The following is a 56,284-nucleotide window of genomic DNA, read 5'->3' as shown; positions in this document are numbered from 1 at the left end:
TGCGGCCGGCTTCGCGGCGGCCGGCGCGGGCCTCGACTGCGGCTGGTCGACGGCGGGCGTGGGCGCCGCCTCGGGCGTCGCTTCCGGTGCAGGCTCGACGGCCTGCCCGGGCGCGGGGGCCTCCGGCTCCGGCGCGGGCGGCGTCGTTGCCGCCTGTCCGCCGTCGGCCACGGCCTGGTCGTTGGCGGCGGTGATGGTCAGCCCGAGCAGGTCTGTGGTCGTGGTGACCGTCTGCGCGGTCGCCTCCAGCGTGTCGCCGACGACAGAGCCGAGCGGGCCGCGCTCCGCGGCGGCCGAGGGGGCCGCGAGGGTGACACCGAACGCGAGGCCCGCGGCGCCGAGCGCGATGGTTCCGACGGCGCGCACGACGACGCGACGGAGGGTGTCCCCCGTGCCCGTCAGCGCGTCCTTCGACATCGGTCTCCCGCTCTCCGGCCCGGCGTGGGCCGCTACCAGCCATGCATACACATTTAATCTGCGGGCGGACCCGGATATCGGCAACTGCATACCTGCGGTTTGCGGATCAGGAATTTTGTGCTTAGGAACTGCGACATGTCCGGAGAGGCCCGTCATCTCGGGCATTTTCGAGCATTCTAGGGCTATCGGACGCGTCGAGCAGGGCCTGCGAGTGAACCCGCAGATCACCCGACCGTGGCCCCGAACACCAGGCCGAGCACATAGGTGACACCCGCGGCGCCCAGGCCGATGGCGATCTGGCGCAGCGCCCTGGTGAGCGGAGAGGTGCCCGACAGCAGGCCGACGACGGCACCCGTCGCGAGCAGCGCGAGCCCGACGAGCGCCGTGGCGACCAGCACCGCGGCGAGGCCGTCGAGACCCAGCAGGTAGGGCAGCACCGGGACCACGGCGCCCGACGCGAAGAAGCAGAACGAGGAGAGCGCAGCACCCCACGCCGTCCCGTGCGTCTCGAGGTCGGCCGCGGCCGGGTCGCCCTCCGGATCGGCGTCGGCGGGCCGCGTCTCCCCGGACGACTCGTTCGGCTGCAGGAGCGGGCTCCCGTGCTCGACGGGGGTGACCGCGAGCCGGGCGAGGACGGCGTCGGCGTGCGCCGTCGCGTCCTCGATACCCATGCCCCGGGCCCGGTACACGAGCGCGAGCTCGTTCGCGTCCACGTCGAGGTGCGGCAGGGCGGCATCGGCGTCGGGCGACGGCGAGGACGCCTCCAGCAGCTCCCGCTGCGACCGCACCGACACGAACTCGCCGGCGGCCATGGAGAGCGCGCCCGCGAGGAGCCCGGCCAGGCCGGACAGCAGGACGGTGCTCGTCGCCACGCCGGAGGCGCCGATGCCGAGCACGAGCGCGAGGTTCGACACGAGGCCGTCGTTCGCGCCGAACACCGCGGCGCGGAACGTGCCCGACAGCCGGTTCCGGCCCCGGGTGGCCAGCGCGCGCACCACCTCTTCATGGATCTGCTCGTCGGCCGCCATGGTGACCGTGGCGTCGGCGTCGTGCGCGTACGACGAGCGGGCCTCGGCGCGCTGTGCCAGCGCCAGCACGAAGACGCCGCCGAAGCGGCGCGCGAGGAACCCGAGCGCCCGCGTCCGGAGGTCGCCGCGCACGGGTTCGCCGACGTCGGGCCCCAGGAGATCGAGCCAGTGCGACTCGTGCCTCTTCTCCGCCCGCGCGAGCGCGAGCAGGATCTCGCGCTCCTCGCCCGTACGCCGCCCGGCCAGGTCGCGGTAGACGGCGGCCTCGGCCCGCTCGTCGGCGAGCAGCCGGCGCCACCGCCGGATGTCGGAGCGGGTCCGGCGACGCGACGGGTGCAGCTCGTGAGCGCGCTCGGCGGGCGTGGGCTCGTCGTCGGACGGGCGACGGGCCGGGTCGGAGGGGTGATGAGGCACGACGTCATCATGCCCACGGATCGCCCGGCATGGGTTTCGTGGCGCCAGGGCTCAGAATTCGCCACACCGAACTCTCGATCGGCTGGGCTCCAAACGCGCGGCTCCCCGGCCTGCCGTACGGATTCTCGGGCAGAAGGATGCACAATGGACGCCGTGATCATCGTCAGCACGCACGGGTCGGCCGCACCCGGCGGCGCGATCGGATGGGCGTGGATCAACCACGCGGGCGGTCAGTTCGACTCGGGCGGCGCTGCCCGGGGCAATGACCAGGTCGCCGCGCTCTCGGCCTTGCTGCGCGCGATCGAGGCACATCCCGGCGACGAGCCGCTGCTCGTCGAGTCGAGCTCGCAGTACGCCATCCGGTCCGTGTCGGAATGGTCCGAAGGATGGAAGCGCAACGGCTGGCGCTCACCGTCCGGGGACCCCGTACCGAACCTCGACCTCGTACAGGGTATCGACCGCGCCGTCGCGGAACGCACCGGGCCGGTCCGGTTCCACTGGGTACGGGGGCACGTGGGCAACCCGTACAACGAGCGGGTCGACCAGCTCGCCGGGTTCGCCGCCGAGGAGTGGGCGGCCGGACGCGGCGGCGTCGGCGAGATGCTCGTCCCGGACGCCGGGATGATTCCCGACGCCGAGCTCCGGCGGGTCGGCTACGCCGCGGAGCCGTCAGAGGTTCCCGCCCCCGTCACGCCGCCTGCCCCGGTCGGGACCGGGGCAGGGCGGACGTGGGAGTCGGGCACGCTCTTCTGACCGAGTCGGTTCACGGACCAGCGCAAAGGCCTGCGGCCCTGACTCGGCGTACCTGGTACGCCGGGTCAGGGCCGCAGGCCTCGTTCTGAAGCGCTGGAGCGCCTACATATCAGAGGCCGACTATCAGAGCCCGACGAGGAGCAGCTCGTCCGCGGCCCGCGCGTCGTGCTCGACCCGGTCCGCGGCGTCGCGACCGGTGGTGACCGGGTCGGCGCCGTCGGCGTCGTCGTCCCGCTTTGCCGCCTCACGCACGAAGAGCGGCACGGGCTTGGCCGTGCGGGCGCTGAACTCGAGCCGGTCGGCGACGGCGCGGGCGTGCTGCGCCATCTCGTGCGCGATCGTGATGCTCTCGCCCAGGTACGCGCGCGGGTCGATCAGACGCCGGATCTCGTCGCGGTCGAAGTACGCGCTCACAGTCGCGTTCCGCACCAGGAGGTCGAGGAACTGCGCGTCGCCGACTGCCGACTCCTGCGCCACCTCGTACACGACCTCGTGCGCCTTCTGCCGGCCGATGCGCTCGCCCAGCTCCATCATGAGCGACTCCGAGCCGATGAGGCCCTCGCTCAGCGCCAGGTTGGCGCGCATGCGCTGCTCGTCGAGCTCGAGGCCGTCGAGGATCACGTCGAGACGGGTCAGGATGTCGCCGCCGAGCACCGTGGCGCGCTTGACGGTCTCCTCCAGGAGGTCGGTCATACCGCCGTTGGCCTCGTGGTCGTGCTGCATCGACTCCAGTGCGGGCGCGGCGAGCGCGCGCAGCTGGGCGCTCATCGACAGGAGGTCGAGGGCGAGCTGCGGGTTGCGCTTGTGCGGCATGGTCGAGCTGCCGACGGTCCCGTCCGGGATGGGCTCGAACGCCTCGCCGAACTCCGGCTGCATCATCGAGTAGATGTCCTTGCCGATCTTGCCGGCGGTCCCGGCCACCTGGCCGAGGACGAGCACGAGCTCGACGATGCCGTCGTTGATGGCGCGCGACGGAACCGGCATGGTGCCGAGCCCGAGGTGGTTGGCGACCCGGCGCTCGACCTCGCGCCCGGCGGGCCCGAACGACGCGAACGTACCGACGGCGCCGCCCATGAGGACCCGGAACAGCCGGTCCTCGAGGCGCTCGAGCCGGTCGGTGTGGGCGGTCAGCTCGTCGATCCAGACCGCGACCTTGAAGCCGAACGTCACCGGCACCGCGTGCTGGCTGTGCGTGCGGCCCGCCATCGGCACCGCGGCGGACGCCTCCGCCTGCTTCGACATACCCCGCAGGACCTTGGCGAGCAGGTCCTTGAGGGCGCGGTGCGCATCACGCAGCACCAGGACGTCGGCGGTCTGCGTGATGTTCTGCGTGGTGGCACCCCAGTGCACCCAGCCGCCGTGCTCCCGGCCGACCACCCGGGCGAACTCCTCGATGAGCGGCATCAGAGGGTGGCTCGCCGACACCGTCTCGGCGGCGACACGGGCGAGGTCCAGCTTCTCGATCTGCGCGGCCTGTGCGATCGCCTCGCCGGCCGGCTCCGGGATCAGGCCTACCTCGGCCTCGGCCAGTGCGAGCGCGGCCTCGACGTCGAGGCGTGCCTGGAATCGGTTCTCGACGCTGAAGAGGTGCGCGATCCCGGCGTCGGGCACGCGTCCGTCAGTAAAGTGTCGAATCGATTCGCCATTCATCCCTGGGTTCCCCACTCAGTTTTTGTCGCCGTACGTGACTGGACGTTCACTGGCCGACCTGCCCCATGGTGGGGGCCTGGTCGCCGGCGAGTCCCTTCTCCACGTGATATCGGCCGCCGCGAGACCTTGCCCGCCTGGCTGACCGTGCCGAACTCGCTGCGCCTTGTAGCTGTATGCATCGACCTGCAGTACCGAATTGTGGAAGAAGGTGCGTCATCAAGCCTAGCGGAAATGTTTCCGGAATGTAACGGGAGTGAGGTCCATCACAGAAGCCGCTCCCTTGGCACCGCCCGGACCTGGTGTTTTGGGCACGCTCGAGGGCCACCGGGTGAACTTTCGGAAGCTGTAGGACCCGTCTCGCATTGCGGACGGGAGTACACCGGCCCGACGCAGAGAGCCCGGCCGCACGTGCCACGGAGGGGCGTGCGGCCGGGCTTCTCTGTCGAGATACCAGCTGTGTCGATGCACCAGCTGTGTCGAGGTACCAGCTGTTCGGCGCGAGCGCGGTGCGGGTCAGCCCGCGGACGCTTCGTCGGGAGCGTCGCGTTCCTCGCGTTGCGGCACATAGGCCTCGGTGACGCTCCGATGCAGGAGCGTGGTCCGGCGAGGGTTGGCGATGGAGTGGTACTGGGCGTCGTCGGCGTCCGTCATGGTCCTCCTCCGGTGCAGGCGTACGGTTACGGTGCACGTGGTTCACCGCTGATGTGCGGATTAACCATTTTGGTTGATACCGAGTCGCGGCGTCGACTGAAGTGGCTGTGACATCAGCCTCACCGCACCGTCGCAACTTTGTTGTGGGCGCGATCGTTGCGGCTACCTGCCCGGTTGGGGCGCAACGGTGCCGCTCACAACCACTGGGTGGGCTCGGTAGGTTGTCGGGAACAGCTGGAAGCGACCCGCCAGCAGGCCCCAGAGGCCGCGCGGCGCGAGGAGCACGACGGCGACCGCCACCGCCCCGAGCACCACCAGGTACCAGGTGCCGAGCGGCGCGAGCGTCTGCTGCAGCACCCAGTAGAGGATGGCGCCGACGAGCGGCCCTTCGATGGTCCCGAGGCCGCCCACCACGGCTATGAAGATCATCGCCGCGGTCCAGTTCACGGAGTAGATCGACCCCGGCGTCACGCCCAGGGTGTTCAGGGCGATCAGGGCCCCCGCGAGCGCGGCCCCGGCCGATCCGGCGACGTACACGAGCCGGCGTCCGCGGTCCACGGCGACACCGAGGCTGCTCGCCGCGACGCGGTCGTCGCGGATCGCAGTGAGCCCGAGTCCCACACGGGAGCGCATCAGCAGGTACGTCCCGAGCACGACGGCGACCATGAGGGCCAGTGCGAACCAGTACACGAAGGCGACGCGCTCGACCCGGTCGGTGCCGCGGAACGCGGTCAGCGACAGCCCGGAACCGCCGCCCAGTCCGTCGGCCTGCATAGTGACCAGGCGGAACACCTCGGCGACCACCCAGGTCCCGATCGCGAAGTAGCCGCCGGCCAGGCGGAACACGAGGTAGCTCGTCGGCACGGCGATCAAGCCGCCGATGAGCCCGGCCGCGAGGACGGCGGCCCACGGCGGGGCGCCGACGGCGTCGGCGAGCTGGATCAGGGCGTACCCGCCCACACCGACGTAGGCCTGCTGCCCGACGCTGACCATGCCCCCGTAGCCCGCGAGCAGATTCCAGGTGGTACCGAGTATCACGAGGGCGAAGAGCATCACGAGGCTCGGCAGTGCCCCGAGGGTGACCACGTAGGGGACGACGGCGGCGAGCAGCGCCACGACGAGCAGCAGGGCGCCGCCGCCGATCAGGGATCCGCGGCTGCCGCGCGTGACGTCGGGCCCGCTCATGCCTGCACGCTCCTCGGCAGCAGGCCGCCCGGCCGGACGACCAGCACGGCGAGGAAGACGAGGTGCCCGGCGAGAACCCCCGACTGCGGGTCGATCTGAGCGCCGATCGTCTGGGCCAGGCCCAGCACGACGCCGCCCGCGAGCGTGCCCCACAGCGAGCCGAGCCCGCCGATGATCACGGCCTCGAACGCGAACAGCAGCACCAGGTCGCCGTAGCCCGGCGAGAACTGGGTGCTCATACCGACGAACACGCCCGCGAGCGCCAGCGTGGCGAACGCGAGGGCGGTCGCCACGGCGTACATGTGCTTCGGGTCGACGCCGGTCATCGCGGCGGCCCCGGCGTCGTCGGCGACGGCGCGCATGGCGCGGCCGGTGGCCGTGCGGGCGAGGAAGAGCTGGACCCCCGCGATGACCGCCGTCGCGACGACCAGGGTGATCAGCGGCAGGACGCCGATGGAGAGCTCGCCGAGCGGCAGGCCCGCCGAGGCGAGGCCGCCCGTCGGGATCCTGCGGGTGTCCGCGCTGAAGACCTCCTGGAGGAGGTTCGTGAGTGCGACGGCCACGCCGAACGACACCAGGAGTGGCGCGAGCTCGCCGGAGGTCCGGCCGCGTACCTGCGCGAGGGCCGGGTTGAACAGGCCGCGCTGCACCGCATAGCCGAGCGCCGCGAACACCGGGACCACCACGACCATCGCGAGCGACAGCGGCAGGCCCTGCTGCACGAGGACCAGCGAGAGGTACGCGGCGAGCACCGCGAGCACGCCGTGCGCCAGGTTGACGATTCGCATCACGCCGAAGATCAGCGACAGGCCGCAGGCCAGGAGGGCGTACTGCCCACCGAGCAGCACGCCCTGCACACCGGCGTTGAGCCAGTCCATCGGTCCTCCGGTTTCGCTGGGGTTCTACCTCGCTGGGGTTCTACCTCGGCGGGGGTGGGTGCCGAAGTAGGCGTCCGCTACAGCGGCGCGGTCCAGGCCGGCGGCCGGCGCCTCCAGCACGGTCCGGCCGCCGAGGAGGCACTGGACGCGGTCGGCCACCCGCAGCGCCTGGTCCAGGTCCTGCTCGACGACGAGCGCCGTCGTGCCGGCCTCCGTGATGCGCCGGACGGCGTCGTAGATCTGCGTCACCACGGTCGGCGCGAGCCCGAGCGACACCTCGTCGAGCAGCAGCACCCGCGGGTTGGCCAGGAGCGCCCGGCCGATCGCCACGGCCTGCTGCTGGCCGCCGGACAGGACGCTGCCCCGCCGGTCCTTCATCTCCGCCACCAGGGGGAACATGTCGTAGACGGCGCGCAGGTCCCACGGTCCGGGTCGTTTCGGGTACCGGCCCATGAGCAGGTTCTCCTCGACGGTGAGCGAGCCGAAGATGCGCCGGCCCTCCGGCACGAGCGCGATCCCGCGCCGCACCCGCCGGTGCGCGGGCACGCGGGTGACGGGCTCGCCGTCGAGCAGCACGCGGCCCGACGTCGGCAGGTGGGTACCCGCGAGCGCCGCGAGCAGGGTGGATTTGCCCGCACCGTTGGCGCCGAGCACCGCGACGGTCTCCCCCTCGGTGAGGGCCAGGGTGACGCCGTCGACCGCCGTCAGGTCGCCGTACCGGACCTCCAGGCCCGTGGCCTCCAGCACGTTCATGCCCGCTCCCCCTCGGACGTCGGGCCAGGGCTCGGGTCCCGGGTCGACTCGACGGTGGAGCCCAGGTACACCTCGGCCACCTCGGGGCTGCGGATCACCTCGTGCGGGTCGCCCTGGGCGATCACCTCGCCGGCGGCGAGGCACAGCAGCCGGTCGACGACGTCGAGCAGCGCGTGCAGCACGTGCTCGATCCAGACGACTGCCACGCCGTCGTCCCGGAGGTGGCGCACGAGGCTCACGATCTGCGGCAGCTCGCTCTCGGAGAGGCCGCCCGCAATCTCGTCCAGCAGGAGGAGGCGCGGCCCGGTCGCCAGGGCGCGCGCCACCTCGAGCCGCTTGCGGTCCAGCAGGCGCAGGCTGCCCGACGGCGTGTTCGCCGCCTCGGTCATGCCCGCCACCTCGAGCGCGTGCCAGGCCTGGGCCCTGCTGTGCCGGGACGCGGTGCGCCCGGTGTGCTTCCGACCCGCGAACGACGCGCCGACCAGCACGTTCTCGTACACGGTGAGCTCCGCGAAAGGGCGCGGCACCTGGTACGACCGGGCGACCCCGCGACCGGCGCGGGCGGCGGCGCCGAGCCGGGTGACGTCGTGCCCGTCGAGCACCACCCGTCCCGCGTCGGCCCGCTGGGTGCCCGCGACGATGTCCAGCAGCGTGGTCTTGCCCGCCCCGTTCGGGCCGACGAGGCCCAGCGCCTCTCCGGCGGCCACGTCGAACGAGACGTCGCGGGCCGTGACCACGCGGCCGAAACGTTTGGCGACGCCGGCGACCTGGAGCAGGGGCACGTGTAGTCCTTTCGGGTCTCGACAGCTCGACCAACGGGTTGGCTCGACCAACGGCTACCGGAGCGGCTCGACCTCGCCGCCCGTGGGGATCTGGGGCGCGAGCTCGTTGGAGACCACCACGAGCTCGTAGGGGTTCCTGCCCTCGTCCTCACCCTCGTCGAGGCGCCACTGCCCGCCGACCAGCGGCGTCTTCGCGACGTACGGCGGGACGGTGTCATCGACGCCCCAGGCGACGTCGCCGACCACCGTGGAGACCTCCAGCGTGGACAGGGCCTCGATGATCGCGTCCGGCTCGGTGGAGCCGGCCTGCTCGACGGCGGCGACGGTGATCTCGAACAGGGCCTCCGCGAAGCCGAGCGGCTGCGTCCACTGCTTGCCCGTGTCGGCCTCGTACTGGTCGGCGAGCTCCTGCGCCGTCTGCCCCGTCAGCGACGAGGTGAACGGCGCGGTCGGGTGCCACCAGACCTCGGAGGTGAGGCCGTCGCCCGCGTTGCCCAGCGACTCGACCGCGGACGGGAACAGGAGGGCCTTGCCGATCGTCGCGATCTTCGGCCGGTAGCTCTGCTGCCCGGCCTGCTGCCAGAACGTGGTGAAGTCCGGCGGGATCGGCACGCCGACCAGGATGTCGTGGCCCTCGAACGCGGACAGCTGCGCCGAGAAGTCCTGGGTGCCGTTCGGGTACAGGCCCGGGTCGTCGATGGTGACGCCGGTGTCCTTCGTCAGGGCGGGGAAGTTGGCGCTCCATGCCTGGCCGTCGGGGTCGTTCGGGAACAGGCCGGCGGCCTTCTTGTTGGTGTCCACCTGGCTCCACATGTCGGCGTACACCGCCGAGACGTCCTCCAGGCCCCAGAACGCGTGGTAGCTGTACTTCAGGTCGGCGGGCTGGTCACCCTCCCGGATGGCGAAGGGCTGCCACGGCGCGACCGTCGAGATGCACGGCACGGCGTTGGCCTCGCACTGCTCCGAGACGGGGTTGGTGATGTCCGGCGTCGACGACGTCAGCACCAGGTCGACGCCGTCGCTGTTGATCAGCTCGGCCGCGACCTCGCCCGCCCGTGCGGAGCTGGACTGCGAGTCCTTCACGATGATCTCGACGGTGTGGTTGACGCCGTCGACGGTCACCGGGTGGTCGGAGAACCACTGCTCCATGGACTCGATCACGTAGGCGTTGGCCTCGCCGAACAGTGCCGACGAGCCGGTCTCGGTCGAGACGAACCCGATCTTCAGGACGTCGTCGTCCTCGCCGCCCCCGATCGTGCCGCCGCCCACGTCGCCGCAGCCCGCCAGGGCTGCGGTCAGCGCCGCCGCCGACACCCAGGCCGACGCCGCCCGTACGTGCGTGCTCTGTCCGTTGCGAACCATCGTCGTCACTCCATCTCTGTGGTCGAGCTCTGTGGCCGAGCCGGTAGCTGTCAGGCGCACGGGTCACCGGAGTGGCCTGTGTGTCTGACACGACGTGCAGGTGGTGCTGTGACTTTCAGGTGGTGCTGGTCGGTCCGCGGATCAGGCAGCAGGGGAGGTAGCAGGGGCGAGCACTATGTCGAACCGCGTGCGCGACCAGGTGCCCTCGACCGCGCGGCCGTCCGGCGTCGGGGTGCCCGCCGGCTGCTCGGCGAAGTCCATGACGAGCGAGTCCTTGACGCCGAACACGGAGTCGGCGTCGAGCAGCTCGTCGCCCCGCACGAAGATGTGGGTCACCAGGGTCCGCAGCCCCGGCGCCGTCACCATGAAGTGCAGGTGCGCGGCCCGCAGAGGCGACCGGCCGGACGCCGCGAGCAGCGCGCCGACGGGCCCGTCGTGCGGGATGGGGTACGGCGTCGGGGTGGTGCCCCAGAACCGGTAGCCGCCGTCGGCCTCCGTGAAGAGGTGGGCGCGGCCGGCCGTGCGGTCGTCGCCGTACTGGACGTCGTAGAAGCCGTCCTCGTCGGCCTCCCACACCTCGATCCGGGCGCCCGGGACCGGGTCGCCCGAGGTGTCGGTGACCGTGCCCTCCACCCAGCACGGCTGGCCCGCGGCGCCGGCGGCGATGTCCCCGCCGTTGTCGATGCGAGGGGCGTCGTCCACGAAGAAGGGGCCGAACACCGTGGCCTCCGTCGCGTTCGCGTAGGCCTCGTTGTTGATCGCGATGGTCTGCATGGACGCGCCCAGCACGTCGGAGAGCAGGATGAACTCCTGCCGCTTGTCGTCGGTGATGTGCCCGGCGGCGGTGAGGAACTCGATGCCCGTGTTCCACTCGTCCTCGGTGAGGCGCACCTCCCGCAGGAACGCGTGCAGGTGCCGGGTCAGGGCCTGCATGACGGTCCTCAGCCGCTCGTCGTCGGCGCCCGCGAAGGACGCCACCACCCGGTCGGTGAGCTCCTGCTCGCGGGCGGCCTGCTCGGCCGCGCCCGCCGCGCCCGCGGCGTCCGGTCCCGTGCCGTCCGAACCCGGCTCACCCATCCTGCTCGCTCCGGCCGAGCACCGCCCGCAGCGCGTCGCCCAGCGCCCGCGCCGGGTCGTCGGCGAGTGTCTGCGCGCGCCACGCCACGTGCGCGTCCGGGCGGACCAGGATCGCGCCCGACTCCTCGACGCCCCGCATCTTCGCCCAGTCGTAGTAGGTGTCGATGACCTCGCGCCCCGGCCCGATCACCACGGCCCCGAGCGGCAGGTCGAGCTCCTCGGCGGCCTTCGCGGCGGCGTCCGCCCAGGCCTCGCCCGCGATGCCGGTCACCAGCGTGAACTGCCCGTACGGCACGAGGTCGTGGGTCGAGCGCTTGTGGCCTTCGACGTCGGCCACCCACACGTGCGGGAACCGCGCGCCCGGGACCGTGGACTGCTTGTAGTAGAGCTCGGGATCGCGCTCGTCCAGCGGCTTGGGCGACCCGTCGGAGACGATCGCGGCCGACTCGTAGAACTGGCCCATGTCCACGCCGTGTGCGTTGAACTCGTAGTTCTTCAGGTCCATGGCCTCGACGAGCGCCTTGCGCTTCGCCTCGCCCGCCGGGGTGTTCGCCTTGCGCTCGTCGATGGCGGCCTGCATCGCCTCGGGCGTCTCGGCGTCCAGCACGCCGAGCACCTCCATGAACCGGAACTCGCCGCCCGATTTGTTGGCCCGCAGCACGATCTGCTCGGCGATCGGCGCGCGCTCGGTCGAGTAGGTGTCCAGCAGCGACGGCGCCGCCTGGCCGTTCAGCACCGCGGCGATCTTCCACGCCAGGTTGTAGGAGTCCTGGACCGACGTGTTCGAGCCCAGGCCGTTGCTCGGCGGGTGCCGGTGCACGGCATCGCCGGCGCAGAAGACGCGGCCCTTCTGCAGGTGCGTCGCGTACATCTGGTTGTTGCCCCACAGCGAGTAGCCCGTGATCTCGACGTCCAGGTCGTCGACGCCGACGAGCTGGCGCACGATGTCGGCCGCCGCGGCGTCGTCGAGCTGCGGCGGCTCGCCGGCGATGTCGTAGCCCCACACGATGAGCCACTCGTTCCACGGCCGCACCATGCGGACCAGGCCCGCGCCGATGCCGCCGACGTCGGACCCCGGCTGGAGCACCCAGTACAGGACGGACGGGCGGTGGCCCACGAGGTGCGTGAGGTCTGCCTTGAACGTGATGTTCATCGATCCGGCGATGTCCATCGCGCCCTCGAACGGGAGGTCGATGTCGGCCGCGACCTGCGAGCGCGCACCGTCGCCGCCGATCAGGTACTTCGAGCGGATGGTGTACTCCGTGCCGGTGAGGCGGTCGAGCACGCGGGTGCTGACGCCGTCGGCGTCCTGCGTGTGGCTCAGGTACTCCGTGGAGAACCGCGACTGCGTGCCGCGCTGGGTGGCGTTCTTGACCAGGATCGGCTCGAGGTAGGTCTGCGGGATGTCCACCGTGAGCGACGGCGAGGCGAGCCGCGCGTCTCCCTCCCGGGCGGGATGGGTCTCCCAGGTGAGGATGCGGCCGATCTCCTCGCCCGCGATCGTGGTGCAGAACACCGTGTCGCCCACCAGCTCGTGCGGCGTGGCGTCCGCGAGCACCTGGTCCTCGATGCCCAGGTCGCGGAAGATCTCCATGGTGCGCTGGTTGGTGATGTGCGCGCGGGGCGTGTTCGCCGTCCAGCGGTACTTGGTGATCATGATGGTGCCGATCCCCAGGCTGGACAGGAACAGCGCGGCCGACGCGCCCGCCGGGCCGGAGCCGACGACCAGCACGTCGGTCTCGACGACGACGTCGGTCGTGCTGCCTCCGCCGCTCCCCGGGCTGGTCTCGGTGCTGCTGGAGGCGGTGCTGGGCAGTGCGGTCTCAGGCTGACCGTCGTCGAACTCAGGCATGAGCCCAGGATGTCGTGAGACCGCGTCACAGAAAAGGGCAAACCAGTAATATTTCTCAAGTATCCCGCAGGTCGGCGGCGAGCAGGGGTGCGATTCGCCGTCGAACACTGGATGCTCGTCCCATGTCTGATCAGCCCCCGGTCCTGAAGCCCCCGCGCGACCCGCAACTCGTGCTCCTGCGGCACGGCGAGACGGAGTGGAGCGCGAGCGGGCAGCACACCGGACGCACCGACATCCCGCTCACCGCGGCCGGCGAGAAGCAGGCCCGGTTCGCCGGAGCGACTCTCGCCGACTACCGGTTCGCCGCCGTCTACACGTCCCCGCTGACCCGGGCGCGACGGACGGCGGAGCTCGCCGGGTACCCCGACGCCGTCGTCGACGAGGATCTGGCCGAGTGGGACTACGGGCCCGTGGACGGACGCACCTCACACGACGTCTCCGCAGAGCTGGGGCGGGAGTTCCTGATCTTCGACGACGGCGTGCGTGTGCTGCCGCCGTCGGCCGAGCACGGCGACGGGCGGCCCGGCGAGACGCTGGAGGAGGTCGCCGCGCGGGCGACGCGGGTCGTGGCCAGGGCGGAACAGGTGCTCGCCGGTCGGTCGGGTAGCGGGTCCGACGGCGGGTCGGGTGCCGCTGGTGCCGGGTCCGGTGGCGACGTGCTGCTCGTTGCGCACGGCCACCTGCTGCGGGTGCTTGCCACCGTCTGGCTCGGTGTGGACCCGCGGCTGGGGGCGCGGTTCGAGCTGGGCACCGCCGCCGTCTGCCTACTCGGCTACGGGCACAACTTGCGCACCATCGAGGGATGGAACCTGGCCGCACAGTAGATCCGAATCACGCAGTAGGGCAGTATTCGCGGAATGAGGGAAGAGCACCTGGCCGACGGCGAGACCATCGTGATGCAGCTCCGCACCCACCCGAAGAAGGTCGTGAAGCCGATCCTGCTGCTGGTGCTGCTGCTCGTCATCCTGGTCGCCCTGTGGATAGTGCCGCTGCCGGTGGACCAGATAGTGCTCTGGTTCGCGACGCTCGTCCTCGTCGTGCTCGGCCTGGCCGCCGCCATCGGGCCGTTCCTGCGCTGGCGCACGACGCGCTACATCATCACCAACCAGCGGGTCGCGCTACGCACCGGCATCCTGACGCAGACCGGTCGGGACATCCCGCTCTACCGGATCAACAACGTCACGTTCGAGAAGCAGCTCAGCGATCGGTTCTGGGGCTGCGGCACCCTCGTCATCTCCGACGGCACGGACCAGCCGGGCATGGTCCTGGACGACGTGCCCGACGTCGAGCGGGTGCAGCGCGCGCTGCAGGACCTGGTGCGCCAGGGCAAGCAGCTCAGCGACGACTGATCCCGGGCGCCGATGTGCGGGCGCGGGATGTCCGGGCGCGGGACGTAGGGGAACGTATACGCAGGCGGGCTCCCCGGGAGAGCCGTCCGTCCTCGGAAGTCCGACCGTCCTGGAAAGTCCGGCCAGCCTGGGCGATCCGGACGGCCTACGAAGTCCGGTAGGCCGGGGCAGTCACGGCGACACAGCGGTCTCCAGGACGGCAGCGAGATCGGCGCCGGTCCGCAACAGGGCGATGGTCCGGATCGCGATCTGATCGAGACGCGCGTCGAGGATCCGCTCGGCCTCGGCGATCCCCTCGGCGATGCCGTCGACCTGGCGCAGCGTCGCCACGACGTCCCGCACAGCGGGGACGCCGTACCCGCTGCTGCGCAGCGCTGCGACGATGCGCGCCTCCCGGATCGCCTCGGTCCCGTACTGGCGGGCACGCAGGGTGGTCACGCGTTCCGGGACGGCGAGCCCCTCCTGCTCCCAGAACCGCAACGTGGACGTACGCACGCCGAGGGCGGCGGCGAGCTCCGTGATCGTCATGGTGTCGCCGGTGTCCGAAACCTCGCCCTGGATAGCGCGCAGTGCCTCTTGCGCGCGGAGTGCCTCGTCGCGCTCGCGCGCAAGCCGCACGTGCACGGCGCCGATCTCGGCCGCGGCCTCCGCGAGGCGTGGCGTCTGCTGCCCGGCGGTCGGTGGTCCGGCGGTCGGTGGTCCGGCGGTCGGCGTCCCGGCGGTCGGCGTCTCGGCGAACAGGGCTGCGAGCAAGCGCCGCGCCTCCACCGGTCCGGCGGCGCTCGCGAGTCCCCGGTAGGCACGCAGCGCCTGGACGTGCGTAGGCGTGTACGACCGGTACCCGTTCGCCCCGCGGACGGCGGGCGGAACGACGCCGAGGCGTTCCAGGTCCCGGACCTGCTGCACCGAGTACCCCGACTCGCGCGCGACGTCGGCGGTGCGGAGCCGACTGCTTTCGTCCTCCGTCGAGTGGCGTGTCATGTACCGAACCCCACATAAGCACTTGAAGGTGATGCTTGAATCATGAGCACCCACCTGAGTATCGACCAGATCATCGGCACCGTGCGCGACCTCGAGGGCTCGCTCGTCGTGGCACCCGCCGTCGGCGACCCGGATGTTCCGGAGCTGGCGTGGGGCGACGCGTTCTTCTACTACGCCCCCGACGGCGTGATGCCCCGGACCGTCCAGCCCTTCGGGACGATCGTCACCAAGAACTACCCGGACGACACCGCCTCGGACCTGGACCCCGCCGGCCGCTGGCGCGTGAACATCCATGTCGACCGCGCGACGTTCCGGGAGCTTCTCGGCGGCGGCGCGGACAGCGAGGCCACCGGCCAGGAGCCTGTCGACCCGGCGACGCCCGACGTCGTGCTGCCGCACCCGGTCTACGGGTCGGCCGGCTGGATCGCCGTCGTCACCCCGGGGACCCGGACCGCGGACACGGTGCTACGGCTCCTCCGCGAGGCCCACGCCGCCGCGCGGACCCGCTTCGAGCGGAGGCGCTGAGGCCGAGAACGGCCCTCGCACTGTCAGTCGACGGCGGCTCGAGCCGCCGCCTGCTCGCTGCGGCGCAGCATGTCGGCGCTGAGCCGGATCTCGCCGATGGCGTGCGCGTCCAGCAGCCGTCGTGCCAGCTTCTCCAGCATGTCGGGGGCGGGGGCGCCCTTCTCGTCGCCCGCGAGCGCGCCGTCGTCAACCTCGCCGCGCGCGACGCCGTAGCGTCCGGCGAACCAGTCCGCGATCGTCACCCCGTGCACGGGTACCTGCACGACGTCGACGTTGTCGCCCGTGCCGATCTCGCCGTTCTCGATGACCCGCAGATAGGCACCCGTGCGGTTGGCCTGTGTGAACCGGCGCACCCATCGCTGCTCACCGAGCCGGCGGCCAAAGGTCTGGCACGGCACGCGCGGCTGCGTCACCTCGAGCAGCGCCGAGCCGACCCGCCACTGCTCGCCGATCACCGCGCGGTTCACGTCCAGCCCGCTCAGGCGCAGGTTCTCGCCGAACAGGCCAGGCGTGACCGCGCGGCCCAGCTCGGCGGACCAGAAGTCGGCGTCCTCCTGCGCGTAGGCGTAGATCGCCTGGTCGGCACCGCCGTGGTTCGCCCGGTCCGCCTGGACGTCCGCGTACAGGCCGAGCGGCCGGACCTTGACCCGTCCGTCGACCGGGCGCTTGTCGATGGCCGTCACCCCCACGGTGCCGGCGTCGGGAAGCAGAACGTGGACGCGGCAGACCGCGAGGAGCTCAGGCATGCGCACATGCTCTCACCCGCGATGCGCCCTTGGTTGTGGGCGTGATCGTTGCGCCTACGCCTCCGTTTTAGGCGCAACGATCGCGCTCACAGCCAGGCGCTACTTGCCCTTCGGGAGCGGGAGGGGCTCCATCCACTGGTCGTTCGCCGTGAGGTCGATGCCGAACTCACCGGCGAACCGCATGCGCGTGCCGGTCAGCACGCCGTCCGCGGACTCGTCGAGGTCGTAGACCCGCGCGCCGCGCAGCCGGTTGCGCTCCGCGCCCGACAGGCCGTACGTGCCGAACCCGGTGTTCCCGGCGTAGCCGAGCAACACGCCGTAGTAGTCGCCCGCGTAGGTGTTCACGTGGTCGTGGCCGCAGAACACGCCGCGCACGTCGCCGCGGTGCTGGATCGCCGAGAACATGCCGGAGTTGAAGGGCCCGGGGCACTCCTCCTCGTTCCGCTCGCCCTCGATGCGGTGCCGGGCCTTGCCGCGCTCGTGGTCGGAGTCGGTCCGGCCGTCGACCGAGCCGAACCACATGAATCGGTACTCCCACAGCGGGATGTGGATGAACATCAACGACGGGACGACGTGCCCGAACCGGCGCTCGATCTGCGCCGACGTGTCGTAGTACCACTTGACCTGGTCCATGCGCAGCCAGTCCCACGTGGGGTAGCCCTCGAAGTCCTGGCCGGCCAGCGTCTCGGGGGCGTACCGCCCGGAGTCGAGCAGCCAGAGGTTGAACGCCGGCCGACCGTCGGTGCCCTCGATCAGCAGGTTCGAGTTGCCCTGGCCGGTGACGCCGCGAGCCGTCGGGCCGTTCACGTTGTAGCGGTAGGACCGGTAGAAGGCCAGCATGTCGGCCTCGTCGAGGCCGCTCTTCGGCGTCGAGTCCTCGTCGTGGTTGCCGAAGGTGATGGCCCACGGCACGGCCCGCTCCTCCATCGGCTGCACCACGTTGTTCATCGCCTGGTGCATCTCGAGCGGGGTGTCGCAGCCACCCGTGATGTTGTCGCCGTTGAGGATCACGAGGTCGGGCCGCTCGTCGTCGAGCACCGCCCGCATGAGCTCCAGCGTGCGGCGGTCGATCTTCTCGTCGTCCTGGGTGTCGTTGAACTGGACGATCTTGAACTTGCCGTCCCGCCCGAACCGCAGCTCACGCTGCGGGTGCCGGGCGAGCTCGGTGGCGGCCGCCGGCCCTGCGGCCGCCACCGTCGCGGCACCGGCCGCGCCGAGGCTGCTCAGGGACAGGAACGTCCGGCGGTCGACGGCGGACGTGGTGCTTTCGGCCGACTGGCTCTCGGCGACGTCGGTGCCCGGCATGTCGCCGGCAGTCTTCTCACTCATGCGGACGACGATCGGAGGCCGGGCTGGCGGCCGTCCGACCGGCGGGTGGATCCCGGATGACGGTCTGCTGAACGCCTACCGCCGCGCGGACCCGACCGGCTCGGCGGGCTCCCGCCGTACCGCCCGCGCGATCGCGTAGACCACCAGGATCACCGCCACCAGACCGGCGGTCGCGGCTATCTGCGCCCGGGCCGCGGCGTCCGACAGCATGAGGCCCACCACGGCCACGAGCGCCACCAGCGTGACCCACGAGAGCCAGGGGTAGCCCCAGGCGCGCAGGCGCAGTGCCTCGCCGCGCTCGGCCGCCGCGGCCTCCAGCTGCGGCCGCAGCCGCAGCTGCGAGACGACGACGAGCAGCCACACCACGAGCAGCGCCGAGCCGACGGCGTTGAGCAGCACCCCGAGCAGCGACTCGGGCAGCAGGTAGTTCAGCAGCACCGCCACGACGCCGAAGAACACCGAGACCAGCACGGCCACCCACGGCACGTCGCGGCGCGAGACCCGGGTGGTGGCCGACGGCGCGTCGCCGCGGCCACCGAGTGAGAACAGCATCCGGGACGTCGCGTAGACGTTGGCGTTGAAGGCGCTCAGCAGCGCCAGCACCACGACGACCTCCATGAGCCGCGCGGCGCCGTCGAACCCGGCCATCTGCAGCACGGACACGAACGGCGACTCCAGGCGGGCGGCGTCGGTCCAGGAGATCAGGGCGACCATGATCGCCACCGAGCCCACGTAGAAGAACAGGATGCGCCAGAGGATGGTGCGCGTAGCGGCGGCGACGGCGGTGCTCGGGTCGCGCGCCTCGGCGGCCGCGATGGTGACGATCTCGATGCCCCCGAAGGCGAACACGACGGTGAGCAGGCCCGCCGCGATGCCGGGCAGGCCGGCGGGCGCGAAGCCGCCGTGCGCCGCCCAGTCCCCCAGGACGCTGCCCGCCACGGGCACGACGCCGGCCACGATGAGCACGCCCAGCACCAGGAAGCCGACGATCGCCGCGACCTTGATGGTGGCGAACCAGAACTCGGCCTCGCCGAACTGGCGCACGCCGATCAGGTTGATCGCGCCGAACACCGCGACGATGACCGCCGCGACCGCCCACTGCGGCACCGCCGGCCACCAGCCGTGCACGATCCCGGCCACGCCGGTCACCTCGACGCCGAGCACCATGACGATGGTGAACCAGTACAGCCAGCCGATCAGGAACCCGGCCCAGCGGCCCAGCGCGGCCTCCGCGTAGACGGAGAAGGACCCGCTCGACGGAAGCGCCGAGGCCATCTCCGCGAGCATGCGCATGACGAGCACCACTATCGCGCCGGCGATCGCGTAGCTGAGGAGGACGGCGGGCCCGGCCGCGGCGATGCCCAGCCCGGAGCCCAGGAACAGGCCGGCTCCGATCGCGGAACCGAGCCCCATCATGGTCAGGTGCCGGGGCCTCAGGCCGTGGGCCAGCTGCTGGGTCAGGTCGTCGGTGGTGCTCACGACCGACCACGGTAACCCGGGACCGCCGTCGGCCCGCAGCGGATGTGAGTCGAAACGTACCGGTGAGAGACTTTTGCCTGTGACCGACTCCGCACACACCCCCGTGCACACCGAGGACGAGGACTACGGCCTCGAGACCCCACTGGCCGGGCACCCCGAGCCGCTACCGCACGTGGTCGTGGTCGGCGGAGGGTTCGCCGGTATGGCCACCGTGAAGGCCCTGAAGGACGCGCCGGTACGGATCACCCTGATCGACCGCCGGGTCTACAACACGTTCCAGCCGCTGCTGTACCAGGTGGCGACGGGCGGGCTGAACCCGGGCGACGTCACCTACTTCCTGCGCGGCCTGCGACTGAAGCAGAAGAACGTGCACGTGGTGCACGAGCACCTGGTGGAGGCGGACCACCAGGCGAAGAAAATCCGCCTGCTCAACAACCACTGGATCAGTTACGACTACCTCGTCGTGACCGCAGGCGTGACCACCAACTTCTTCGGCACGCCGGGCGCCAAGGAGTACGCGTTCCCCATGTACTCGCGGTCGCAGGCCATGCGGATCCGCGACAACCTCTTCATCCGCCTGGAGAAGGCGGCGAAGTCCAAGCGGGCCGACGACGGCCTGCGCGTCGTCGTCGTGGGCGGCGGCGCCACCGGGGTCGAGGTCGCGGGCGCGCTCGCGGAGCTGCGCACGGCCGGGCTGGCGCCGGCGTACCCGGAGATCCACGGCGACGCGTTCGAGGTCAAGGTGGTGCAGCGCGGCGGCGAGATCCTCAAGGCGTTCGCGCCCAAGCTGCGTTCCTACGCGGCGAAGGAGCTGCGGCATCGCGGGGTGTCGCTGCACCTGGGCGCCGGCGTGGCCGCCGTGGAGCGCGAGGCCGTGGTACTCACCGACGGGACCCGCATCCACGCCGACCTCACCGTCTGGTCCGCGGGCGTGCACCCGCACGAGGAGGTCGCCAAGTGGGGCCTGCCGCAGGACGAGTACGGCCGCATCAAGATCGGCGACGACATGCAGGTCGAGGGGCTGCCGGGGGTCTTCGCCGCAGGCGACATAGCGGTGTCGCCGTCGGACCTGCCGCAGCTCGCCCAGCCCGCCATCCAGGGCGGCGCCCTGATCGGCCGGAACATCGAGGCGCTCCTGGCGGGCCGCCCGCTGGGGGAGCTGCGTTACGTCGACAAGGGCACCATGGCGGTGATCGGCCGCCGCGCCGCGATCGCCGAGATCAACCTGCCGGGCGGCAGGCCGCTGCGGCTCACCAAGGGCACGGCGTGGCTGGTCTGGCTGTTCGTGCACATCATGTCGCTGGTCGGGCCCCGCAACCGGGTCACGACGCTCGCGGGCCTGGTCACGCGCTACGGGTTCCCGTTCCACCGGCGCCCCATCCCGATCGTGGGCGACGTGCCGACGGTGCGGCCGCCCAAGCCCGGGACCTCGGCGGGCTAAAGGTTTCACCTGCTGTTCCGCCGCGTGCCCGCGGGAGAGCCTTCGAGGGCCGTACTCGTCGTACACCTCGAAGGGGAGCAACCATGAGACCCACGCGCGCGACCATCTCCGGTACCGCAGCTGCCGCGATGTTCCTGCTGCTGGCCCCGCTGCTCGGCCAGTCGGCCGGCGCCGCGACACCGGGTACGCCCGACGGCGGCACGCACGCCGTCGGCATCCATGTCAGCGGCGGGCAGCTCGTCGAGAGCGACGGATCGCCCCTGCTGCTGCGCGGCGTCAGCCACGCCCACACCTGGTACGCCGGGCAGACCGGTTCGTTCGCCGACATCGCCGACGCCGGGGCCAACTCCGTCCGCGTGGTGCTCAGCGATGGGACCCGCTGGACGCGGAACGACCCGGCCGACGTCGCGAACGTGGTCAGCCTGTGTACGGAGAACCGGCTGATCTGCGTGCTGGAGGACCACGACACCACCGGCTACGGCGAGGAGGCCGCAGCCAGCACGCTCGACACCGCGGCGAGCTACTGGATCTCGCTGCTGCCCACGCTCCAGGGCACCGAGGACCGGGTCATCATCAACCTCGGCAACGAGCCCTACGGCAACAACGCGGCGGTCAACGCGAGCTGGGCCGCCGACACGAGCGCCGCGATCCAGCGCCTGCGTGACGCCGGGTTCGAGCACACGATCATCGTGGACGCGCCGTCGTGGGGGCAGGACTGGCAGGGCATCATGCGGGACGCCGCCGACGACGTCCTCGCGGCCGACCCCGACGGCAACACCGTGTTCTCCGTGCACATGTACGGCGTGTACGACACCGCGGCCGAGATCACCGCCTACCTCGACGCCTTCACGAGCCAGGGGCTGCCGATCGTCGTCGGCGAGTTCGGGCACAACCACTCCGACGGTGACCCCGACGAGGACACGATCATGTCGTACACCCGGTCCCAGGGGATCGGCTGGTTCGCCTGGTCCTGGAGCGGCAACAGCGGCGGCGTCGACTACCTCGACATGGTGACGGGCTTCGACCCCGCGCAGCGGACGGCGTGGGGCAACCGGGTCATCACCGGGCCGGACGGGCTCGCGGAGACGTCGGTGCGGGCGGGCGTCTTCGACTGATCGTCCTTGGACGCGTCAGGCGTACAGGCCACTGGGGCGACCTGTACGCCTGACCTGTCGTTACCTCGACTGCTTGCGCCCTGTATCGACAGATGTAAACATAGAGCTATGTCGATACAGGGCGCAAGTGAAGAGGGGCCCGTCACTACCTCCGCTGAAGCCCACGCGATCGGGGCCGACGCCGCCGCCGACCTCGCCGCGACGCTCAAGGCCATCGCCGACCCGCTCCGGCTCCGGATGCTGTCGGCCATCGCCACCTCCCCGACCGGCGAGACGACGGCGGGCGACCTCGCGACGCTGACCGCCGTCTCGCAGCCGACCGTGTCACATCACCTGAAGGTGCTGCGCGAGGTGGGCCTGCTCACCGCGGACCGGCGCGGCACCTGGGTCTGGTACCGCATTGCGCCGGGCTACCGGGGCGCGGTCACCACGCTGCTGGACCGGTTCGCCCCGGCGGCCGTCCAGGTGCGCGGCGGCCTGGCCGGGCGTCCGGGCACGGACCCGACGGGCCACAGCGAGGTCGCGGGGCTCGACAACGTGGACCCCGCGCTCGACCGGCTCGCGGCATCGCTCGCCGAGCGCTACCCCGGCACCCCCGAGCAGGAGTGCTACCGGGTGGTCCGGGAGTCCTACACGGCGCTCGCCCGGCGCGGCGGGCATGCCACCCATCTGGTTCCGCTCACCGAGCACTTCGCGCGGCAGCGCGTCATCGACGCCGAGAAGGCGCGCACGCCCGACGCCGGGCACAAGCCCCAGGTCCTCTTCGTGTGCGTGGCGAACGCCGGGCGGTCGCAGCTCGCGGCGGCCCTGCTGCAGCACTACGCGGGCGACCGGGTGGTGGTCCGCTCCGCCGGTTCCGCACCCGCGAGCGACGTGCACGCCGCCGTCCGCAGCATCCTCGACGAGCCCGGCGGCACCGCCGCGGCGGACGCCGTCGACGACGTCACGCGGTTCTATCCCAAGCCCCTCACCGACGACGCCGTTCGCGCCGCCGACGTCGTGGTGACCATGGGCTGCGGCGACGCGTGCCCCGTGCTGCCGGACACCCGGTACGAGGACTGGACGGTGGGCGACCCCGCGCTCGCTTCCCCCGTGGGCGTGGCCGCGATCCGCGACGAGCTCGACCGGCGGGTGCGCGAGCTGCTCGCCTCCCTCGTGCCCGAGGTCCCGCTCCCGACGGCCGGAACACCGTCGGCCGAAGCCTCACTGATGACCGAAGGAAGCCGATGAACGCCCAGCCCCTGGCGAGCGCCCCGCCGAAGATCGTCATCGTCGGATCAGTGGCGGCAGGCACCTCGGCCGCGGCGAAAGCCCGCCGTAACACCGAGACCGCGCGGGTCACGGTGTACGAGCGCGACCACGACATCTCCTACTCGGGCTGCGGCCTGCCCTACTTCGTGGGTGGCGAGGTCGCCGACATCGACGAGCTGACGCCCCGCGACCCGGCCTGGTTCAAGGCCCGGTACGACGTCGACGTGCGCACCGGCCACGAGGTCGTCGCGGTCGACGCCGAGGCCCGCACCGTGACCGTGCGCGACCTGAGCACCGGCCGCACGTTCGTCGACACCTACGACGAGCTGGTGCTGGCGACCGGCGTCCGCGCCGTCGTCCCGCCGATCCCGGGTGTGGACTCGAACGGCGTGTTCTCCGTGCGCACCCCCACCGACGCCCGCGCGATCCGGGCCTGGATCGAGGAGAGCGAGTCGCGCGGCAGGCCCGTGCGGCATGCCGTGGTCGTCGGTGCCGGCTACATCGGCCTGGAGATGACCGAGCAGCTCGTGGCACGCGGCCTGACGGTGACGGTCGTCGAGGCGCTCGACCACGCGATGCCCCGCATGGACGCGGACATGTCCGTCCGGGTGGACTCCGAGCTGCGCAAGCACGGCGTCGACCTGCGGCTCGCCACCAGGGTCGCGGGGATCACCTCCGACGGCGACGGGGTGACCGGCGTCGACGTCGAGGGGATCGGTGTCGACGGGATGGGTGCCGACGGATCGGGCGGCGAGGCCGCGCATGTCGAGGCCGAGCTGGTGATCGTCTCCGTCGGCGTCCGCCCGAACACCGACCTGGCCACGCAGGCCGGCGTCCGGCTCGGACCGACGGGCGCAGTCGCCGTCGACCGGCGCCAGCGCACGAACGTCGAGCACGTGTGGGCCGTCGGGGACGTGGCCGAGTCCTTCCACGTCATCACCGGCGAGCCCGTCTGGGTGCCGCTCGGCTCGACCGCGAACAAGATGGGCCGCATCGCCGGCGACGCGATGACCGGCGGGCCGCTGGAGCACCGCGGCATCCTCGGCACGTCGATCGTGCGGGTCTTCGACCTCGGCGTCGCCCAGACCGGGTTCACCGAGGACCAGGCGCGCGCCGCCGGGTACGACGTCGAGGTGCTGCACAACATCAAGCCCGACCGGCCGGAGTACCTGGGCGGCACGTCCCTGGTCATCAAGGCGGTCGCGGACCGGGCCACCGGCCGGCTCCTGGGCGCGCAGGCGATCGGGGCCTCGGGGGCGGACAAGCGCATCGACGTCCTGGCCACCGCGATCACCTACGGCGCGGACGTCGCCGACCTGTTCCACCTGGACCTCGCCTACTCACCCACCTACGCCACCACCAAGGACCCCGTCCACTACACCGGCATGGCGTTGACCAACGCGATCCACGGGCAGGCGCCCCTGATCCGCCCGGCCGAGCTGGACCACCGTCGGGCCGAGGGTGAGCGGATCCAGGTCGTCGACGTGCGCTCCGCCAAGGACCGCGCGAAGTCCGCGGTGCCCGACTCGGTGCACATCCCCCTCGCGGAGCTCCGGCGGCGGTCGAGCGAGCTCGACCCGGCGCTGCCCACGGTGACGTACTGCAACAAGGGCGTCACCGGGAACGCCGGCCAGAACGTGCTGCGCAACCTCGGGTTCGCGGACGTCGCGAACCTGTCGGGCGGCAACCAGAACTACCAGCAGAACCGCCAGCATCCCTCACGAACCACACTGGAGAGCCCCGTGCCCGAGATCTCGACACCGCACAAGCCGTCCGCCCTGTTCGTCTGCGTGCACAACGCGGGGCGCTCGCAGATGGCGGCGGGCTTCCTCCGGGCGCTGTCCGACGGCGCCGTCGAGGTGCGCTCCGCCGGGTCGATGCCCGCCGAGCACATCAACCCGGTAGCCGTGGAGGCCATGCTCGAGGTCGGGGTCGACATCCGCGACGAGAAGCCCAAGATCCTGAGCGACGAGGCCGTCCAGGCGTCCGACGTCGTCATCACGATGGGCTGCGGCGACGCGTGCCCCTTCTACCCGGGCAAGAACTACCAGGACTGGGAGCTCGACGACCCGGCAGGGCAGGGCATCGACGCCGTCCGCCCCATCCGTGACGAGATCGAGCGGCGCGTCCGGGGCCTGCTCGCCGAGCTCGGCGTGCAGCCCGTCGCATGACTGCACCGAGTGGCACACCGGTGAGCGCGGCGCGTGGCGCGCTGGTGAGCGCGCCCGTGATGATGCGCGCCGAGCTGTGGCGGCGGGCGCTCGGCGAGCTCGTCGGGACCGGCCTGCTCGTCACTGTGGTGGTCGGGTCCGGGATCGCGGCGGCGAACCTGTCGCCCGACGACGTCGGGCTGCAGCTGCTGGAGAACTCGATCGCGACCGCGCTCGGGCTGGCCGTGCTGATCGCCCTGCTCGGTCCGGTGAGCGGGGCGCACTTCAATCCCGTGGTCACGCTCGTGGACTGGGTCCTCGGCCGGCGTACGGCCGCCGGGGCGCGGCTCGGGGACGTGGGCGCGTACGTCGCCGCGCAGGTAGCTGGCGGGATCGGTGGCGCCCTGCTGGCGAACGCGATGTTCGGCGTACCGACGGCGATCGCGACCACCGACCGGGCGACGGGCGCCACGCTGCTCGCAGAGGTCGTGGCCACGGCGGGCCTCGTCCTCGTGATCCTCGGCCTGCTGCGTACCGGCCGCGGCGGGCTGGTCGCCCCGGCCGTCGGCGCCTACATCGGGGCCGCGTACTGGTTCACCAGCTCGACGTCGTTCGCCAACCCCGCGGTCACGATCGGGCGCGTGTTCAGCGACACGTTCGCGGGGATCTCCCCGGGTTCGGTGCTGCCGTTCGTGCTGGCGCAGCTGGTCGGCGGGGCGGTCGGCGTCGGCCTGGCCGCCGCGCTGTACCCGCCCCGGCCAACACCCCCACCGAGATAATCGCTTCGCCGAGGTAGGGCTCTGGCGAGGTAGGACCGTACTGACGCTGCGGTCCTACCTCGCCAGAGTCCTACCTCGGCGGGGCGTGGTCAGTCGGCAGAGCGGCCGTGTGCGACGCCGGTGCTGAACCCGGCCGATCCCGCCGGTACCGGCGCGGCGGGCGCGGTATCGACCGGCGCGGCCTCGGCCGGCGCCCGCCCGATCGAGATCTGCTGCGGGCCGGCGGGGACTGAGCAGCACGAACTCTGGCCGGACGCGGCGAGCTCCTTCGGGGAGACCACGCCGTCGGCGTCGGCGGCCAGTGCGAGATCGGACGAACAGATGCCGGTCTGCGGGAGGTTCAGCTCGACCGCGTCGGCCGCTGCCCGGTCACCGGCCAGCGCCGCGGCGATCGACCGGACCTGCTCGTAGCCCGTGGCCAGGAGGAACGTCGGGGCCCGGCCGTACGACTTCATGCCGACCAGGTAGAACCCGGCGTCCGGGTGCCTGAGCTGGGTCTCGCCGTGCGCGGGGACCGTGCCGCACGAGTGGAGGTTCGGGTCGATGAGCGACGCGATCTGCCGCGGTGCCTCCACCACGGGGTCGAGGTCGAGCCGGACCTCGCGCAGCATCGTCAGGTCGGGCCGGAACCCCGTGGCGGCGGCGATCGTGTGCACGGCCAGGTCGAGGGCTCCGTCGACGCCCTCGCGGCGGGCGGTGCCAAGTACCCGCACGGTGTCGCCGTCGGACGAAGGCTCCAGCCGGTCGATGGCGACCCGGGTGAGCAGCTCGATCCGGCCTGCCTCCACCGCGTCGCGCAGGCGGATGCCGAGCAGGCCGCGCGCCGGAAGCTCGTCGTCGGCCCCGCCGCCGTACAGCCGGCGCGCCGTTCCGCCACGGATGGCCCAGGTGATCCGGGTCCTGGGCGCGTCCGGACCGGAGTCCTGCTCGGCGAGCTCCACCAGGCTGAGCAGCGTGTTCGCGGCCGAGTGGCCCATGCCGACGACGAGGGTGTGCCGCCCGGCGAACCGGTCCCGGTCACGGCCGAGCACGTCCGGCAGGGCGCCTGCGAGGTATCCCGCCGACTCGTCCTCGCCGAGCGCCTGCAGGCCCGAGGTCCCCAGCGGGTTGGGCTGCAGATACGTCCCGGAGGCGTCGATCACCGCCTGCGCGCGGACCTCCTCGACGGTGCTCGACCCGTCCGCCGCGACGGAGGCCAGCCGGACCAGGTAGGGCAGGCGCTCGCGTCCCAGGGACCGGGAGCGGTCGGCGCCGTCCTTGGTCACGGCAAGGACGCGCGTCCCGTACCGGATCTGCGTCCCGGCGCGGTCCGTGAGCGCCTCGGCCAGCGGGACGAGATACTGCTCGACCAGCTGCGCGCCCGTGGGCAGAGCGTCGGGGTTGGGTTCGGTCCACGCCGCGGCGCCGGTCGCGTTGCCCGAGCCGGCGTCGCCGGCCGTCAGCAGGCGGCGGGCGGCGGCGTCGACGTCGTACCGCCACGGGGAGAAGATGCGGACGTGGCCCCAGCGCGCCACGGCGGAGCCCGGGCCGTCGCCGGCCTCCAGCACCAGGGGTTCGAGCCCGCGCTCGGCGAGATGCGCCGCGGCGGCCAGGCCGACGGGCCCCGCGCCGATCACCACGACCGGAAGGTTCTGCGCTGCAGTCATGCTGTCACCGTCTTCTCTGTCGTATCAGATCGAAGAACTTCGATGTATTGCTGGACTGAACATATCCAGAAACTTCGATGCGTGGCAAGATGGGGGCATGACGACGATCGCACTCGAGGCCCCATCGGTCGCCCCGACGTCCGGCACGTGCTGCGCTCCCCTGGTCCGCGAGGCCGCCGACCCGGAGGCGGCCGCCGATCTCGCCCGCTCCTTCAAGGCCCTGGGCGACCCCACGCGCGTGCGCCTCCTGTCGATCGTCGCGGCGCACGACGGCGGCGAGGCCTGCGTGTGCGATCTCACCGAACCCGTCGGCCTGAGCCAGCCCACCGTGAGCCACCACCTGAAGATCCTGGTCGACGCCGGTCTGCTCGCCCGGGAGCAGCGCGGCAAGTGGGCCTACTACTCGGTGGTGCCCGGTTCGCTCGACCGGCTCGGTGCGCTGCTCAGCGAAGCAGCGAGGTAGCCTCGCTCCTGGCGTTCGGCCACACCGCCGTCGGCCAAGGAGAATCCATGACCCCGGACGAGCTGCGCTCCGCGCAGAAACTCACCATGGCGAACCCGGAGCGGTTGCGCCTGCTGGCTCGTATGCTCACGCACCCCGCGGGCCGCTCGACCGCGGCGGATCTGATTCCACAGCCCGTGCTCGGCGATCTGCCGAAGGACGGGCTCCGGCGACGTGCTGGTGACGCGCGGGCCGTCGCCGACGTCGAGGTCGCGGACATCGAACAGGACCTCGAGGCGATGGCCGCCGTGGGCCTGGTGGCCGCCGTCGGGGCGTTCGCCGAGCTCACGGGCCCGGAGGTCCCGCTGTACCGCGTGTCGTCGCGCGGGATCGCGCGGTTCGGCTCCGCGGCCCTCGCCGCCCCGCGCCACCCGGGTGACGCGACGCTCGATGTGCACGACCACGACGCCCTGCTGGCCCGGCTGATCGATACGCTCTCGGCCGGGTTCGCCGCGAACGCGGGCGCCGGCACCGTGGACCGGCTGGTCCGCGAGTGCTACGCGGCGCTGAGCGGGCAGATCGGGTCGTTCGGGCACCTGCCCGCCCTCACCGCGTGGCTGGCGACCGACCGCCTCGCCGCCATGACCGAGGTGACGCACGGTTCGGCGCACGACGTGCTGTTCGTCTGCGTGCACAACACCGGCCGGTCCCAGATCGCGGCGGCGGTGACCCGGCGCCTCGCGGGCGACCGCATCCGCGTCCGCACCGCTGGATCGAGGCCCGCGGTGGAGCCCGATCCGATGACGGAGACCGTCCTGGCCCGCCGCGGCCTCGACGGACTCATCGAGTTCCCGCGCGAGCTGACGGACGACATAGTGCGCGCGTCCGGGGTGATCGTGACGATGGGCTGTGGTGACGCCTGCCCCGTCTACCCGGGACGTCGCTATCTCGACTGGCCCCTCGATGACCCGGCCGGTCGGCCGGTCGAGGAGATCGAACGGATCGTCGACGACATCACGACCCGGGTGAGAGCTCTGCTCGCGGAGATCGACGCGGCGGAGGCTTCGGGGCACGACTACGGGAGCGAGGCGGCCGAGGCCGCCGCGGCCGGGGTCGGGCCGGCCCGGGTCGGAAGGGCCGAGGAGGTACCCGCCGCGCACGGTGACGGCTCCGAGGAACCGCCCGCATGGCTGCCGCCCGGCTGGTTGCAGCGGCTCGCGCGTCGACCGTGGTCCGCAGTCGCTACCGTGCTCGGTGCCAAGGGTCAGCGGAGGGCGCGGTAGGGGCTCGGCTGAGCTTCACGCCCCGACCTCGGGCCCCGGGCTCGAGCCCCGTGGGCCAGCCAAGGTATTCACAGGTCTGTGGACAAACTTTGTGGATAACTGTGTGGACAAGCTGCCCGGTGGGGAGTGTCAGTGGCTCGGTGCAAGGTGGTGGTACGAAGCGCTCGCGCACCATCCACGTGAAGGGCTGGGTCATGACCGAATCAACCTCTGCCGCGCCTGCTTCAGGCGGGCTGGGAACCTTGGACTCCGTGGTCCTGGACGTCCCGAACCTCACTGCCGAGGCGGACTTCTGGACGGCACTGACCGGCGCCACCGTGTCGAAGGCGGACGACGACTGGATCACCGTCGTGACCCCTGACCGGTGGGGCATCGCGTTCCAGCTCGCGCCGAACCTCGTGCCGCCGCAGTGGCCCGGGCAGGAGCACCCGCAGCAAGCGCATCTCGATCTCTATGTTCCGGACCTGGCGGCCGCGAGCGCCCGGGCGGTGGAGCTCGGGGCGACCCTGCTGCGGGAGAACGAGCAGTGGATCACGCTCGCCGACCCCGCCGGGCACCCCTTCGACGTGTGCCTCAAGGAGGGGGCGGACGGCGTCACCGTCATGGGCACGACGTTCGACTGCCCGGACGCGTCGGCGCTCGCCAGGTTCTGGTCGAGCGTTATGGGCGAGCCGGTCGTGTACGACGCCGACGGCGTCGCGATGCTCGGCGGCTCCCGGCCCCTGCTCTTCCAGTCGGTGGAGGAGTACAACGCGCCGCGGTGGCCGGATCCCGCGTACCCGCAGCAGCTCCACCTCGACATCGAGGTGGCGGACCTCGATGCCGGCGAGGCGGCGGTCCGCGCCCTGGGTGCTACCCGCCTGCCCGGCGGGAGCGAGACGTTCCGGGTGTTCGCCGATCCGGCGGGACATCCGTTCTGCCTGGTTCGCTGACGTAGGTCGCTGGCTCGGTTACCTGACGCAGTTCACTGACTCAGGCGTGCACGAGGGCCGGGTGGTCCGGGTGGTCGACCCGGACCACCAGGTCCGGCGCGCCTTCGATCTCCTGGGCGTAACGCTCGTAGGCGGCGACGGCCCAGGCCTCCTCGGGCGGCGTCCGGCGCCGAAGTGTCGCCGGCTTGAGCGCGAGGTGCACGGCGAGGTCCACGTCGAGGCCCCGGCCGATCGCGAGCGCACCGTCGAGGATGACGACGGTGCCCGGCGCCGTGCCGCGGTATCCGGCTCGGGTGGCGCGGTCGGTGTCGGGATCGCGCAGGCTGGGCAGGTACTCCTGCCGCTCGACGAGGCGGGTCAGCACCTCCCGGTTCAGCGCGCCGACGTCGATCCAGTCGTCCAGGAGGCTGTCCGGATCCTCGCGCCCCCGTTCGAGGCGGAGCGACCGCGGTCGCAGGAAGTCGCTGACGCTGACGCGCGCCGCGGGCCGACCGGCGGCCTCGAACGGTGCGACGAGGGCGTCGGCGAGCTGCTCGGGGTGCGTGGAGGGGTGTCCGTCGACGAGCAGCCGGACCGGCCGGCCTGTGGTCTCCGGGTCCAGCCCTACCGCTCGCGCGAGGACGAACTCGGAGACCCGCTCGGCAAGAAGCGTCTCACTGACCGGTTCTACGCGTGTGCTCATCGTGAACCGACCCTAGAGCGTTGCGGACCCTCTGACGCCAGGGAATCAGCGTCGCGGCGGTCTACGTGCGGCGGACGTACGCGAACCTGGCAGCTGGTGGCGCCTGCGGTGGGGTCCTTCGCGCACGCCGTACGCCCGGCCGGCGAGGTCCGGCCCTACCGCTCCGCCCGACGGGAGCTGATCACGCCCGTGTCGAAGCCCGCCAGGTGCAGACCGCCGTGGAACCGCGCGTGCTCGATCTTGACGCACCGGTCCATCACCACGTTCAGGCCGGCGGCCTCCCCGTTTCGCGCGACGTCCTCGTGCCACGAGCCGAGCTGCAGCCACAGCGTCTTGGTACCAACCGCCAGCGTCTCGTCGAGCACGCTCGGCAGGTCCTCGTGCCGCCGGAAGACGTCGACGAGGTCGGGCACCACGGGCAGGTCGGCCAGGCTCGGGTACACGGGGTGCCCCAGGATCTCGGTCGCCCTCGGGTTCACGAAGTACACGTCGTACGGGGAGGAGGAGAGCAGGTATGTCGCCACGAAGTAGCTCGCTCGCGCCGGGTTCGCCGACGCCCCGACGATCGCTATCGACGTGGTCGAACGCAGGATACGCAACCGTTCCTGGGCGCTCGGGGCCTGCCAGGTCTCGCTCATCGGTTCACTCCGGTGGCCTTGGTCAGGGCCTGGTCGAGGTCCCAGAGGATGTCCTCGACGTCCTCGAGGCCCACCGAGATGCGGACGAGGTCCTCCGGCACGCCCGCCGCCTCGAGCTGTTCGGCGGACAGCTGCTGGTGCGTGGTCGACGCCGGGTGGATCACCAGCGTGCGGGAGTCGCCGACGTTCGCCAGGTGCGACGCCAGCTGCAGCGACTCGATGAACAGCCGTCCGGCGTCGCGCCCGTCGAGCACGGGCGCGCCGCCGTCCGCCGGGACGCGCAGGCCGAACGCGAAGACGGATCCCGGGCCGAGCGGCAGATACTTCTGCGCCCGCTCGAAGTGCGGGTGCGAGGGAAGGCCCGCCCAGAGCACGTACGAGACGCGAGGGTCGGCATCGAGCCACTCGGCCACTGCCCGGGCGTTCGCCAGGTGCGCGTCCAGGCGGTGCGGCAGGGTCTCGATGCCCTGCAGCAGCTGGAACGCGGACTGCGCCGAGAGCGCGGGACCGATGTCACGCAGCTGCTCGGACCGCAGCTTGGTGAGGAACCCGTACTCGCCGAAGTTCGCCCACCAGCGCACGTCCCCGTAGGACGGGACGGGCTCGGTCATCTGCGGGAACTTGCCGTTGCCCCAGTCGAAGCGGCCGGACTCGACGACGACGCCGCCGAGCGTCGTACCGTGCCCGCCGAGGAACTTTGTCACGGAGTGGATCACGATGTCGGCGCCGTGCTCGATCGGCCGCACCAGGTACGGCGTCGCGAGCGTCGCGTCCACGACCAGCGGGATGCCCGCCGCGTGCGCCACCTCGGCGAGCCCTTCGAGGTCGGCGACCTCGCCCGACGGGTTCGCCACGACCTCCGTGTACAGCACCTTGGTCTCGGGCGTGATCGCCGCGGCGTAGTCAGCGGGGTCGCTGCCCGGCACGAAGGTCGTCTCGACGCCGAACCGGCGCAGCGTCACGTCGAGCTGCGTCACGGTGCCGCCGTACAGCTGCGCCGAGGCGACCACGTGGTCCCCGGCCCCGACCAGCGCGGCGAAGGTGATGAACTCGGCCGACATGCCCGACGCCGTCGCCACGGCGCCGATGCCGCCCTCCAGCGACGCGATCCGCTCCTCGAGCGCCGCGACGGTCGGGTTTCCGATGCGCGAGTAGATGTTGCCGTACTTCTGCAGCGCGAAGAGGTTCGCGGCGTCGTCGGTGTCCTGGAACACGAACGACGTGGTCTGGTAGATCGGGACCGCCCGTGCCCCGGTCGCTGCGTCGGGGATGCCCCCGGCGTGCAGGGCCCGCGTGCGGAACCCGAAGGTGTGCTCGGTCATCGTCCTGCCTTCCGGCCCTCGATGTGCCCATCGAACAGGACCATACCTGGCACTCACCAGACCGTTTCATGATATGGGACCACGATGTGGACGCCCGGCCGGACGCTGCCGGCTGCCCTGAGCGATTTCCGGTGACGGGTGTCGGACCCCACGAGTACGTTGAACCGGTGACCCAGCCCTATCTCCGGTACCCCCACATCCACGGCGACCAGGTCGCGTTCGTGGCCGACGACGACGTCTGGCTCGCCCCCGTGTCCGGCGGCCGCGCGTGGCGTCTGACCAGCGATCACGCGCCCGCGACCACCCCGCGCTTCTCGCCCGACGGCACGCGGCTCGCATACGTGTCCCACAAGGACGGCCATCCCGAGGCCTACGTGATCGAGCTCGCGGACGGCGCCACGCGGCGCCTCACCTGGCTCGGCGGAACCACCACCACCGTGCTCGGCTGGGACGACGACCGGGTGCTCGTCGCGTCCAACGCGGGCACGCACGAACGGTCGCTGACCCTGGTGCGGTCGGTCGGCCTCGACGGCGTCGTCGAGATCCCGCGCTACGGGCCCGCGTGGGGCGTCGCCGAGCACGAGGGCCCGGACGGCGCACGCACGACGGCGCTCGTCTCAGCGGGCTACCGCACCCCCGCCTACTGGAAGCGATACCGCGGCGGCACGGCCTCGGTGCTCTGGCTGGACCGGGGCGGAGACGACTGGCAGCGCGCCCTGCCCGGCGACGAGGCCGGGACCTACGACCCGATCTGGGTCGGCGACACGCTGGTGTTCACGTCCGACCGCGGGGCGACGTTCCCCGACCACGCCGACGAGCAGGCCAACCTGTGGGTGCTCGACGGCCTCGCCACCCGCGCGGAGACCCCCGAGCCCCGGCAGCTCACCACCCAGACGGAGGCCGAGGGCTACGTCCGTGACGCGGCATCCGACGGCACGCGCATCGTGTGGCACAGCCGCGGCGACCTCTGGCTGCTCGACGCGCTGGACGGCACCCCGCGGCGCCTCGACATCACGCTCACGGGTGCCCTGCCGCAGCCGTACTCGGCCGACCCCGAGTCGGCTCGGGTCACGATCGACGGCCTGGCCGTCGACAAGACCGGCGACGCGAGCGTCGTGGGCTGGCTCGGCACCGCGTTCTGGGTCACCCACCGCGCCGGACCGGCCCGGGCGCTCGTCGCCGACCCGTCGGTCCGCGTGCGCGAGCCCGTGCTGCTCGGCGGCACCGCTCGCGCGGCCGTGGTGACCGACGCTCCGCGGAGCGAGGGCGAGGGCGAGGTACAGGACGGGAGCAGGGAGGACGCGATCGAGATCCATGCCCTCCCCGGCGCCACCGGCGTAGCCCCGGATGCCGCGCCGCAGCGCCTCGCCCGCGGCGAGCTGGGCAGGGTGCTCCACCTGACCGCGAGCCCCTCCGGCGACCAGGTCGCGGCCATCTCGCACGACGGCCGCGTGAGCCTGGTCGCGACCCCCGTCGACGCGGCGTCCGACGGCAACGCTCCGGGGACCGTCACCCTGCTCGGCCGGTCCGGCAACGGCGAGGCGGAGTCCCCGACGTTCTCCCCGGACGGGCGCTACCTCGCCTGGTCCAGCCCGACCGGCGCGGAGGGCGATCACCACCAGATCCTCGTCGCGGACCTGCACGCCGAGAACCCGTCGGCCACCCCGCTCACCTCGGGCCGGTTCCACGACTTCTCGCCGGCGTTCAGCGACGACGGCAAGTACCTGGTCTTCCTGTCGGACCGCACGTTCGACCCGTCCTACGACTCGCACGAGTTCGCGCTGTCGTTCAGCGCGGCCACCCGGCCGTGGCTCATCCCGCTGGCCGCTACCGAACCCGCGCCGTTCGGGCCGAGCGCCGACGGCTGGCGCCTGAGCAAGCCGGACGACAAGGACAAGGACGGCGACAAGCACGACAGCGGCCCGGACGAGAAGGCCGCCGGCAAGGACGGAAGCAAGGCCGGCGAGAACAAGCCCGACGAGGGCAGGCACGACGGTGCCGCCGCCTCGCCCGACATCGACTTCGACGGCGCCGAGGAGCGCGTGGTGCCGTTCCCCGTGACGTCGGGCCGCTACCGCGACCTGCGCGGGGCCAAGGGCGGTGTGCTCTGGGTGCACGAGACCGACGACGCCGGAGTGCTCGGCTCGCGGCACGCCGGGACCGAGGAGGACCCGGCGCCCAACGTGCTGCAGTTCTGGTCGTTCGAGGCCCGCAAGGCCACGGACGTCGCGGACAAGGTGAGCTCCTATGCCGTGTCGGGCGACGGTGAGCGCACCGTGATCCGGTCCGGATCGAGCCTCAGCACCCAGTCGGCGACGAGCAAGCCCGGCGACGACGACCCCTCCGCGTTCGAGATCGACCTGTCCCGCGTCCGTTACGAGGTGGACCCGCGCGCCCAGTGGCACCAGATGTTCGACGAGAACGCCCGCATCATGCGCGACCACTACTGGCGGGCGGACATGAACGGCGTCGACTGGGACGGTGTGGTGGCACGGTGGCGCCCGCTGGTCGACCGGATCGCCACGCACGACGACCTCGTCGACGTGCTCTGGGAGACGGTCGCCGAGCTCAACACGTCGCACGCCTACGTGCGCGGGCCGCACGAGCCGGGTGACACCTCACGCAGGCTCGGCCTGCTCGGCGCCGATCTCACCCGGACACCCGACGGCTGGCGGATCGAGCGGGTGCTGCCGAGCGAGTCGTCCGACCCGGGAGCAAGCTCACCGCTGCGCGCGGCCGGCGTCGACGCGCGCCCCGGCGACCTGATCGTCGCCGTGGACGGGCGGCCGGTGGATCCGGTGGCCGGCCCGTCGGCGAACCTGGTCGGCGCGGCCGAGGTTCCGGTCGAGCTGACGCTGCGGCGCCCCGCATCCACCGACGGGCAGGCCGCGGACGGTGCGAGCGCTGCCGCCGACCGCCGCGTCGTCGTCGTGCCGCTCGCCAATGAGTCCGACCTGCGATATCAGGACTGGGTGCGGTCGCGCCGCGAGTACGTCGCCGAGAAGTCGGACGGCCGCCTCGGGTACGTGCACGTCCCGGACATGATGAGCACCGGCTGGGCCCAGCTCCACCGCGACCTGCGGCTCGCCGCGGAACGCGAGGGCATCGTCGTGGACGTCCGGTTCAACGGCGGCGGGCACACCTCGCAGCTCGTGATCGCGCGCCTCGCCGCCCGCGTCGCGGGCTGGGGGCTGAACCGGCACTACGACCGCCCGGCCTCGTACCCCGACCGCGCACCGCGTGGGCCGGTCGTGCTCGTCACCAACGAGTACGCGGGATCCGACGGCGACATCGTGAACGCCGCGGCGCAGGCGCTCGGCGTCGGGCCGGTCGTTGGCGTCCGGACCTGGGGTGGCGTGGTCGGCATCGACGGTCGCTTCGGGCTGGTGGACGGCACCGGCATCACCCAGCCGCGATACGCCTTCTGGCTCGACGGGAAGGGCTTCGACGTGGAGAACCACGGCGTCGACCCCGACATCGAGGTGCGGCACACGCCGGCTGACTACTTCTCCGACGTCGACCCGCAGCTCGATGCCGGCATGGCCGAGGCGTTCCGCCGGCTCGCGGAGCGTCCCGCCGCGGCGCCGCCCGCTCTGCCGGCCCCGCTGGTGCGCCGCCGCCCGTAGCGATCCCGCGCCTGTGACGACGTCGGTCACCTTGGGTGTCGACGCGGCGTCGGTCAGTGCGGTGTCGTCAGCGGCGCAGGCCGGGAACGTGTATGCGCGCGAGGGGGTAACGGACACGTGGCAGTGCTACCTGTCCGCTACCCCCTCGCGCACGTATACGTCTCCTCCGGGCCGGACCCCCTGCCCGACCGCCCGCACTTCCGTCCCTCAGACCCGAGTCGCCTGCACGAACGTGAGCGGCCCGTACCGGTGCTCGACGCGCTCGACCTCGCGGGCGTCGGTGAACCCGGCGTCCGCGAGCAGGCGCACCAGGCCGCCCTCCGGGTTCGGGGCGGTGCGCGGATTGTTCGCCACGGCGGAACGGCCACGCCGCAGCCCACCGTGCCCGCGCACCCTGCCGTACCAGTGCGGATGTTCCCGCCCTCCGCCGTGCGCGCCCCCGTGGGCGCCACCGTGTGCGCCTCCGTCCCCTGGCGAGCTCCCGAAGTCCACGATGGTCACCGTCCCGCCCGGGCGGAGCGCCCGGAAGGCCTCCCGCCCGAACAGGACCCGGCCCTCGTCGGGCACGTGGTGCAGTGCGAGGGAGGAGACGATGTGGTCGATCGAGCCGTCGCCGGTGGGGAGCCGGTCGGCGAACCCCTGGACGAGGGTGAGCGGAACGCCGCGCCGGGACGCATTGCGGGCCGCGATACGTAGCGCGCTCGCGTCAGGATCCAGTCCGGTGACCCGGGCGGCCGGCTGCGCCCGCAGCACGGCGAGCGACAGGTTCGCGGTGCCGCAGCCGACGTCGAGCACGGACTCGCCGGGAGCGATGCCCGCGAGCGCTGCCACGCGGTCGTACACGGCCCGCACCTTGGAGAAACGCGCGAACACGTTGTAGAGCGGAAGCAGCCAGGGCTTGCCCATACCTGGCAGGAACTCGCGGTCGCGTTCCTCGGGGGTGCGGTGATCGAGGATCCGCACGTTCGTGTCGTCGTTCATCGGGTGCCTTCCATCCGCTGGTTACGCTGAACCTGCGAGCAGGTCCCGCTGCACTCCAGCATTGGACATCCTGCGGGTGGAAGACCGGACAGAAGTCGGTGACGATGGCACGATCCTCGGGCAGCACCCCGGCCCGGCACAGCATGTACCGGCTGCGCACCGTGCGCCCGGACGGCACCCCCGTCTACGGGTACCCGCTCCGCCCGGGCAGTCCGCAGGTCCGGGTCACCCGGGTCGACGCCGACGACGAGCACGTCCACCTGCCGCCCGACCACCGGCACGTGCACGACTTCTTCGTGCTCGTCTACGTCGAACGGGGCGGGGGCGCCGTCGCCCTCGGCGGCCAGGACACTCCGCTGCGCGACGGCGACCTGCACGCCGTGCCGCCCGGACAGCCGATCGGCGCCGCGGAGCTCGCCGACCTGATGCACTGCCGGGCCTGGAGCGTGGCCTTCACGCCCGACGCCGTCCCCTCGCTCGCCTCGGTCTCGCCCCTTGCCTGGGCGCACCACCCGCTCCTCGCGCTGTTCGCCACGGACGTCACCGGCTCCGCGGCCCCCGGCCTGCCCGCCGTCGTGAGCACGACCGTCCCGGCGGCCGAGCGCCCGCGCTGGGCGGCGTGGCTGACGGAGCTCGCGGAGGAGCTGGCGGAGCCGGGCCGACTCGGGGCGCGCGATGCGGCGTCGGCTCTGCTGACCCGAGTCCTCGTCGGGGCGGCGCGCCTCGCGCCGTCGGCCCCCGCGCCGCCGGACCCCCTCGTGACACGCGTCTTCGACGAGATCGAGGCGACGTTCCGGGACCCGGTCTCGGCGGCCGACGTCGCACGGGCGCTGGGCTACACGCCGGGCTATCTGACCACGGTGGTCCGGGAACGCACGGGCCGCACCCTGCTCGAATGGATCACGGAGCGCCGCATGACCGAGGTGCGTCGGCTGCTCCGCGACACGGATCTGCCGCTCGGCGCGGTGGCCGCCAGGACCGGCCTGCGGGACGCCAGCTACCTGGTGCGGCGGTTCAAGGACCGGTTCGGCACCACTCCCGAACGGTGGCGCCGGAGCGAGCGTGTGTGAGTTCGTACTGACTATCGGTTATTTTTGGGGCGCGTATCGGCAATGCCGATGTGTGCCGACCATCGAACGGAGCCTTCACCATGTCTCGCAACCGCGCCCTCCTCACGGCCACCGCAGCCTCGGCTGCCCTCCTGGCCCTGACCGGCTGTGGCAGCTCGGGCGAGCCTGGCGGCGCGGGCGAGGAGCTCGGACTGTCGGGGGACACGCTGATCGTCGCCACGGAAGGCACGTACAAGCCGTTCAGCTACCACGACGAGACCGGCGAGCTGGTCGGCTACGACGTCGAGGTGGCGGAGGCCGTCGCCGAGAACCTGGGCCTAGAGATCGAGTTCCAGGAGACCCAGTGGGACGCGATCTTCGCCGGCCTGGGTGCCGGCCGCTTCGACACGATCGCGAACCAGGTGACCATCACGCCGGAGCGCGAGGCCGACTACGTCTTCTCGACGCCGTACACGGTGTCGACTGGCGTGCTCGTGGTGGCCGCGGACAACAACGACATCACGAGCTGGGACGACCTGGACGGCAAGACGACTGCCCAGTCGCTCACGAGCAACTGGAACGAGCTCGCCAAGGAGAGCGGCGCCGAGGTCGAGGCCGTCGAGGGCTGGGCGCAGGCTGTTGCCCTCCTGGAGGAGGGCCGTGTGGACGCCACGATCAACGACAGCCTCACCTACCTCGACTACGCCAACACCGAGGACGCCTCCGGCATCAAGGTCGCCGCAGAGACCGAGGAGGAGTCGCAGTCGGCGTTCGTCGTGATGCCGGATCGCGAGGCTCTGGCCCAGGCGGTGGACGGCGCCCTCGAGGAGCTGCGCGCCGACGGTACCCTCGCCGACCTGGGCGAGAAGTACTTCGGCGAGGACGTCTCCGAGTGAGGCAACTTCTCCGCTGACCGCGGGGAAAGGGATACATGGACTGGCAGCTCATTGCCGACTCGTTCTGGCCGCTCCTGCGGGGCGGCCTCACCGGCACCATCCCGCTGGCGCTCGCATCGTTCGCGATCGGGTTGGTACTCGCACTCCTCATAGCGCTGCTGCGGCTCTCGCCGAACCGGGTGCTGTCGTGGGTCGGCCGCGCGTACGTGTCGCTGATCCGCGGCACGCCGCTGCTGGTGCAGCTCTTCGTGATCTTCTACGGCATGCCCTCGATCGGCATCCGGCTGGATCCGTGGCCCGGCGCGATCATCGTGTTCTCGATGAACGTGGGCGGCTACGCGGCCGAGATCGTCCGCGCCGCGATCCTGTCGGTGCCCAAGGGGCAGTGGGAGGCGGGCTGGACCGTCGGTATGTCCCCCGCCCGGTCGCTGCGCCGGATCATCCTGCCGCAGGCGGCGCGCGTCTCGGTGCCGCCGCTGTCGAACACGTTCATCTCGCTGGTCAAGGACACGTCGCTCGCGTCGCTCGTCCTCGTCACCGAGATGTTCCGCAAGGCCGAGGAGATCGCCACGTTCTCGAGCGAGTTCATGACGATCTACATGGAGGCGGCGCTGATCTACTGGATGTTCTGCACGGTGCTCTCCGCCGGGCAGGACGCGCTCGAGAAGAGGCTGGACCGGTATGTCGCCCACTGACCGCATCGCCGTGCCCCCGCCCGGGCCGAGGTCGGGGACCCTCCTGACAGCCCGCGGCATCCAGAAGTCGTTCGGCGCCAACCACGTGCTGCGCGGGGTGGACCTGGAGGTCCGGCGCGGCGAGGTCGTGGCCCTGATCGGCCCGTCCGGGAGCGGCAAGACGACGGTGCTGCGCTCGCTCAACGGCCTCGAGACGCCGGACGCCGGCCTGCTGGACCTCGACGGCGGCCCCGTCGTCGACTTCGGCGCCCAGGCCGCCGCCGTCGGGACCAGGTCCTGGGCCGGGCGGCGAGCCGGCGCACGGCTGGCGAAGCTGAACCGCGCGGCACTGCGTGACCGGTCCGCGATGGTGTTCCAGCACCACAACCTGTTCCCGCACCGCACGGTGCTGGAGAACGTGATCGAGGGCCCCACCCAGGTCCAGCAGATCCCTCGCGAGACGGCGATCGGCGAGGCCGAGGGGCTGTTGGCGCGCGTCGGCCTCGCCGACAAGCGCGACGCCTACCCGCACGAGCTGTCCGGCGGCCAGCAGCAGCGCGTCGGGATCGTCCGTGCGCTCGCGCTCCAGCCCGACCTCCTGCTGTTCGACGAGCCGACGTCGGCCCTCGATCCCGAGCTCGTGGGCGAGGTGCTGACCGTGATGAAGGAGCTCGCGGACGAGGGCTGGACCATGGTGGTGGTGACGCACGAACTGCAGTTCGCGCGGCAGGTCGCGACCGAGGTGCTGTTCCTCGACGGCGGCGTGGTCGTCGAGCGGGGCGCACCCGCGCAGATCTTCAGCAACCCCGCCGAGGAGCGCACCCGCCGCTTCCTCGACCGTATCCTCCACCCCCTCGACTAGCCCGCTACCGCAACGCGGCTTCGGACGACGTACCCGAGCGCGAAGACCGCCAGGGCGGCGGCCGCCGCGACGGCGCCGACGACGTCGAGCCACGCCGCGCCGTACGGCAGCACCGACGCCCCGACGACCGGCGCGAGCGCGATCCCGATGTACATCGCCGTCGAGTACCAGGACAGGGACACCCCGGCGACGGCGGGGTCGACGTCGACCAGACGGTGCTGGATGGGGACGAGGGCTGTGGCGGTCGCCAGGCCCCAGACTCCGAACAGGATGGCAGTGCCCAGGTACGACCCCTCGACCGCGAACAGGGCGGTGAGGGACACGACCTCCACGGCGAGCGCGGTGAGCGCGACGGGCCGCGCCCCGAACCGGTCTGTGAGGGACCCACCCAGCCAGTTGCCGACGAGCCCGGCGACGCCGAAGACCAGCAGCAGCGTCGCGAGCGCGGTGCCGCTGCCACCCGTCGCGCTCCGCGTCACGGCGGAGCTGAAGATGTAGACCACGTTGAATGCGGCGGTGAACAGCAGGGTCGTCACCAGGGCGAGCCCGATCCGGGAGTCGCGCAGCACGGCGAACCTGGCGGCGATCCCGGGCACGGCCCCGGTCGGCACGCCGCGCGTGAGGAGCACCACGGCCACGGCCAGCACCGCCGCGAGCGCCGCGAGGACGCCGAGCGCGAGCCGCCAGCCACCGAGGTCCGCGAGCGCCGTCCCCAGCGGGGAGCCGACGGCCGTCGCGAGCATGAACCCGAGGCCGACGACACCGAGGGCGCGCCCGCGCTGCTCAGCGGGCACGAGGGTGGGGGCGGCCGCCATCGCCGCGGGCATGAGCGCGGCGCCGCCGAACGCCGCGACGATCCGGCCGGCCGTGAAGATCGCGAGGTCGCCGGCGATCGCCGAGAGCGCGATCCCCGCGGCGATGAGCCCCATGCCGACGCCCATGAGCGTGGCCCGGGACGCCCGGGCGAACAGGACGGAGATCGCCGGCGCGAGGATCGCGACGATGATGGCGTACCAGGAGATGGAGTAGCTGACCGAGCTGGCGGTCGCGCCGAGTCCGGTCGCGATCTGCGGGAGCACACCCGCGATGACGAAAGCGTTGGTGCCGACGACGAACAGTGCTGCGGCGATCAGGGCGATCCGGAGATAGGCGCCGCGCAGCGAGTATGATTGTTCGATGAACGTCATACCGTCGAGCGTAACTGACGGTTCGATACATGTCGAACGGTTTGGGATCAGGATTTGTTGAGTCATGACTGACTACCCCAGCCCGGACATGTCCGGGGTCGAGCTCGTCGACGTGCTCAGAGCCCTGGGCGACCCGGTGCGCCTGCAGATCGTCCGGAGGCTGGGTGACGGCGTGCCGTGCCCCAAGACGCCTGAGATCTGGGAGGACCTCAACCTCTCGAAGTCGACCATGTCGCATCACTTCCGCACCCTGCGGGAGTCAGGGCTCACGCGCACCGTCGTGCACGGCCGCACGCACACCATCCAGCTGCGCAAGGACGAGCTCGCCGAGAAGTTCCCGGGCCTCATCGAGGCGATCCTCCCCGACCCGCCGAGGTAGTCAGTTGACTACCTCGGCAGGGGGTCCAGGGCCGTCAGGATCTCGTCGCGGGTCGGGGCTGTTGCGTCCAGCGCCACACGGCCCGGGCGGGCGCTGAGCACCACTACCCGGTCCGCCAGGGTGAGCGCCTCGTCCACGTCATGCGTCACCAGCACCACCGCTCGTTGCTGCCCGACGGCGGGAGCACCTCCCGTCAGGCCCACCCCGGCCAGCCACTCGTTCATGCGCCGCCGCGTGATCGGGTCCAGCGCGCCGAACGGCTCGTCGAGCAGCAGCACGGGCCGCCCCGCCAGGCAGGTCCGCAGCAGCGCGAGCCGCTGCCGCATCCCGCCCGAGAGCTCATGCGGCCAGGCGCGTTCGAAGCCCGCCAGCCCGAACCTCTCGAACAGGTCGGCGGCGCGCGCCTCGGCATCGGCCCGCGGAACCCGGGCGATCCGAGCGCCGAGCAGGGCATTGGACCACGCCCGGCGCCACGGCAGCAGCCCGTCCCGCTGCGGCATCCACGCGGTGGCGCGACCGCCGTCGGGCAGCGTGGGCAGGCGCAGCGTGCCCGAGACGGCCGCCCCCGGGGGCAGCATGCCGCCGAACGCACGCAGGAGCGTCGACTTGCCGCACCCCGACGGTCCGACGACGGCGACGAACTCACCGTCGGCCACCTCCAGGTCCACGCCGTCCAGGGCGACTACGTCGCCGAACCGGACGCCCAGCCCGTGCGCGGCGAGCACGCTCACCCCTGGCCGCCCGACGCGTCCGCACCCGGCCCGTCCGCACCCTGCGCGTCCGGAAGAAACTCGTCGGTCCACGCTGCGTCCGTGTCGAAGCCCGGCTCGGTCAGACCCTCCTCCTCGAGAAATGAGACGAAGCCGTCCCAGACCTCGGCCCGCTGCGTGCCCCACGCGCCGGACGCGTACCGCGGGCCCAGCCACTCCGCGCTCGCCTCGACGAGCTCGGGGTCCAGCTCGGGCGCGGCCTCCAGCAGCGCCTGGGCCGCCTCGTCGGGGTCGGCGGCGGCCTCGTCGTAGCCGCGGGACAGTGCCGCGAGGAACCCGCGCGCGACGCCCGGCTCCTCGTCGAGCAGCGACCGGGACGTCGCGACGAGCGGCGTGTACCAGTCGGGGATGCAGTCGAAGTGGTCGCGGAATCCGATGGTGTCGACGTCGAGCCCGTCGACCTCACCGAGCCGGATCGTGTCCCAGGCGTCGAACACCCAGGCGGTGTCGAACTGGTCCTCGGTCAGGCCGATCCGGAAGTCGTCGCTGACCAGCGGCGTGAACTCGACCTTGGCCGGGTCACCGCCGTCGCACTCCACGAGCTTGCTGATCAGCGCCTTCTCCAGATCGGACTCGTACGACCCGTACCGTTTGCCCTCCAGGTCCCGGGGCCGGGTGATGCCGTCGTCGGACAGGCTGATCAGGGACGACGTGTTGTGCTCGATGACCGTGGCGACCGAGACGACGTCGGCCCCCGCGACGCGCGCCGGGACCAGGCCCTCGGCAACGGAGTAGGCGAAGTCTGCCTGGCCCGCGGCGACGAGCTGCAGGCCGGACGTCTCGCCGGGCTCCACGATCTCGACGTCGAGCCCCTCCTCCTCGAACCAGCCCTCGGCCTGGGCGAGGTAGAGGCCGGAGTGGTTGGTGTTGGGCGTCCAGTCGAGCACGACGGTGACCTCGCGCAGGCCGCCGTCGGACGAACCGCCCGGCCCGGCGGCGTCGGCGGCCCCGCAGCCCGCGAGGCCTAACGGCATGACCGCCGCGAGCGCGGCGGTACGGAAGAGGAGGGTCGGGGAGAACTTCATGGTTTTCCTCTCTGCCACGGCGTCGCGACGCGGGTCAGCATCGCGACGAGGGCGAAGAACAGGCCGGACAGGAGGGCGATCAGCACGACGCCCACGAAGATCTGGTCCACGGCGTACGCCTTGCGGGACCGTTGCACGAACACGCCGAGGCCGGACTGCCCGGCGAGGTACTCGGCGACCACCGCCGCGCCGACGGCGTAGGTCGCGGCGACGCGGAGCCCCGCGAGCGCGCCGGGGATCGACGCCGGCAGCCGGACCAGCAGGAACTGGTCCAGGCGGGTGCCGCCGAGGCCGGCGACCATGTCGGCGTGCTCGGCGTCGACGGCGCGCATGGCGCCGACCGCCGAGACGAGCACGGGGAAGAAGACGGTGAGCGCCACCAGGACGATCTTCGGCAGCAGGCCGAAGCCCGCCCACAGGATCATCAGCGGCGCGAGCACCACGACGGGCACCGTCTGCGTCAGCACGACCAGCGGGTACACCGCGTCGCCCGTCACCCGCGAGGCGGTGACCAGGATGCTCAGCAGCAGGCCCGCGACCGTGCCGACGACGAGCCCGGCCGCGGCCTCGGTCAGGGTCGTCGCGACGTGCGGGCCGAGCAAGGGCGCCACCTCGACCGCGGTCCGCGCCACCTGCGACGGCGCGGGCAGCACGAACTCGGGCACGCCCGCCAGGCGCACCCACGCCTCCCAGACCCCCAGCACGACGGCGACGGTCAGCAGCGGGGCGACGACCCGCCCGGCCGTCCGCCGTCGGACGCCCTGGTTCACGCCCGGAACTTGGTGACGAGGTCCGAGATGGTGGGTCCGGCGTCGGCGGCGGCCTCGCTGACCTTGATGTTGGACTGGACGCCGTCGGCGCCGGCGGCGATCGTCGCCTCGTGGACGGCGCGCAGGAGTGCCCACACCTCGTCGGGACTGCCCTGCACGAACGTGCCCATGGCGCCCACCTCGTAGGTGAGCCCGGACGCCTGGATGACGGCGATGGCGGCGTCGACGTACGCGTACTTCGCGTCGGGGGTGCCGCTGGGGCGGGGTGAGACCTGGATCTCGGCGAGCATGTGCGACCTCCGTGCACGGGCAGGCCAGGGTCGCCGGTCCGACAGGGGGCGCAGCCGCGTCCCCCTCGTGGGGACGGCCTCGACCGAACGCCCGCGCCGTCAGGCACGTCCTTCCGCTGGCATTACCCAGTTCAAGTGATCGGGTCGACGGCGTCGGGCACGAATGCCCCGGCCGTCCTCTCAGCCCTGCTACCCAGAGCTCCCCGCGTTGGCGAGGCCACGCTACCGCGATTTGTTGTGGGCGTGATCGTTGCGACTACCTGCCCGTTATAGGCGCAACGATCACGCCCACAGCAAAGGGGGTTACTCGTCTGGGTACTTCAGGCCGATCTGCTCGCGGATCGTGTCCAGCGTGCCCATGATCGCCACCGTCTCGGCGCGCGGCAGCAGCGGGCTGTCCAGCTCGCCGGCCGCGACCAGGCGCTCCGCCTCGGCGGCCTGGTACTGCATGCCGCGGCCGGTCACCTCCGCGGTGAAGGTCTCGGTCTCGACGCCCGCGGCGTCGAACACGTGCACCGTGGCCGGGCTGTACCAGACGGCGTCGATCTCGATGCGTCCCTCGGTGCCGAGGATCGAGGCCCGGTTGGGCCCGCGGGTGTCCGACGCCGAGATCGTGGTGGCCACGCGCGCGCCGTCGTACCCGAAGATCGTGGCGATGGTCGCGTCCGCGCCCGTCTCCTTGAACGTCGCGTGCGACTGGACCGTGAGGGGTTCGCCGAACACGTCCCACGCGAACGAGACCGGGTAGATGCCCAGGTCGAGCAGGGAGCCGCCGCCCAGGGCCAGGTCGTTGATGCGGTGCGCGGGGTCGTCGGGCAGGTCCTGGGTGTGGTCCACCATCAAGGTCCGCACCTCGCCCAGCACGCCCGAGTCGATGATCTCGTGCACGCGCGCCATGTGCGGCAGGTACCGGGTCCACATGGCCTCCAGGGCCACGAGCCCCTTGGCCTCGGCGAGGTCCATGACCTCCTGGGCCTCGGCGGCGTTGAGCGTGAACGGCTTCTCGACCAGCACGTGCTTGCCGGCCTCCAGCACGAGCTTCGCCGCCTCGGCGTGGAACGGGTGCGGCGTGGCGACGTAGACGATGTCGACCTCGGGGTCGTTCACGAGGTTCTCGTAGGACCCGTGCGCCGTCGGGATGCCGAACCGGTCGGCGAAGGTCCGCGCCTTCTCCAGGGACCGGGACCCCACCGCCTGCACGGTGAAGCCGTTGTCGTTCAGGTCTGATGTGAAGGCCGAGGCGATCCCGCCGGCCGCCAGGATGCCCCATCGCAGGTGTGTCATGCGCTCGAGCGTAGTGCCCGCCCCGATCCCGCCGAAGTAGAACTTCGGCGGGATCGGGTGGGGCGTCAGTTGACCTGGATGGTCATGTTGCCCGTGCGAGCGTCCTGCGTGAGCACCTTGATCGTGGTGCCCGTACCGCCGACCTTCACCGAGTGACGCGGGTTGGCCTCGTCCCAGTACGCCTCCGGGTCGGTGTCGTCGAACTTCCACACGGGCGCCCGCTTGCCCTGGGTCAGCGTCGTGATCGACGTCTGCGACACCTCACGGTGCAGCGAGAGCGGGTCCGTCCTCTGCAAGCCGAACGTGGAGTCGAAGGACTGGATCCGGTTGCGGGCGATCGTGCCGTCCGACCACTTCATCGGCGTGGGCCGCGCGTCGACCGGCAGAGCCTGGCCGCCGCCCTCGTGCTGGGAGGTGTTGTTGTCGCCGTACCGGCTGTTCACGTACCAGATCAGCAGGCCGTCCTGGTAGGGGTAGTGCTCCACCAGGTTGCTGTTGCTGAAGGTCCAGCCGAAGTTGTACGGCCCCTCCTTCAGCGTCGCGTCGTACCCGCCGTACACGCGGTTCTCGGCCACGTAGTAGTGGGAGTACTCGACCTCATAGGTGCCGTCGGCGGCGACCGTCTGGAAGCCGTCGAAGGTCCAGTCGGCGGCGTCGGTGAAGTCCTCGGTCAGCGCGGTACCCACGGCGACGTCGTCGACCATGAAGCCCTTCTCGTTGGTGCCGCCGTCGCTCGAGTAGCGGAAGCGGACCGACGCCGTCTGACCGGCATGGTCGGCGAGGTCGGCCGTCAGGTCGACCCAGGCGCCCTCCGAGCTGCCGGTGATCCCGGCGCCCGGGTTGGTCCCGTTCGGGTCGTCGTTCGTCGAGAGGTTGGTCGGAACGGCCGTCCACGAGCTGCCGCCGTCCGTGGAGACCTCCACGAACGCGTAGTCGTAGTCCACCTCGATGTCGTACCAGGTCTTGGCGGCCAGCGAGCCCCCGGCAGGCACGGTGAACGACGGCGAAGTGATCGTGTTGTTCAGGTCGTTGCCCGTGTTGGAGTACACGAACTGGCCGTCGAACGGAGCGACCTCCAGGTCCTCCTTCGCGACGCCGTCGGGCAGGCTGACGATCGCCGCCTGCTCCCGCGTGGTGGCGTGGTACGAGGGGCCGAGCTTGACGCGCTCCATCTCGCCCGGCTCCACCGTCTCGTAGTCGAGCCAGCCCAGGAACAGCTTCTCCGTGGCGCCCATGTGGTTCGGCGTGGTGCCGATGGTGCCGTCGCCATGGCCCATCCACGAGCCGGAGCTCATGAGGTTCCAGAACCCGGTGCCGTTCTCGCCACCGGCCGTGTCGTAATAGTCCGGCAGGCCGAGGTCGTGGCCGAACTCGTGCGCGAAGACGCCGAGGCCGCCGTTCTCCGGCTCCGTGGTGTAGTCGCGGATCCAGAGGTCGGAGTCACCGATCTTGATGCCGCCGAGCTTCTCGAAGCCGGCCGGGCCGTCAGTGCCCAGGCCACCCTGGTTCACCGCCCAGCGGTGCGACCAGATGGCCGACTCGGGCGCGCCGGCTTCCTCGCCCTCCCCGGCGTGGATCGCCTGGAAGTGGTCGATGTAGCCGTCCGGCTCGGACGTGATGCCGTCGCCGTCCATGTCGTAACGGTCCCAGACGTCGAACGACTGGAGGTACGCGTCGATCTCCGCGGCGGTCTTGCCCGCGGCGACCTGTGCCTCGTACCAGGCGTCGGCGCTGTCCTGCACGAACCGCGTCATGTCCGCGCCGGACTCGGTGGTTCCGTAGGACGCCGTGCTGTACGGCACCGTGACCCAGTCGGACACGTCGCCCTGCAGGTCGAACCGGCCCGACGACATCTCGTCGTACAGGTCGCGGAACGACTCCCCGCCCTGGTCCTCCAGGCCGGTGAAGAACATCTCCTTGTAGTGCTCGCTGGAGAAGTCGGGCTCCCAGTAGGTGGAGTTGTCGTCCTCCGCCGGCTCCGGGATCTGGTTGTGCGCAGGGCCCGCGGGGGCGTCCGCGTAACGCTCGTCGACCTGGTCGCCGAACTCGACGAGGATGCTGAACAGCTGCGCCGTCTCCTCGACGCCGTACTCCACGTACTCGCGCGGGGAGATCTCCACGACCTTCGACGCACGGTCGCCCGAGCCTCGGGTCTCGACCTTCGCTTCGCCGGTGGCGACCATGTCGACGGCGCGCTGCCGCTTCTCGGTCTGCTTCTCGGCGAGCGCGTCCGGACGGTTGTCCTCCTTGACGGGCGCCGCCTGCTGCGGCGGCTCCTCGACCGGTGGTGCTGCCGAAGCGGTGATCGGTACGACGGCGGCCGAGAGCAGCAGGGCAGCTCCCGCGCCGACAGCACAGATGCGTGGGTTCATTTTTCCTCCGTGAAGAGTTGCGGCGTCCGGGACGAGGAGGTGGTGATTCGTGTCGCCGGACCTGCGGGACACCTTTGTCCCCGAAGGAGGAAACCAGGGAAATATTACGACAATGTTGCCTACGACACACGATTTGCTCACAACGGTTCTCTCGGGTGCGCGCGTAGAATCGTTTCGAGCCCGCGTGCTCCTGTCGCGTCCGCCGGACCCGTTCGTCGTCCGGGTGAAGCCATGCCCGCCGAACAGCCGGAGAACAGCATGACCGCCAGCACGCCCGCCGCCGCGGCGAGCTTCGCCGCACCTCCCGTGGACCAGCGCCGCGCGGTCATCGCGCTCGTCGCCCTCGCCGTGAGCGCCTTCACGTTTGTCGCCACGGAGAACCTGCCGGGCGGCCTGCTCACCCTCATCGCCCCCGACCTGGGCCGCAGCACGTCCGAGATCGGGCTGCTCGTCACGGCCTACGCCGCCGTCGTGGTCGTCGCGTCGCTCCCGCTCGCCCGCGTCACGCGCCGGTTCTCGCGACGCTATGTGCTCGCGGCGACCACCGCCGTCTGCGCCGCGGGCTCGCTGTGGTCGGCGTTCGCGATCGGCTACGCGGACCTCATGGCCGCGCGCATGGTCACCGCGCTGGGGCAGGCGCTGTTCTGGGCGATCGTGATGCCGGCGGCCGCGGCCCTGTTCGCGCCCGCGGTGCGCGGCAAGATGATCGCGCGCGTCACCGTCGGCAGCTCGCTGGGGCCGGTGCTCGGCGTCCCGCTCGGCACCTGGGTGGGTCAGCAGACGAGCTGGCGCACCGCATTCCTGCTGTTCTCGGTGGTCAGCGTCGCCGCGTGCCTGGCGATGGCGGTCGCGATGCCGGACGTCACCCCGGAGCAGGGCGGCACCGCCCGCGGCACGCACCCCAGCATGCGCCGCTTCCTGCTGCTCCTCCTGGTCACGGTGCTGGCCGTGACGGGCAGCTTCATGATGATCACGTTCGTCACGCAGTTCCTGCTGGAGACCGCCGGGTTCCCCGCCAAGTACCTCAGCGTGCTGCTGCTCGGGCAGGGAGCGGTGGGTGTGGTCACCACTGTCCTGATCGGTCAGATCCTCGACAAGCGGCCGTGGCAGGCGGTGCTCGTGGCGCTCGGCCTGCTGACCGGCACGCTCGTCTGGCTCTGGGGGCTGGGGCACGTCCCGGCGCTCGCCCTGGTCGGGCTGGCTATGTTCGGCGTCGCGCTGAGCGCGATCCCGCCGGCCCTGTCGTTCCTGTCCATGCGGGTCGCCCCGGGCGCCACCGAGTCGGCGACCGCGATATCGAGCTCTGTCTTCAATCTCGGGATCGGCGGCGGGGCGGCGCTCGGGGCGCTGGTGGTCGCCACGGCGGGCGTCAGCACGGTGCCCCTGCTCGGGGCGGTGTTCGTCCTGGCCGCGCTCGTGGTTCTCGCGATCGACCTGTGGACGACGGCGCGACGCACTCCCCCGGTACGTCCTACTCCGCTACGCCCTTGAGACTGCCCTTGACCGGCTCCTCGGAGCTGACGATGCACTGGAGCGTGCGGTCGTCGAGCTGCTCCCAGGTGTCCTTCGTCGGGTAGAAGCCGGTGTAGCCGTACTTCGACTCGTCGAAGGAGAGGCCCACGAACTTCTCGAACTCGGCGTAGCACCACTCGTCGAACTTCTTCGACATGCCCTCGTCGCCCGGGTACTTGTCGGCCTTCATGACCAGCTCTGCGTAGACCTCGCCGGTGTGCGGCTCGGCGCACGGCACCACGGGCACGGTCTCGACCTCGTACTCCTCACCCTCCGCGGCGTCGCCGTACCCGTCGAGCGCTACCAGGTCGATGCAGTCGCCCTTCAGGATCTCGAACGCGTCGGCGTCGGCCGAGGCGGTGATCTCGCCACCCGGCTCGTCGCGGGGCGCGTCGCCTTCCGACAGGAAGTCGCTGAGAGCGCCGCAGCCGGTGAGCATGGTCAGCGAGACGGTGGCGGCGGCCGCGGCCGCCAGCAGGCGGGCAGGACTGAGGGTGCGGTTCATCGACTTCTTTCCTGGGGGCTTCTGCACGTCGGCCGGCGCCGACGTCGCGGCCAACACGGCCGCCCCCGGAAAACTACAGTCACCGATGCCCGCGCTGGTCACCGCAGCGCAACGATCGGATCACGACCCTCGGATGGCCTCGCCAACCCCGACGCAAGGCTGTTCATACGCTGTTCACCCCGGCGAACCGACGCCGCCATACGGTTGCTGACGCGGACCACCCGCGCGGCGCACCGCTGTGCTCGACGACGCTCCGCTGCAAACGGCAACCGCACAGCATTCGTAGCACCGCCCCAGAGCACGACCCCCGAAGAAGGAGCAGTCATGCGAGCCAGTACTCCCGCGCGCCTGACCGGCGCCGCCGCGGCAGCGGCCCTGCTGGCCGGGGCCTTCCTCGCCTCGGCGAGCACGGCCTCGGCGAGCACGGCCTCGGCAGGCACAGGCCGGCCCGACGACCACCGGACCCTGCGCGCCGCCACCTACAACCTGTCGCTCAACCGCGCCGAGGAGGGCGAGCTCGTCGCCGACCTGTCCACGGGCGACGACGCCCAGGCGGCGACGGTGGCCGAGGTCATCCAGCACGCGAACCCCGACGTCGTGCTGCTCAACGAGTTCGACTACTCCGGCGACACCGACCCGTATGCCGCCGCGGACCTGTTCCGCGAGAACTACCTCGAGGTGCCGCAGGGCACCGGCAAGCCGGTGGAGTACCCGTACGCGTTCGTGGCGCCGTCGAACACCGGGATACCGAGCGGGTTCGACCTGAACAACAACGGGACGGTCGGCGGGGGCGATGACGCGCTCGGCTTCGGCCTGTTCCCCGGGCAGTACGGCATGGTCGTGCTGTCGAAGTACCCGATCCAGCACGACCGCGTGCGCACGTTCCAGGACTTCAAGTGGCAGGACATGCCGGGCGCGCTGCTCCCCGACGACCCCGCCACCGACGCACCGGCCGACTGGTACTCGGCCGAGGAGCTCGCTGTGCTGCCACTCTCGAGCAAGTCCCACTGGGACGTCCCGGTCCGGGTCGGTCGCGAGACGGTGCACGTGCTGGCGGCGCACCCGACACCGCCGTCGTTCGACGGCGCGGAGGACCGCAACGGCCTGCGCAACCATGACGAGATCCGGTTCTGGGCCGACTACGTGCGCGGCGGCTGGCGCTCCTGGTACCAGTACGACGACGAGGGCCGCCGCGGCGGGCTGCGCCCCGGCTCCTCGTTCGTGATCGTGGGCGACTACAACGCCGACCCGGTGGACGGCGACTCCGTCGACGCGGCGATCGACCAGCTGCTGCACCACCCGCGGATCACCGACCCGCGGCCGACGTCGGCGGGCGCGCCCGAGGCCTCCGCGCTGCAGGCCGGCGCGAACCTCGACCACCAGGGCGACCCGGCCTTCGACACCGCCGACTTCGCCGACACCGCACCCGGCAACCTGCGCGTGGACTACGTGCTGCCGTCGCGCGACCTGCGCGTCCGGGACGCCGGCGTGTTCTGGCCGGCCGCCGCCGACCCGCTGTCCCGGCTGACGGGCGTGTACCCGTTCCCGAGCAGCGACCACCGTCTGACCTGGACCGACGTGCGGCTGTGACCGGAGTGGGTGCGCCGCCCGCGCACCCACTCCATTCGATCAACATCGATCACATTATTGACCATTCCTGTCGGTGGCACGTACTTTCATGGCCGGAGAGCACCTCTCGGCCGCGCCATCCGGTCACAAGTGATCATGTCCGATCATCGCTCTCCTCGGACCTGTCAAAGACGACGGAGAGTTCCTCATGTCACGTACACATCACCGCACGACCGCGGGAGCGGCGACGGCTGCCGTCCTCGCCCTCGCGGTCGGCGGCCTCCTGACACCACCGGCGGGCGCGGCACCGGACGCCGCTTCCGCGCCCGCCGCCGCACCCGTCACCGCCGCCACGGCCGACGCACCCCTCCCGGAGCTCCGCCTCGACGACCCGTCGATCGCGTGGAAGGAGCTCCTGGTCGACGGCGACGACGTCGAGCGCCGGGCCGACGGCAGCCCCTACAACGCCTTCGGCGGCTTCGGGTCCGTCTCCTGCAACAACACGTCGAACCTGCTCCTCGACTACAAGGAGGAGAACCCGGACGCCTACTGGGCGATCATGCGGATGCTGTTCGACCCCGAGACCGGGGCGGGACTCAAGCACATCAAGGTCGAGCTCGGCGCGGACAGCAACAGCTCGTCGGGCTCCGAGCCGGCCACGAAGCGCAGCGCCGACGAGCCCGCGAACGTGCTGCGCGGCGCGGGCTTCCACTTCATCGCCGACGCGCTGTCGATCAACCCCGACATCGAGACCGAGGCGCTGCGCTGGGGCGAGCCGTCCTGGACGGGCAACGACCCGGCCAAGCGGTACCAGTGGTACAAGGAGACGATCGACGCCGCCTACGACACCTTCGGCGTCGAGTTCGACTGGATGAGCCCGTCCCAGAACGAGGTGCGCGGCGCGACCTACCAGGCGTCCGAGCTGGCGTGGACGGTCCGGTTCGCGCAGTGGCTCGAGCGCGACGCCGCGGCGGCGGACGCCCGGTACGACTACTCGAAGATCAAGATCGTCGCCCTGGACTCCTACCGGGAGGGCGACGCGGTCGCCGCCCGCATCCTCGCGGACCCGGCGGCCCTGGAGCAGGTGGACGCCCTCGGCTACCACTACGACATCGTGGGCGGCCCGAACGTCACCCGGCTGAACAAGGAGTTCGGCAAGGAGATCCTGTACTCCGAGGGCGTCGCTCCGATGATCGACCCGCAGTACCGCCTCCCGGCCGAACCCGGCCGCGGCGGCGTGGGCGGCACGGTCTCCGCCGCTGACATCGCCGACCGGTTCATCAACGCCTACCGCTGGAGCGGCGCGGGCAACGACCCCGCGCACATGACGACGTTCCTGTTCCAGCCCGCCGTCAGCGCCATGTACGAGGGCACGCAGTACTCGCCCAAGCACCTGATCCGGGCCTCGGACCCGTGGTCCGGCTACTGGGAGGGCGACGTCGGCCTGGTCGCCGTCCGGCACTTCCACCAGTTCGTCGAGGACGGCTGGGAGTACGTCGAGGGCGCCACCGGCGGCGACGGCACCAAGGGCGACGGCGGCACGAACGTCGACACCTCCACGCGCACCGTCCTCACCGCCCGCACACCCGCCAGCGCCGACGGCGACGGCGACACACAGTGGTCGCAGGTGCACGCCAACAACACCCGCACCGACCGGTACTTCGAGGTCAAGGTCGCGGACCTGGGCGCCGCCGACCGTCCGCTCTACGCGTGGGAGACGCGCGGGCCGGACGCCGGTGAGACGTACGACGCCAACTACTTCCAGAAGGCCGGGTACTACGCCCCGGTCCGCACGGAGACGATCGGCGGCGTCGAGCACGACGTGTATCGCGTCAAGGTGCCCGCGTACTCGATCATCACGCTGTCGACGCTCGAGGACGGCGTGCACGGCACCACTGCCGAGTACACGCCGGGCGACTTCGCGCCCGACACCGAGGACACGATCCTCGACCTGCCGTACCGGGACAACTTCGAGTACGACGACTACCCGGTGACCACGGTCGGCGGTCAGGAGATGACGTACCTGGAGCGCCGAGGCGGCACCCCGCGGTACACGGCCGACCAGGACGGCGCGTTCGAGGTCGTCGGCTCCGGCTCCGCTGCGCACCGGAACGTGCTGCAGCAGCAGATCCACGGCGAGAACCGCGGCTTCACCTGGAACGTGTGGGGCAACGGGCGACAGGACGTGCTCCAGACGGCGGCGCCGTCCACGGTGCTGGGCGACCACCGCTGGGCGAACTACACCGCGACGGTGGACTTCCAGCTCGACTCCGTTGACCGGGACGGCACGCTGGAGAACTTCGCCGGGCTGGGCGTGCGCCAGGCGTATGCGCGCGGCGGAGACCAGGCCACGTACGCCGTGCGCGTGCACGAGGACGGGCGGTGGCAGCTGCGCAAGCTCGACACGGTGGTCGCCTCCGGCACGGTGGCCGGCTTCGACGGCGGCGCGTGGCACACCCTGGCCGTCGAGGCCCGGGACAACGTCGTCACGGCGACGCTGGACGGCGAGCGGCTCGTGCGGCACGTCGACTCGTCGGCCAACCCGGTGCTCTCGGGACGGATCGCGCTGGTCAGCGGGTTCTACAACACCCGGTACGACAACCTCGCGGTGACGCCGGTCAAGGGGTACGCCTGGGCATCCGAGAAGATCGACGACTCCGACGCGCGCCTGACCTACCCGGACGGGTTCACCTTCACGCAGGCCGGTTTCGCGCACTTCAACCGCACCCAGCACGTGCTGCGGGCCGGCCAGTCGGTGAACATCGGCTTCTCCGGTACCGGGCTGAACCTGTTCGGCGCCACCGGTGCGGCGACGCTGGAGGTCCGGGTCGACGGCGGTCCGCCGCGCACGGCCCAGGTGGGCACCGTGGGCACCCGCCAGACGTCGTACTGGCTGCGCGGTCTGAAGCAGCGCGGGCACACCGTGTCCGTGAAGGTGGTCAGCGGGACGTACACGCTCGACGGCGTCGACGCGCTGACGACCGGCAACACGGTCTCCTGACCCGCACCCCGCCACGTGTCAGAAGCACAGGTCACTCCCGTGACCTGTGCTTCTGACATTGGTGAGGTTCTGGCACGTACGCGGATACGCTTACGCGGTGTCCGACGCACTGACTCCCTCAGAGACCGCCCCCTCTACCGCTGAGTCCCCGCTCGCCGAGTTCCCGCTCACGGAGCGCCGCCCGACCGAGCGCACCTTCCACGGCGACACGTTCGTCGACGACTACGAGTGGCTCCGCAGCAAGGAGGACCCCGAGGTCGTCGCGCACCTGGAGGCCCAGAACGCGTGGACCCTGGCGCGCCAGGAGCACCTCTCGCCGCTGCGGCAGACCCTGTTCGACGAGATCAAGGGCCGCACGCTCGAGACCGACCTCTCGGTGCCCTCGCGGGACGGCGACTGGTGGTACTACGCCCGCACCGTCGAGGGCCAGCAGTACCCGATCCACGCGCGCTACCCCGTCGCGGGGCCGGACGACTGGACGCCCCGCGTGCTCGAGCCGGGCGAGCCGGTGCCCGGCGAACAGGTCCTGCTGGACCAGAACGCCGAGGCCGATGGCCACGACTTCTTCGCGCTGGGCTCGCTCGACGTCTCGGACGACGGCGCCCGCCTGCTCTACGCCACCGACACGGCGGGCGACGAG

At 71.6% G+C, this 56,284-nt stretch carries 50 protein-coding genes and 1 pseudogene (2 of these 51 only partly in view); 23 read left to right on the top strand and 28 right to left on the bottom strand.

The features are described from left to right. Positions 1-417: the 5' end (the start) of a hypothetical protein gene (locus EW117_RS14620; RefSeq protein WP_129787455.1), read on the bottom strand. 1,119 nt of this gene lie to the left of the window's left edge; the window shows 417 of its 1,536 coding nt (coding positions 1-417); it begins with the start codon at positions 415-417; its stop codon lies off the left edge, out of view. A gap of 224 nt (positions 418-641) precedes the next feature. Continuing rightward, a complete protein-coding gene (locus tag EW117_RS14615) occupies positions 642-1,859 on the bottom strand; it encodes a VIT1/CCC1 transporter family protein (RefSeq protein ID WP_129787454.1) in 1,218 nt (405 codons plus the stop codon). A gap of 144 nt (positions 1,860-2,003) precedes the next feature. Here EW117_RS14615 and EW117_RS14610 point away from each other — a divergent pair, with 144 nt between their 5' ends. Further along, positions 2,004-2,612 carry a ribonuclease H family protein gene (locus EW117_RS14610; RefSeq protein WP_207211878.1) on the top strand — a complete coding sequence of 203 codons (609 nt, stop codon included), beginning with the start codon at positions 2,004-2,006 and terminating at the stop codon, positions 2,610-2,612. A gap of 123 nt (positions 2,613-2,735) precedes the next feature. Here EW117_RS14610 and EW117_RS14605 read toward each other — a convergent pair whose 3' ends face one another. The 9 genes from EW117_RS14605 to EW117_RS14570 all read right to left on the bottom strand — a co-directional run bounded on the left by EW117_RS14605 (position 2,736) and on the right by EW117_RS14570 (position 12,802). After that, complete coding sequence (locus EW117_RS14605; protein WP_242504298.1) at positions 2,736-4,223, bottom strand: class-II fumarase/aspartase family protein; 1,488 nt, start codon at positions 4,221-4,223, stop codon at positions 2,736-2,738. Between the two features lie 552 nt (positions 4,224-4,775). After that, positions 4,776-4,913, bottom strand: a complete 138-nt coding sequence (locus EW117_RS29455; RefSeq protein WP_165362696.1) for a hypothetical protein — start codon at positions 4,911-4,913, stop codon at positions 4,776-4,778. 162 nt (positions 4,914-5,075) lie between these two features. Beyond that, entirely contained in the window at positions 5,076-6,098 is a 1,023-nt protein-coding gene (locus EW117_RS14600; RefSeq protein WP_129787453.1) for a branched-chain amino acid ABC transporter permease, read from the bottom strand. Continuing rightward, positions 6,095-6,976, bottom strand: coding sequence for a branched-chain amino acid ABC transporter permease (locus EW117_RS14595; RefSeq protein WP_129787452.1), 882 nt, complete (start codon positions 6,974-6,976; stop codon positions 6,095-6,097). The genes EW117_RS14600 and EW117_RS14595 overlap by 4 nt, the downstream gene beginning before the upstream one ends. 24 nt (positions 6,977-7,000) lie before the next feature. Beyond that, positions 7,001-7,729 (bottom strand): ABC transporter ATP-binding protein, encoded by a 729-nt coding sequence (locus tag EW117_RS14590; protein WP_129787451.1) that lies wholly within the window; start codon positions 7,727-7,729, stop codon positions 7,001-7,003. Next, positions 7,726-8,511, bottom strand: coding sequence for an ABC transporter ATP-binding protein (locus EW117_RS14585; RefSeq protein WP_129787450.1), 786 nt, complete (start codon positions 8,509-8,511; stop codon positions 7,726-7,728). Before EW117_RS14585 ends, EW117_RS14590 begins: the two co-directional genes overlap by 4 nt. 54 nt (positions 8,512-8,565) lie before the next feature. Then, a complete protein-coding gene (locus EW117_RS14580; RefSeq protein WP_242504297.1) occupies positions 8,566-9,873 on the bottom strand; it encodes an ABC transporter substrate-binding protein in 1,308 nt (435 codons plus the stop codon). 141 nt (positions 9,874-10,014) lie between these two features. Next, complete coding sequence (locus EW117_RS14575; protein ID WP_129787448.1) at positions 10,015-10,950, bottom strand: dioxygenase family protein; 936 nt, start codon at positions 10,948-10,950, stop codon at positions 10,015-10,017. Next, positions 10,943-12,802 (bottom strand): FAD-dependent oxidoreductase, encoded by a 1,860-nt coding sequence (locus EW117_RS14570; protein ID WP_129787447.1) that lies wholly within the window; start codon positions 12,800-12,802, stop codon positions 10,943-10,945. Before EW117_RS14570 ends, EW117_RS14575 begins: the two co-directional genes overlap by 8 nt. A gap of 122 nt (positions 12,803-12,924) precedes the next feature. Between EW117_RS14570 and EW117_RS14565 the strand changes: the two genes are divergently transcribed. Both EW117_RS14565 and EW117_RS14560 read left to right on the top strand, forming a co-directional pair. Next, positions 12,925-13,626: a histidine phosphatase family protein gene (locus EW117_RS14565; protein ID WP_129787446.1), complete on the top strand. Its 702-nt coding sequence runs from the start codon at positions 12,925-12,927 to the stop codon at positions 13,624-13,626. A gap of 33 nt (positions 13,627-13,659) precedes the next feature. Continuing rightward, positions 13,660-14,151, top strand: a complete 492-nt coding sequence (locus EW117_RS14560; RefSeq protein WP_129787445.1) for a PH domain-containing protein — start codon at positions 13,660-13,662, stop codon at positions 14,149-14,151. A gap of 171 nt (positions 14,152-14,322) precedes the next feature. Here the strand turns inward: EW117_RS14560 and EW117_RS14555 are convergent, their stop codons facing one another. Further along, entirely contained in the window at positions 14,323-15,132 is an 810-nt protein-coding gene (locus EW117_RS14555) for a MerR family transcriptional regulator (protein WP_129787444.1), read from the bottom strand. Between the two features lie 42 nt (positions 15,133-15,174). On the opposite strand from EW117_RS14555, the gene EW117_RS14550 reads away from it, so the two are divergent. After that, positions 15,175-15,657 carry a DUF6194 family protein gene (locus tag EW117_RS14550; protein ID WP_242504296.1) on the top strand — a complete coding sequence of 161 codons (483 nt, stop codon included), beginning with the start codon at positions 15,175-15,177 and terminating at the stop codon, positions 15,655-15,657. 23 nt (positions 15,658-15,680) lie between these two features. Here the strand turns inward: EW117_RS14550 and EW117_RS14545 are convergent, their stop codons facing one another. The 3 genes from EW117_RS14545 to EW117_RS14535 all read right to left on the bottom strand — a co-directional run bounded on the left by EW117_RS14545 (position 15,681) and on the right by EW117_RS14535 (position 19,211). Further along, positions 15,681-16,403 (bottom strand): MOSC domain-containing protein, encoded by a 723-nt coding sequence (locus EW117_RS14545; RefSeq protein ID WP_129787443.1) that lies wholly within the window; start codon positions 16,401-16,403, stop codon positions 15,681-15,683. A 99-nt stretch (positions 16,404-16,502) separates the two neighbouring features. Further along, entirely contained in the window at positions 16,503-17,732 is a 1,230-nt protein-coding gene (locus EW117_RS14540; RefSeq protein ID WP_242504295.1) for a metallophosphoesterase family protein, read from the bottom strand. A gap of 75 nt (positions 17,733-17,807) precedes the next feature. Further along, the gene (locus EW117_RS14535; RefSeq protein WP_129787442.1) at positions 17,808-19,211 is read right to left on the bottom strand and encodes an amino acid permease; all 1,404 of its coding nucleotides are present in this window, start codon (positions 19,209-19,211) and stop codon (positions 17,808-17,810) included. A gap of 202 nt (positions 19,212-19,413) precedes the next feature. Between EW117_RS14535 and EW117_RS14530 the strand changes: the two genes are divergently transcribed. The 6 genes and pseudogenes from EW117_RS14530 (at position 19,414) to EW117_RS14510 (ending at position 25,947) form a co-directional block, all read left to right on the top strand. Next, on the top strand, positions 19,414-20,652 hold the full coding sequence (locus EW117_RS14530) for an NAD(P)/FAD-dependent oxidoreductase (protein ID WP_422890936.1): 1,239 nt from the start codon (positions 19,414-19,416) through the stop codon (positions 20,650-20,652). Between the two features lie 83 nt (positions 20,653-20,735). Further along, entirely contained in the window at positions 20,736-21,767 is a 1,032-nt protein-coding gene (locus EW117_RS14525; protein WP_129787441.1) for a glycoside hydrolase family 5 protein, read from the top strand. 108 nt (positions 21,768-21,875) lie between these two features. Beyond that, complete coding sequence (locus EW117_RS14520; RefSeq protein ID WP_129787440.1) at positions 21,876-22,997, top strand: metalloregulator ArsR/SmtB family transcription factor; 1,122 nt, start codon at positions 21,876-21,878, stop codon at positions 22,995-22,997. Then, a pseudogene (locus tag EW117_RS14515) lies at positions 22,994-24,709 on the top strand (FAD-dependent oxidoreductase); the annotation flags it as partial. The gene EW117_RS14520 and the pseudogene EW117_RS14515, both read left to right, overlap by 4 nt. A gap of 51 nt (positions 24,710-24,760) precedes the next feature. Continuing rightward, positions 24,761-25,189, top strand: a complete 429-nt coding sequence (locus EW117_RS29770) for an arsenate reductase ArsC (protein ID WP_207211882.1) — start codon at positions 24,761-24,763, stop codon at positions 25,187-25,189. A gap of 59 nt (positions 25,190-25,248) precedes the next feature. Further along, on the top strand, positions 25,249-25,947 hold the full coding sequence (locus tag EW117_RS14510; protein ID WP_129787509.1) for an aquaporin: 699 nt from the start codon (positions 25,249-25,251) through the stop codon (positions 25,945-25,947). 89 nt (positions 25,948-26,036) lie between these two features. Here the strand turns inward: EW117_RS14510 and EW117_RS14505 are convergent, their stop codons facing one another. Then, the gene (locus tag EW117_RS14505) at positions 26,037-27,593 is read right to left on the bottom strand and encodes an FAD-dependent oxidoreductase (RefSeq protein WP_129787438.1); all 1,557 of its coding nucleotides are present in this window, start codon (positions 27,591-27,593) and stop codon (positions 26,037-26,039) included. Positions 27,594-27,690: 97 nt separating this feature from the next. Between EW117_RS14505 and EW117_RS14500 the strand changes: the two genes are divergently transcribed. The 3 genes from EW117_RS14500 (at position 27,691) to EW117_RS14490 (ending at position 30,250) form a co-directional block, all read left to right on the top strand. Beyond that, entirely contained in the window at positions 27,691-28,056 is a 366-nt protein-coding gene (locus EW117_RS14500) for an ArsR/SmtB family transcription factor (RefSeq protein WP_129787437.1), read from the top strand. A 47-nt stretch (positions 28,057-28,103) separates the two neighbouring features. After that, a complete protein-coding gene (locus EW117_RS14495; RefSeq protein WP_207211876.1) occupies positions 28,104-29,318 on the top strand; it encodes an arsenate-mycothiol transferase ArsC in 1,215 nt (404 codons plus the stop codon). 194 nt (positions 29,319-29,512) lie between these two features. Beyond that, positions 29,513-30,250: a VOC family protein gene (locus tag EW117_RS14490; protein ID WP_129787436.1), complete on the top strand. Its 738-nt coding sequence runs from the start codon at positions 29,513-29,515 to the stop codon at positions 30,248-30,250. Between the two features lie 40 nt (positions 30,251-30,290). Here EW117_RS14490 and EW117_RS14485 read toward each other — a convergent pair whose 3' ends face one another. The 3 genes from EW117_RS14485 to EW117_RS14475 all read right to left on the bottom strand — a co-directional run bounded on the left by EW117_RS14485 (position 30,291) and on the right by EW117_RS14475 (position 32,892). After that, positions 30,291-30,932 (bottom strand): nucleoside/nucleotide kinase family protein, encoded by a 642-nt coding sequence (locus EW117_RS14485; RefSeq protein WP_129787435.1) that lies wholly within the window; start codon positions 30,930-30,932, stop codon positions 30,291-30,293. A gap of 155 nt (positions 30,933-31,087) precedes the next feature. Next, complete coding sequence (locus EW117_RS14480) at positions 31,088-31,570, bottom strand: CoA-binding protein (protein ID WP_129787434.1); 483 nt, start codon at positions 31,568-31,570, stop codon at positions 31,088-31,090. Further along, the gene (locus EW117_RS14475; RefSeq protein ID WP_129787433.1) at positions 31,567-32,892 is read right to left on the bottom strand and encodes an O-acetylhomoserine aminocarboxypropyltransferase/cysteine synthase family protein; all 1,326 of its coding nucleotides are present in this window, start codon (positions 32,890-32,892) and stop codon (positions 31,567-31,569) included. Before EW117_RS14475 ends, EW117_RS14480 begins: the two co-directional genes overlap by 4 nt. A gap of 167 nt (positions 32,893-33,059) precedes the next feature. Here EW117_RS14475 and EW117_RS14470 point away from each other — a divergent pair, with 167 nt between their 5' ends. Next, positions 33,060-36,518, top strand: coding sequence for a S41 family peptidase (locus tag EW117_RS14470; protein ID WP_242504293.1), 3,459 nt, complete (start codon positions 33,060-33,062; stop codon positions 36,516-36,518). Positions 36,519-36,725: 207 nt separating this feature from the next. Here EW117_RS14470 and EW117_RS14465 read toward each other — a convergent pair whose 3' ends face one another. Next, complete coding sequence (locus EW117_RS14465; RefSeq protein ID WP_129787431.1) at positions 36,726-37,499, bottom strand: class I SAM-dependent methyltransferase; 774 nt, start codon at positions 37,497-37,499, stop codon at positions 36,726-36,728. Positions 37,500-37,603: 104 nt separating this feature from the next. On the opposite strand from EW117_RS14465, the gene EW117_RS14460 reads away from it, so the two are divergent. The 4 genes from EW117_RS14460 (at position 37,604) to EW117_RS14445 (ending at position 40,980) form a co-directional block, all read left to right on the top strand. Next, the gene (locus EW117_RS14460; RefSeq protein ID WP_207211875.1) at positions 37,604-38,569 is read left to right on the top strand and encodes an AraC family transcriptional regulator; all 966 of its coding nucleotides are present in this window, start codon (positions 37,604-37,606) and stop codon (positions 38,567-38,569) included. 80 nt (positions 38,570-38,649) lie between these two features. Then, on the top strand, positions 38,650-39,444 hold the full coding sequence (locus EW117_RS14455) for an amino acid ABC transporter substrate-binding protein (protein ID WP_129787430.1): 795 nt from the start codon (positions 38,650-38,652) through the stop codon (positions 39,442-39,444). Between the two features lie 35 nt (positions 39,445-39,479). Further along, a complete protein-coding gene (locus tag EW117_RS14450) occupies positions 39,480-40,139 on the top strand; it encodes an amino acid ABC transporter permease (protein ID WP_129787429.1) in 660 nt (219 codons plus the stop codon). Beyond that, complete coding sequence (locus EW117_RS14445; RefSeq protein ID WP_129787428.1) at positions 40,126-40,980, top strand: amino acid ABC transporter ATP-binding protein; 855 nt, start codon at positions 40,126-40,128, stop codon at positions 40,978-40,980. Before EW117_RS14450 ends, EW117_RS14445 begins: the two co-directional genes overlap by 14 nt. On the opposite strand, the gene EW117_RS14440 is transcribed toward EW117_RS14445, so the two are convergent. Continuing rightward, positions 40,977-42,167, bottom strand: a complete 1,191-nt coding sequence (locus EW117_RS14440) for an MFS transporter (protein WP_129787427.1) — start codon at positions 42,165-42,167, stop codon at positions 40,977-40,979. The genes EW117_RS14445 and EW117_RS14440 overlap by 4 nt on opposite strands. A 64-nt stretch (positions 42,168-42,231) precedes the next feature. Here EW117_RS14440 and EW117_RS14435 point away from each other — a divergent pair, with 64 nt between their 5' ends. After that, positions 42,232-42,546: an ArsR/SmtB family transcription factor gene (locus EW117_RS14435; protein WP_129787426.1), complete on the top strand. Its 315-nt coding sequence runs from the start codon at positions 42,232-42,234 to the stop codon at positions 42,544-42,546. An 8-nt stretch (positions 42,547-42,554) separates the two neighbouring features. On the opposite strand, the gene EW117_RS14430 is transcribed toward EW117_RS14435, so the two are convergent. The 6 genes from EW117_RS14430 to EW117_RS14405 form a co-directional block, all read right to left on the bottom strand. Beyond that, the gene (locus EW117_RS14430; RefSeq protein WP_129787425.1) at positions 42,555-43,277 is read right to left on the bottom strand and encodes an ABC transporter ATP-binding protein; all 723 of its coding nucleotides are present in this window, start codon (positions 43,275-43,277) and stop codon (positions 42,555-42,557) included. Further along, positions 43,274-44,341 (bottom strand): ABC transporter substrate-binding protein, encoded by a 1,068-nt coding sequence (locus tag EW117_RS14425; RefSeq protein WP_129787424.1) that lies wholly within the window; start codon positions 44,339-44,341, stop codon positions 43,274-43,276. Before EW117_RS14425 ends, EW117_RS14430 begins: the two co-directional genes overlap by 4 nt. Beyond that, positions 44,338-45,111 carry an ABC transporter permease gene (locus EW117_RS14420; RefSeq protein WP_129787423.1) on the bottom strand — a complete coding sequence of 258 codons (774 nt, stop codon included), beginning with the start codon at positions 45,109-45,111 and terminating at the stop codon, positions 44,338-44,340. Before EW117_RS14420 ends, EW117_RS14425 begins: the two co-directional genes overlap by 4 nt. Next, positions 45,108-45,401 (bottom strand): thiamine-binding protein, encoded by a 294-nt coding sequence (locus tag EW117_RS14415; RefSeq protein ID WP_129787422.1) that lies wholly within the window; start codon positions 45,399-45,401, stop codon positions 45,108-45,110. Before EW117_RS14415 ends, EW117_RS14420 begins: the two co-directional genes overlap by 4 nt. 303 nt (positions 45,402-45,704) lie before the next feature. Further along, positions 45,705-46,685: a Gfo/Idh/MocA family protein gene (locus EW117_RS14410; protein ID WP_129787421.1), complete on the bottom strand. Its 981-nt coding sequence runs from the start codon at positions 46,683-46,685 to the stop codon at positions 45,705-45,707. Positions 46,686-46,750: 65 nt separating this feature from the next. Further along, positions 46,751-49,057 (bottom strand): immune inhibitor A domain-containing protein, encoded by a 2,307-nt coding sequence (locus EW117_RS14405; protein WP_129787420.1) that lies wholly within the window; start codon positions 49,055-49,057, stop codon positions 46,751-46,753. Positions 49,058-49,315: 258 nt separating this feature from the next. On the opposite strand from EW117_RS14405, the gene EW117_RS14400 reads away from it, so the two are divergent. Further along, positions 49,316-50,548, top strand: coding sequence for an MFS transporter (locus tag EW117_RS14400; protein WP_129787419.1), 1,233 nt, complete (start codon positions 49,316-49,318; stop codon positions 50,546-50,548). On the opposite strand, the gene EW117_RS14395 is transcribed toward EW117_RS14400, so the two are convergent. Then, complete coding sequence (locus EW117_RS14395; RefSeq protein WP_129787418.1) at positions 50,529-51,074, bottom strand: septum formation family protein; 546 nt, start codon at positions 51,072-51,074, stop codon at positions 50,529-50,531. The genes EW117_RS14400 and EW117_RS14395 overlap by 20 nt on opposite strands. A gap of 324 nt (positions 51,075-51,398) precedes the next feature. Between EW117_RS14395 and EW117_RS14390 the strand changes: the two genes are divergently transcribed. The 3 genes from EW117_RS14390 to EW117_RS14380 form a co-directional block, all read left to right on the top strand. After that, complete coding sequence (locus EW117_RS14390; protein ID WP_129787417.1) at positions 51,399-52,664, top strand: endonuclease/exonuclease/phosphatase family protein; 1,266 nt, start codon at positions 51,399-51,401, stop codon at positions 52,662-52,664. A 187-nt stretch (positions 52,665-52,851) separates the two neighbouring features. Further along, positions 52,852-55,644 (top strand): hypothetical protein, encoded by a 2,793-nt coding sequence (locus tag EW117_RS14385; RefSeq protein WP_129787416.1) that lies wholly within the window; start codon positions 52,852-52,854, stop codon positions 55,642-55,644. A gap of 97 nt (positions 55,645-55,741) precedes the next feature. After that, positions 55,742-56,284 carry the start of a S9 family peptidase gene (locus tag EW117_RS14380; RefSeq protein WP_129787415.1) on the top strand. Its footprint extends 1,686 nt past the window's final position, so the window shows 543 of its 2,229 coding nt (coding positions 1-543); its start codon is at positions 55,742-55,744; its stop codon lies beyond the right edge, outside the window.

Source organism: Promicromonospora panici (assembly GCF_900608595.1).
Classification (GTDB): Bacteria; Actinomycetota; Actinomycetes; order Actinomycetales; family Cellulomonadaceae; genus Promicromonospora; species Promicromonospora panici.
Note: the sequence above shows the minus strand (reverse complement) of the source record. Positions and strands in the feature narration are given on the sequence as shown.

What these genes read in the sequence shown, in the direction of transcription:
- EW117_RS14445 (WP_129787428.1), top strand. Translation starts at nt 40,126, where the DNA reads ATGTCGCCCACTGACCGCATCGCCGTGCCCCCGCCCGGGCCGAGGTCG.
- EW117_RS14550 (WP_242504296.1), top strand. Translation starts at nt 15,175, where the DNA reads ATGAGCACCCACCTGAGTATCGACCAGATCATCGGCACCGTGCGCGAC.
- EW117_RS14565 (WP_129787446.1), top strand. Translation starts at nt 12,925, where the DNA reads ATGTCTGATCAGCCCCCGGTCCTGAAGCCCCCGCGCGACCCGCAACTC.
- EW117_RS14400 (WP_129787419.1), top strand. Translation starts at nt 49,316, where the DNA reads ATGACCGCCAGCACGCCCGCCGCCGCGGCGAGCTTCGCCGCACCTCCC.
- EW117_RS14495 (WP_207211876.1), top strand. Translation starts at nt 28,104, where the DNA reads ATGACCCCGGACGAGCTGCGCTCCGCGCAGAAACTCACCATGGCGAAC.
- EW117_RS14435 (WP_129787426.1), top strand. Translation starts at nt 42,232, where the DNA reads ATGACTGACTACCCCAGCCCGGACATGTCCGGGGTCGAGCTCGTCGAC.
- EW117_RS14600 (WP_129787453.1), bottom strand. Translation starts at nt 6,098, where the DNA reads ATGAGCGGGCCCGACGTCACGCGCGGCAGCCGCGGATCCCTGATCGGC.
- EW117_RS14595 (WP_129787452.1), bottom strand. Translation starts at nt 6,976, where the DNA reads ATGGACTGGCTCAACGCCGGTGTGCAGGGCGTGCTGCTCGGTGGGCAG.
- EW117_RS14390 (WP_129787417.1), top strand. Translation starts at nt 51,399, where the DNA reads ATGCGAGCCAGTACTCCCGCGCGCCTGACCGGCGCCGCCGCGGCAGCG.
- EW117_RS14440 (WP_129787427.1), bottom strand. Translation starts at nt 42,167, where the DNA reads ATGACGTTCATCGAACAATCATACTCGCTGCGCGGCGCCTATCTCCGG.
- EW117_RS14520 (WP_129787440.1), top strand. Translation starts at nt 21,876, where the DNA reads ATGTCGATACAGGGCGCAAGTGAAGAGGGGCCCGTCACTACCTCCGCT.
- EW117_RS14405 (WP_129787420.1), bottom strand. Translation starts at nt 49,057, where the DNA reads ATGAACCCACGCATCTGTGCTGTCGGCGCGGGAGCTGCCCTGCTGCTC.
- EW117_RS14415 (WP_129787422.1), bottom strand. Translation starts at nt 45,401, where the DNA reads ATGCTCGCCGAGATCCAGGTCTCACCCCGCCCCAGCGGCACCCCCGAC.
- EW117_RS14425 (WP_129787424.1), bottom strand. Translation starts at nt 44,341, where the DNA reads ATGAAGTTCTCCCCGACCCTCCTCTTCCGTACCGCCGCGCTCGCGGCG.
- EW117_RS14450 (WP_129787429.1), top strand. Translation starts at nt 39,480, where the DNA reads ATGGACTGGCAGCTCATTGCCGACTCGTTCTGGCCGCTCCTGCGGGGC.
- EW117_RS14575 (WP_129787448.1), bottom strand. Translation starts at nt 10,950, where the DNA reads ATGGGTGAGCCGGGTTCGGACGGCACGGGACCGGACGCCGCGGGCGCG.
- EW117_RS14485 (WP_129787435.1), bottom strand. Translation starts at nt 30,932, where the DNA reads ATGAGCACACGCGTAGAACCGGTCAGTGAGACGCTTCTTGCCGAGCGG.
- EW117_RS14560 (WP_129787445.1), top strand. Translation starts at nt 13,660, where the DNA reads ATGAGGGAAGAGCACCTGGCCGACGGCGAGACCATCGTGATGCAGCTC.
- EW117_RS14465 (WP_129787431.1), bottom strand. Translation starts at nt 37,499, where the DNA reads ATGAACGACGACACGAACGTGCGGATCCTCGATCACCGCACCCCCGAG.
- EW117_RS14540 (WP_242504295.1), bottom strand. Translation starts at nt 17,732, where the DNA reads ATGAGTGAGAAGACTGCCGGCGACATGCCGGGCACCGACGTCGCCGAG.
- EW117_RS14555 (WP_129787444.1), bottom strand. Translation starts at nt 15,132, where the DNA reads ATGACACGCCACTCGACGGAGGACGAAAGCAGTCGGCTCCGCACCGCC.
- EW117_RS14510 (WP_129787509.1), top strand. Translation starts at nt 25,249, where the DNA reads ATGATGCGCGCCGAGCTGTGGCGGCGGGCGCTCGGCGAGCTCGTCGGG.
- EW117_RS14395 (WP_129787418.1), bottom strand. Translation starts at nt 51,074, where the DNA reads ATGAACCGCACCCTCAGTCCTGCCCGCCTGCTGGCGGCCGCGGCCGCC.
- EW117_RS14385 (WP_129787416.1), top strand. Translation starts at nt 52,852, where the DNA reads ATGTCACGTACACATCACCGCACGACCGCGGGAGCGGCGACGGCTGCC.
- EW117_RS14480 (WP_129787434.1), bottom strand. Translation starts at nt 31,570, where the DNA reads ATGAGCGAGACCTGGCAGGCCCCGAGCGCCCAGGAACGGTTGCGTATC.
- EW117_RS14530 (WP_422890936.1), top strand. Translation starts at nt 19,414, where the DNA reads ATGGCCACCGTGAAGGCCCTGAAGGACGCGCCGGTACGGATCACCCTG.
- EW117_RS14610 (WP_207211878.1), top strand. Translation starts at nt 2,004, where the DNA reads ATGGACGCCGTGATCATCGTCAGCACGCACGGGTCGGCCGCACCCGGC.
- EW117_RS14410 (WP_129787421.1), bottom strand. Translation starts at nt 46,685, where the DNA reads ATGACACACCTGCGATGGGGCATCCTGGCGGCCGGCGGGATCGCCTCG.
- EW117_RS14570 (WP_129787447.1), bottom strand. Translation starts at nt 12,802, where the DNA reads ATGCCTGAGTTCGACGACGGTCAGCCTGAGACCGCACTGCCCAGCACC.
- EW117_RS14590 (WP_129787451.1), bottom strand. Translation starts at nt 7,729, where the DNA reads ATGAACGTGCTGGAGGCCACGGGCCTGGAGGTCCGGTACGGCGACCTG.
- EW117_RS14545 (WP_129787443.1), bottom strand. Translation starts at nt 16,403, where the DNA reads ATGCCTGAGCTCCTCGCGGTCTGCCGCGTCCACGTTCTGCTTCCCGAC.
- EW117_RS14490 (WP_129787436.1), top strand. Translation starts at nt 29,513, where the DNA reads ATGACCGAATCAACCTCTGCCGCGCCTGCTTCAGGCGGGCTGGGAACC.
- EW117_RS14505 (WP_129787438.1), bottom strand. Translation starts at nt 27,593, where the DNA reads ATGACTGCAGCGCAGAACCTTCCGGTCGTGGTGATCGGCGCGGGGCCC.
- EW117_RS14460 (WP_207211875.1), top strand. Translation starts at nt 37,604, where the DNA reads ATGGCACGATCCTCGGGCAGCACCCCGGCCCGGCACAGCATGTACCGG.
- EW117_RS14525 (WP_129787441.1), top strand. Translation starts at nt 20,736, where the DNA reads ATGAGACCCACGCGCGCGACCATCTCCGGTACCGCAGCTGCCGCGATG.
- EW117_RS14580 (WP_242504297.1), bottom strand. Translation starts at nt 9,873, where the DNA reads ATGGTTCGCAACGGACAGAGCACGCACGTACGGGCGGCGTCGGCCTGG.
- EW117_RS14455 (WP_129787430.1), top strand. Translation starts at nt 38,650, where the DNA reads ATGTCTCGCAACCGCGCCCTCCTCACGGCCACCGCAGCCTCGGCTGCC.
- EW117_RS29455 (WP_165362696.1), bottom strand. Translation starts at nt 4,913, where the DNA reads ATGACGGACGCCGACGACGCCCAGTACCACTCCATCGCCAACCCTCGC.
- EW117_RS14500 (WP_129787437.1), top strand. Translation starts at nt 27,691, where the DNA reads ATGACGACGATCGCACTCGAGGCCCCATCGGTCGCCCCGACGTCCGGC.
- EW117_RS14475 (WP_129787433.1), bottom strand. Translation starts at nt 32,892, where the DNA reads ATGACCGAGCACACCTTCGGGTTCCGCACGCGGGCCCTGCACGCCGGG.